At 66.4% G+C, this 57,671-nt stretch carries 43 protein-coding genes, 1 pseudogene and 3 riboswitches (1 of these 47 running past the window's edge); of the genes and pseudogenes, 28 read left to right on the top strand and 16 right to left on the bottom strand.

Features of this window, described 5'->3' with window-relative positions; translation table 11 throughout:
• Both WP12_RS25170 and WP12_RS02500 read right to left on the bottom strand, forming a co-directional pair.
• On the bottom strand, window positions 1-3,908 hold the 5' portion of the coding sequence (locus tag WP12_RS25170; RefSeq protein WP_046192193.1) for a beta strand repeat-containing protein. The gene continues 271 nt to the left of window position 1, outside the view; 3,908 of the gene's 4,179 nt are visible here — the first part of the coding sequence; its start codon is at window positions 3,906-3,908; the stop codon falls past the left edge of the window.
• Between the two features lie 2 nt (window positions 3,909-3,910).
• On the bottom strand, window positions 3,911-5,686 hold the full coding sequence (locus WP12_RS02500) for a ShlB/FhaC/HecB family hemolysin secretion/activation protein (RefSeq protein WP_046192192.1): 1,776 nt from the start codon (window positions 5,684-5,686) through the stop codon (window positions 3,911-3,913).
• A gap of 257 nt (window positions 5,687-5,943) precedes the next feature.
• A riboswitch (cobalamin riboswitch) is annotated at window positions 5,944-6,144 on the top strand.
• A 126-nt stretch (window positions 6,145-6,270) separates the two neighbouring features.
• On the opposite strand from WP12_RS02500, the gene WP12_RS02495 reads away from it, so the two are divergent.
• Window positions 6,271-8,163: a TonB-dependent receptor plug domain-containing protein gene (locus tag WP12_RS02495; RefSeq protein WP_046192191.1), complete on the top strand. Its 1,893-nt coding sequence runs from the start codon at window positions 6,271-6,273 to the stop codon at window positions 8,161-8,163.
• A gap of 212 nt (window positions 8,164-8,375) precedes the next feature.
• Here WP12_RS02495 and WP12_RS02490 read toward each other — a convergent pair whose 3' ends face one another.
• Window positions 8,376-9,011 carry a response regulator transcription factor gene (locus tag WP12_RS02490; RefSeq protein WP_046192190.1) on the bottom strand — a complete coding sequence of 212 codons (636 nt, stop codon included), beginning with the start codon at window positions 9,009-9,011 and terminating at the stop codon, window positions 8,376-8,378.
• A 698-nt stretch (window positions 9,012-9,709) separates the two neighbouring features.
• Here WP12_RS02490 and WP12_RS02485 point away from each other — a divergent pair.
• The 3 genes from WP12_RS02485 (at window position 9,710) to WP12_RS02475 (ending at window position 11,591) form a co-directional block, all read left to right on the top strand.
• Window positions 9,710-10,084, top strand: a complete 375-nt coding sequence (locus WP12_RS02485; RefSeq protein WP_443027847.1) for a response regulator — start codon at window positions 9,710-9,712, stop codon at window positions 10,082-10,084.
• A gap of 13 nt (window positions 10,085-10,097) precedes the next feature.
• Complete coding sequence (gene cheB, locus WP12_RS02480; RefSeq protein ID WP_046192189.1) at window positions 10,098-11,165, top strand: chemotaxis-specific protein-glutamate methyltransferase CheB; 1,068 nt, start codon at window positions 10,098-10,100, stop codon at window positions 11,163-11,165.
• A 150-nt stretch (window positions 11,166-11,315) separates the two neighbouring features.
• Complete coding sequence (locus tag WP12_RS02475; RefSeq protein WP_046192188.1) at window positions 11,316-11,591, top strand: hypothetical protein; 276 nt, start codon at window positions 11,316-11,318, stop codon at window positions 11,589-11,591.
• A 103-nt stretch (window positions 11,592-11,694) separates the two neighbouring features.
• Here WP12_RS02475 and WP12_RS02470 read toward each other — a convergent pair whose 3' ends face one another.
• Complete coding sequence (locus tag WP12_RS02470) at window positions 11,695-13,143, bottom strand: AMP nucleosidase (RefSeq protein ID WP_046192187.1); 1,449 nt, start codon at window positions 13,141-13,143, stop codon at window positions 11,695-11,697.
• 23 nt (window positions 13,144-13,166) lie between these two features.
• Complete coding sequence (locus tag WP12_RS02465) at window positions 13,167-13,649, bottom strand: peroxiredoxin (RefSeq protein WP_046192186.1); 483 nt, start codon at window positions 13,647-13,649, stop codon at window positions 13,167-13,169.
• A 170-nt stretch (window positions 13,650-13,819) separates the two neighbouring features.
• On the opposite strand from WP12_RS02465, the gene WP12_RS02460 reads away from it, so the two are divergent.
• From WP12_RS02460 to ahcY, 3 genes are all read left to right on the top strand, one after another.
• Window positions 13,820-14,380 (top strand): YqgE/AlgH family protein, encoded by a 561-nt coding sequence (locus WP12_RS02460; protein WP_046192185.1) that lies wholly within the window; start codon window positions 13,820-13,822, stop codon window positions 14,378-14,380.
• Between the two features lie 173 nt (window positions 14,381-14,553).
• Window positions 14,554-15,042, top strand: coding sequence for a hypothetical protein (locus tag WP12_RS25165; protein ID WP_052730160.1), 489 nt, complete (start codon window positions 14,554-14,556; stop codon window positions 15,040-15,042).
• A gap of 203 nt (window positions 15,043-15,245) precedes the next feature.
• Window positions 15,246-16,667, top strand: coding sequence for an adenosylhomocysteinase (ahcY, locus tag WP12_RS02450; RefSeq protein WP_046192184.1), 1,422 nt, complete (start codon window positions 15,246-15,248; stop codon window positions 16,665-16,667).
• A 45-nt stretch (window positions 16,668-16,712) separates the two neighbouring features.
• Here ahcY and WP12_RS02445 read toward each other — a convergent pair whose 3' ends face one another.
• Window positions 16,713-17,276: a TetR/AcrR family transcriptional regulator gene (locus tag WP12_RS02445; RefSeq protein ID WP_046192224.1), complete on the bottom strand. Its 564-nt coding sequence runs from the start codon at window positions 17,274-17,276 to the stop codon at window positions 16,713-16,715.
• Between the two features lie 126 nt (window positions 17,277-17,402).
• On the opposite strand from WP12_RS02445, the pseudogene WP12_RS02440 reads away from it, so the two are divergent.
• The 10 genes and pseudogenes from WP12_RS02440 (at window position 17,403) to trxA (ending at window position 34,832) form a co-directional block, all read left to right on the top strand.
• Window positions 17,403-18,568 (top strand): annotated as a pseudogene (locus WP12_RS02440) (efflux RND transporter periplasmic adaptor subunit).
• A 6-nt stretch (window positions 18,569-18,574) separates the two neighbouring features.
• On the top strand, window positions 18,575-21,697 hold the full coding sequence (locus WP12_RS02435; RefSeq protein ID WP_046192223.1) for an efflux RND transporter permease subunit: 3,123 nt from the start codon (window positions 18,575-18,577) through the stop codon (window positions 21,695-21,697).
• On the top strand, window positions 21,694-23,118 hold the full coding sequence (locus WP12_RS02430) for an efflux transporter outer membrane subunit (RefSeq protein WP_046192183.1): 1,425 nt from the start codon (window positions 21,694-21,696) through the stop codon (window positions 23,116-23,118). Before WP12_RS02435 ends, WP12_RS02430 begins: the two co-directional genes overlap by 4 nt.
• Window positions 23,119-23,381: 263 nt before the next feature.
• A complete protein-coding gene (locus WP12_RS02425) occupies window positions 23,382-25,760 on the top strand; it encodes a sensor histidine kinase (protein ID WP_046192182.1) in 2,379 nt (792 codons plus the stop codon).
• On the top strand, window positions 25,760-26,257 hold the full coding sequence (gene tsaE / locus WP12_RS02420; protein ID WP_046192181.1) for a tRNA (adenosine(37)-N6)-threonylcarbamoyltransferase complex ATPase subunit type 1 TsaE: 498 nt from the start codon (window positions 25,760-25,762) through the stop codon (window positions 26,255-26,257). Before WP12_RS02425 ends, tsaE begins: the two co-directional genes overlap by 1 nt.
• Complete coding sequence (locus WP12_RS02415) at window positions 26,254-27,207, top strand: aminoglycoside phosphotransferase family protein (RefSeq protein ID WP_046192222.1); 954 nt, start codon at window positions 26,254-26,256, stop codon at window positions 27,205-27,207. Before tsaE ends, WP12_RS02415 begins: the two co-directional genes overlap by 4 nt.
• Window positions 27,204-27,920, top strand: coding sequence for a nucleotidyltransferase family protein (locus WP12_RS02410; RefSeq protein WP_046192180.1), 717 nt, complete (start codon window positions 27,204-27,206; stop codon window positions 27,918-27,920). Before WP12_RS02415 ends, WP12_RS02410 begins: the two co-directional genes overlap by 4 nt.
• A gap of 135 nt (window positions 27,921-28,055) precedes the next feature.
• Window positions 28,056-31,031, top strand: coding sequence for a double-strand break repair protein AddB (gene addB, locus WP12_RS02405; RefSeq protein WP_046192179.1), 2,976 nt, complete (start codon window positions 28,056-28,058; stop codon window positions 31,029-31,031).
• Complete coding sequence (gene addA, locus WP12_RS02400) at window positions 31,028-34,459, top strand: double-strand break repair helicase AddA (protein ID WP_046192178.1); 3,432 nt, start codon at window positions 31,028-31,030, stop codon at window positions 34,457-34,459. Before addB ends, addA begins: the two co-directional genes overlap by 4 nt.
• A 52-nt stretch (window positions 34,460-34,511) precedes the next feature.
• Window positions 34,512-34,832, top strand: coding sequence for a thioredoxin TrxA (trxA, locus tag WP12_RS02395; protein WP_046192177.1), 321 nt, complete (start codon window positions 34,512-34,514; stop codon window positions 34,830-34,832).
• A 130-nt stretch (window positions 34,833-34,962) separates the two neighbouring features.
• Here the strand turns inward: trxA and WP12_RS02390 are convergent, their stop codons facing one another.
• From WP12_RS02390 to argJ, 3 genes are all read right to left on the bottom strand, one after another.
• Window positions 34,963-35,757 (bottom strand): inositol monophosphatase family protein, encoded by a 795-nt coding sequence (locus WP12_RS02390; RefSeq protein ID WP_046192176.1) that lies wholly within the window; start codon window positions 35,755-35,757, stop codon window positions 34,963-34,965.
• Between the two features lie 9 nt (window positions 35,758-35,766).
• Window positions 35,767-36,375 (bottom strand): glutathione S-transferase family protein, encoded by a 609-nt coding sequence (locus tag WP12_RS02385; protein ID WP_046192175.1) that lies wholly within the window; start codon window positions 36,373-36,375, stop codon window positions 35,767-35,769.
• Between the two features lie 70 nt (window positions 36,376-36,445).
• Entirely contained in the window at window positions 36,446-37,669 is a 1,224-nt protein-coding gene (argJ, locus tag WP12_RS02380; protein WP_046192174.1) for a bifunctional glutamate N-acetyltransferase/amino-acid acetyltransferase ArgJ, read from the bottom strand.
• Window positions 37,670-37,881: 212 nt separating this feature from the next.
• Here argJ and secA point away from each other — a divergent pair, with 212 nt between their 5' ends.
• From secA to WP12_RS02365, 3 genes are all read left to right on the top strand, one after another.
• On the top strand, window positions 37,882-40,620 hold the full coding sequence (gene secA / locus WP12_RS02375) for a preprotein translocase subunit SecA (RefSeq protein ID WP_046192173.1): 2,739 nt from the start codon (window positions 37,882-37,884) through the stop codon (window positions 40,618-40,620).
• A 46-nt stretch (window positions 40,621-40,666) separates the two neighbouring features.
• On the top strand, window positions 40,667-41,038 hold the full coding sequence (locus WP12_RS02370) for a YbaN family protein (protein ID WP_046192172.1): 372 nt from the start codon (window positions 40,667-40,669) through the stop codon (window positions 41,036-41,038).
• Between the two features lie 168 nt (window positions 41,039-41,206).
• Window positions 41,207-43,111 (top strand): PAS domain-containing hybrid sensor histidine kinase/response regulator, encoded by a 1,905-nt coding sequence (locus WP12_RS02365; RefSeq protein ID WP_046192171.1) that lies wholly within the window; start codon window positions 41,207-41,209, stop codon window positions 43,109-43,111.
• 48 nt (window positions 43,112-43,159) lie between these two features.
• Here the strand turns inward: WP12_RS02365 and rnhA are convergent, their stop codons facing one another.
• The 3 genes from rnhA to ispH are packed head-to-tail and all read right to left on the bottom strand — an operon-like array spanning window position 43,160 to window position 45,522.
• On the bottom strand, window positions 43,160-43,600 hold the full coding sequence (gene rnhA, locus WP12_RS02360; RefSeq protein ID WP_046192170.1) for a ribonuclease HI: 441 nt from the start codon (window positions 43,598-43,600) through the stop codon (window positions 43,160-43,162).
• A 9-nt stretch (window positions 43,601-43,609) separates the two neighbouring features.
• Window positions 43,610-44,572: a homoserine kinase gene (gene thrB, locus WP12_RS02355; RefSeq protein ID WP_046192169.1), complete on the bottom strand. Its 963-nt coding sequence runs from the start codon at window positions 44,570-44,572 to the stop codon at window positions 43,610-43,612.
• Window positions 44,572-45,522: a 4-hydroxy-3-methylbut-2-enyl diphosphate reductase gene (ispH, locus tag WP12_RS02350; protein WP_046192168.1), complete on the bottom strand. Its 951-nt coding sequence runs from the start codon at window positions 45,520-45,522 to the stop codon at window positions 44,572-44,574. Before ispH ends, thrB begins: the two co-directional genes overlap by 1 nt.
• Before the next feature lie 235 nt (window positions 45,523-45,757).
• Between ispH and WP12_RS02345 the strand changes: the two genes are divergently transcribed.
• The 7 genes from WP12_RS02345 (at window position 45,758) to WP12_RS02315 (ending at window position 52,672) form a co-directional block, all read left to right on the top strand.
• The gene (locus WP12_RS02345; protein WP_235398902.1) at window positions 45,758-46,399 is read left to right on the top strand and encodes a hypothetical protein; all 642 of its coding nucleotides are present in this window, start codon (window positions 45,758-45,760) and stop codon (window positions 46,397-46,399) included.
• Window positions 46,400-46,538: 139 nt separating this feature from the next.
• Window positions 46,539-46,632, top strand: a riboswitch (glycine riboswitch).
• A gap of 1 nt (window position 46,633) precedes the next feature.
• Window positions 46,634-46,748: riboswitch (glycine riboswitch) on the top strand.
• 51 nt (window positions 46,749-46,799) lie between these two features.
• Window positions 46,800-47,918 carry a glycine cleavage system aminomethyltransferase GcvT gene (gene gcvT / locus WP12_RS02340; RefSeq protein WP_084690926.1) on the top strand — a complete coding sequence of 373 codons (1,119 nt, stop codon included), beginning with the start codon at window positions 46,800-46,802 and terminating at the stop codon, window positions 47,916-47,918.
• Between the two features lie 3 nt (window positions 47,919-47,921).
• On the top strand, window positions 47,922-48,293 hold the full coding sequence (gene gcvH / locus WP12_RS02335) for a glycine cleavage system protein GcvH (protein WP_046192166.1): 372 nt from the start codon (window positions 47,922-47,924) through the stop codon (window positions 48,291-48,293).
• A gap of 119 nt (window positions 48,294-48,412) precedes the next feature.
• A complete protein-coding gene (gene gcvPA / locus WP12_RS02330) occupies window positions 48,413-49,783 on the top strand; it encodes an aminomethyl-transferring glycine dehydrogenase subunit GcvPA (protein ID WP_046192165.1) in 1,371 nt (456 codons plus the stop codon).
• Window positions 49,780-51,360 (top strand): aminomethyl-transferring glycine dehydrogenase subunit GcvPB, encoded by a 1,581-nt coding sequence (gene gcvPB, locus WP12_RS02325; protein WP_046192164.1) that lies wholly within the window; start codon window positions 49,780-49,782, stop codon window positions 51,358-51,360. The genes gcvPA and gcvPB overlap by 4 nt, the downstream gene beginning before the upstream one ends.
• A 58-nt stretch (window positions 51,361-51,418) precedes the next feature.
• Window positions 51,419-52,042: a DUF938 domain-containing protein gene (locus WP12_RS02320; protein WP_046192163.1), complete on the top strand. Its 624-nt coding sequence runs from the start codon at window positions 51,419-51,421 to the stop codon at window positions 52,040-52,042.
• Between the two features lie 81 nt (window positions 52,043-52,123).
• Window positions 52,124-52,672: a TetR family transcriptional regulator gene (locus WP12_RS02315; RefSeq protein WP_046192162.1), complete on the top strand. Its 549-nt coding sequence runs from the start codon at window positions 52,124-52,126 to the stop codon at window positions 52,670-52,672.
• On the opposite strand, the gene rsmD is transcribed toward WP12_RS02315, so the two are convergent.
• From rsmD to WP12_RS26185, 3 genes are all read right to left on the bottom strand, one after another.
• The gene (rsmD, locus tag WP12_RS02310; protein ID WP_046192161.1) at window positions 52,660-53,208 is read right to left on the bottom strand and encodes a 16S rRNA (guanine(966)-N(2))-methyltransferase RsmD; all 549 of its coding nucleotides are present in this window, start codon (window positions 53,206-53,208) and stop codon (window positions 52,660-52,662) included. The two genes, WP12_RS02315 and rsmD, sit on opposite strands and share 13 nt — an antisense overlap.
• Before the next feature lies 1 nt (window position 53,209).
• Window positions 53,210-54,133, bottom strand: a complete 924-nt coding sequence (locus tag WP12_RS02305) for a pseudouridine synthase (RefSeq protein ID WP_046192160.1) — start codon at window positions 54,131-54,133, stop codon at window positions 53,210-53,212.
• Between the two features lie 78 nt (window positions 54,134-54,211).
• Window positions 54,212-55,237 (bottom strand): PDC sensor domain-containing protein, encoded by a 1,026-nt coding sequence (locus WP12_RS26185; RefSeq protein ID WP_046192159.1) that lies wholly within the window; start codon window positions 55,235-55,237, stop codon window positions 54,212-54,214.
• A gap of 173 nt (window positions 55,238-55,410) precedes the next feature.
• Here WP12_RS26185 and pgi point away from each other — a divergent pair, with 173 nt between their 5' ends.
• Complete coding sequence (gene pgi, locus WP12_RS02295; RefSeq protein WP_084690933.1) at window positions 55,411-56,913, top strand: glucose-6-phosphate isomerase; 1,503 nt, start codon at window positions 55,411-55,413, stop codon at window positions 56,911-56,913.
• A gap of 176 nt (window positions 56,914-57,089) precedes the next feature.
• Here pgi and WP12_RS26300 read toward each other — a convergent pair.
• Window positions 57,090-57,671: cold-shock protein (locus WP12_RS26300; RefSeq protein ID WP_046192158.1), on the bottom strand; the 582-nt coding region annotated here is incomplete at its 5' end.

Here is a 57,671-nt window from a genome sequence, read left to right as displayed (position 1 = left end):
GCGCTGGAGCCCGAACTGCCCGCTTCGCCCGAACCAGTCGCGCTGGTGTTGCCGGTCGAGCTGCTGCTGACGCTGCCGCCCGCGGTGCGGGTGCCGGTCAGCGAAGACTGGATGCTCGAGGTGATCTGGCTCGTCTCCTGCGTCACCGCGTCGACGATCACCGGATCCTCGATGATCGGCGGTGGCGGCGGTGACACCGGATCGACCGGCGGAGGCGGCGGCGACACGGGGTCGACCGGCGGCGGCGGTGACACCGGAGGAGGAGGAGGAGGCGGCGGCGGCGGCGGCGGCGGCGGTGGAGGTGATACCGGCGGCGGCGGCGGCGACGGGTTCACCTCGGCGGCGCGAACGGTGAACGCGAACGACATCGAGTCCGATGTTTCCGCGATGTTGTCGGAGACGATGACGAAGAATGGCACCGAACCGGTCGATCCTTCCGGCGGCGTTCCGCTCAGCTGACCCGTTTCACTGTCGATAGAAAGCCATTCGGGTGCGCCGCTCAACGAATAGGTGAAGTCGCCCGACCCGCCCGATACTTCGATCGTTTCTTCATAGAGCTCGCCAACGACCGCCTGATCGAGATCGCTGTTCGTCGTTATGATCTCTACCTGCCCCTCTTCCTCGCCGCCGCCACCGCCGACGGTAACGCCCGAACATGGCGTTGAATTAATGAAGCAGCTGGCGAAAGTGAGATTTCCCGAGTCGGCGATGAAACTGACATAGTCCGCTTGCACGGCGTCGATGTCGTCGACGGTCAGAAGGAAATTGCCGAACGCGATGTCGCCGTCATTGGCAGCGATGATCGACGGCCCCTCGCCATCCAGCGGCTGACCGCCACTGAAGGCGGGCGGCAGCGTGTTGCCCTCAGCCTGTATCGACGCATTGTCGATGGTGATGTCACCACCCTCGGTATGAATATAGAACTGGCCGATATCGGGGCTTGGCGCACCCGTGCCTAAAACGCCAGCACGGCCCGAAATGGTCGCGATCAGCGTCGGCGCCCCGTTCCCGCTGACGTTGCCGGTGCCGATCCGCAGCGTGCCGCGTTCGTCCGTGTTCAGGAATGACGAGCTGCCTTCCTGATAGCGATAGGTCGATGCGAGCTCGAACGCTCCGCCGATCCCGTCGCCCTTCAAGCCGGACGGCATCGAATCGGGGCCCTCTCCGCTTGGGCCGCCCTCACCGAAGGCGATGATGTTGAGCGAGGAAAGCGTGGCCGTACCGCCCTCCGCGCCGACATAGACATAGCCGCCTTCCGCGTTACCGCCGCGCCCGCCAATGCCGTCTGCACTGCTACTGCCGCCAATCGCGCCGGTACCGCCGAGACCGCCGCCGGCGGAAGTGATCGCCGTCACGCTGCCAAATGAGGCGCTGCCGAGGTTCGCGTCGGTATTCCGGCCGCTCAGCAAACCGACGATGATGGTTCCGCCCCGGGCGAAGCCACCCTGGCCGCCCGAGCCGCCTTCGACATCGGCATCGTCGACCATGCTGGTGCCGCGGCCGCCCGTGCCCCCAAGCGCGCTGGCGTCGAGCAGCGAGCTGTTGGCCACCTCGATCTCGCCATCGCCGGTTGTCGCGCCGAGCTGAATATAGCCGCCATAGGCCGCGCCGCCATTGCCACCGTCCTGCCCCGACGTATCGCCGGTGACGATATTGCCGTCACCCCCCTGCCCAGTCGCATAGAGGCTGACCGTCGACGCATAGGAGGTATTCAGCGCGAAATTTTGTTCGCCCCCGGTCACGGCGAAGAATTGAACGTCGCCGCCCCGCCCGGTGCCGCCGAAGCCGCCACTGGCGCCCTCTCCGGCTATGCCGTCGCCGCCCGTGCCATTGGCCTTCAGTTCGAGGCCCTGGCCCTGGAACCGCAAGTTGCCCGAAAAGCTGTTGGCATAGGCGCCGCTGATTTCGCCATCATTGTCACGGCCGCCCTGACCGGTGCCGCCAGTACCGCCAGCGCCGCCCGTTCCCGAAGCATCGCCATAGGCTTTCGTGTTGATGGTGAGCGCCCCACCGGGCGCGGTCTCGAAATCGGGCGTGCCAGTGTTGAAGCTTACCAGCCCGCCCACGCCATCGCCGCCGACGGCGTTCGCGCTGGCGTCTCCACCCACGCCCAGCGCATATATCGAGACAGTGCCGCCCGTTACCGAGCCGCCGCTATGCAGCGATTCGACAATCACCTGGCCGCCCTCTCCCCCGCCGCCAAAGCCTTCGGAACTCTCGCTCGTCCCGCCGATGCCGTCCGCATGGGCCGTCAGGGTTGTGCCCAGCGCGAGCGTGCCGCCGTTCATGCCGGTCTTGAGGTTTATCTTGCCGCCATAGCCATAGCCGCCGTCGCCATCGAAGCTGGCGCCGCCGAGGCCGTTGGCAGCGAGGGTGCTGGTTCCGCTCAACGTAACCATGGCGCCCGAACCATCGGCCGAGATCTCGATATCGCCGCCGTAGCCGTCGGCGCCGCTGCCCTCTCCGCCCGAGCCGCCGGTGCCGCTCGCGAAGATGTCCAGCTGTTGGGAAAAAGTTATGTCGCTGCCGGTACCCGTTGCGGCGATCCTGACATCGCCGCCTTCGGCCATACCGTCGAGAAACGAGAAGGCATCGGCACGAAGCTCGACATCTCCCTGAAACGAAAGAGACGCGCCGCCTACGGCATCGATATTGATGTCGCCGCCTCGAGCGACTCCGAAGAGCGGCGAGGTGTTGATCGAAACGGTGCCGGCGAAAGCCGTGCTCGCGCCGGCGTAGATGCTGGCAGGTCCGCCGGAAGTGCTGATATTCAGGCTGCCGCTGAATGCCGTCGCGACGCCCGACCGGATGTGCGTCGGAGCGTTGATCATCGTGTTTCCGGAGACATTGACCGTGCCCACGCCGGTGGCATCGCCCAATGCGGCGATCGACTCGGACGAGGTGTTTCGGCCAGCGGTCAGCACCACCCCCAGATTTGTAAGCTCGACGCCTTCAGCGACATCGAATGCGAAGGTCCCGCCCGTCAACGCCATCGTAATCGCGGTGTTCTTGGGCACGGCAACCAGATAGACGCCACGCTGCACATTTTCGGCAACGTTGATGGCGGTCATGCCGCCATGCGTGATCGCATTTGAGCTACCGGTGCCGCCGTTCATCGGCACTGTAATGTCGAACAGACCGTTGCCGGCGTTGAAGCTCAGATCCGCCTGCTCCGCCGCGACATAGGCCACGCTGCCGCCGGTAATGGATCCGAAAGAACCGGTTGTGACATTGCCGTTCTGCACAATACGCGGCGCAACGAGGCCCACAAAATTATTCGTGGTTATCGTCGCATTGTTCGCGATCTGAACGCTGGACGTGGCGTTAGCCAAGCCGCTGGCCGTGAAGCCGTTGGCATCGAAATTGTCGATCGGGACGCTCGTCAGGATCAACGACCCAACATCCAGATTCGCACCGCTGCCAACCAGAAATCCGCCCGAGCTGTAGAAAAACACATTGCCGCCGCGCACGCCATCGATCTTGCTGTCGATGGCGCCGTTGAGGGCAACCGCGCGACCGCTGGTGCCGGAAATGAGGTTCAGCACGGTGAAGTCGGTCACGCCGCTCTGATTGACATAAGAGGCGTGATCGCCTGCGGCCAGGAAGTCGATCGCTCCCGTGCCGCCGTTGGCGGCCAGGGCGCTGGTGCCCGGCGTCCAGTCGATCGTCACTGGCGTTGACTGCGTGAGTGTGACGATCGTGTCGCCATTCTGCGAATCAAAGCCGACGTTGAACCCCGTTCCAGATGGCGGTGCGCCCGCAAAATCGAACCCGCAGGCCGACGCGAGTTGCTCCTTCATCGGCATCGCTAGCAGCGTCGCGAGGACGGCCATCGAGGTCATCGTCCGCGATTTGGACTTCGCGCGGCCCCGCTCGGCGGCGAAGATGTCGGAAGGAACGCTACGCATGATCAGTTGTCCCAGGGCCAGAGCTTGGATGAAAGGGATACGAGGAAACGGGGGTCGCGGTTGCGGGTCTGCAGACCGCCCGCCTTCAGCGGCACCGCGATGGTGCCGTCGATGCGGAAACGATTGTTGAGCATAGCGCGCACGCCCGCGCCGACCGAGGCGATGAAATCGGGATTAGCGGGAAGCGGGATGCCGCGGTTCCACACCCACATCACATCGGTGAAGGCGAACGGCTGCAACGAGAGGTTCACCTTGGGAAGCGGCGCAAGGCGCGGCATCCGCAGTTCAAATCCGCTGCCAACGCCGCTGTCACCCGTGATAACGCCCGGATCATAGCCGCGACCGATTGAATAATTGCCCGCCGACATTTCCTCGAAACTGAACAGCGGATCGAAGGCATATTGGGCGCGCGGCGTCGCCGCGATCCAGAAACCTTTGCCGAGGTTCAGTTCGACCGAGGCCGAGGCGCGAACCAGGGTCGATGTCGGATCGCCTTCGCGGCGGCTGGGGCCGATGACGCTGAGCGGCGTGGCCGGCGGAATGCGGGGCGAGGCATCGAGAATGTCGAGCCCCTTGCGCAGCTCCACCGAGCCCGAGGCGCGCCACATCGGCACGCGCTGCTCGGCGATGTCGGCCGCATCCATGTCGAGGCGCAGGAAGCCGACACGCAGATGATCACGCGACAGATCGATCTTCGTACCCGCCGCATAAAAGGCCACGGTCTGGTTCAGATAATCCATGCCGCCCGCACCGACGATGCTCAACGCCTGGCTGCGAACGATCGGATATCGCAATTCGCCGGTCGCGAAGAGCGTGCGCGCCTTGAGCGCCACCCCGGCAGCGCCCGCCGCGCCGAGATCCGGCTTCGACCAGGCATAGGTGAAGTTGCCGCTCCAGGTCAGGCCTTCGCTGCCCAGCCGCGTGTCATAGCCGATCTGGGCGATCTGCTGCTCGCGGAAGTCGGTCGTGCTCGATAGCGATGCGCTCAACCGGTCGCCGCCGAGCAGCCCATAGGCCTGCGCAGCCACCGCGCCGGTCCAGCGGCCCGAGCTGCGCGACGAGAAATTCTGCAGGCTCGCGCTCACGTCGATCGGGCTGCGGGTGACGCTCACCTCGCCGACCAGTTCGCCCGGCGCGCCACCGGCGGGCTTGAGCGCGAGGCGGACCTCATAGCCCGGCAGATCGCGCGACAGCAGCAGATAGCGTTCCGCAACGAAGCGGTTGAAAACCTTCTCTTCGGTCAGATGCTTGAGATAGCCGGCGAGCAGCCCCTCGGCTTTGCCCGCGTCGCCGCGCACCCGGATCGCGACGATCTTCGCGAACAGCACCTCGAAGCGGACGACGCCATTTTCGATCCGTTGCACCGGCACCTGCACCGCCGCGAGATATCCCTTGCGGCGCAGTTCGGTCGCCGCGGCGTCGCGAATCGTGCAGATCGTGCTGATCGGCCGATCGGGGCCGAGCAGCGAGGCATAGCTCGCCTTCAGCTCTTCGGGGCTGACGCCCTGAAGATTATTGAACTGAGCTTCGGTGATCGTCACCTTGATGTCGGCATAAGCGGGGGAGTCGAGAGCGCAGGGCGCACGCTCGATATCGCCGTCGACGGTCAGCCGCGCCGATCGCGGCGCGGTCGCCTGCGGACGCCGGTCGATCTCCTCACGGGTCGGAGCAGCGAGTTGCGCGGCGGCCGGCGGCGCGACCTGCGCGAACGCGGCGTTCGATGCGATTGTGAAAAGCAGCGCCGAAACGGCAGCTGCTGAGAAAAGCGACTTGCGCAAGATTCCCCCCGAATGCCCCTGGCGAACCCCTCCGCCTTGCGGGTCGTCTTAGTCCCGTTCGTCAGCAATGTCATTGCCATATTGCAATGCGCATCAATGCGTTGCCAGACACATGAAGGCCCAGGCATCACAACTATATGGAGGCCCATAGACCGGCGCAGAAGCAGGAAAAACGCACTAGCGCACAAAGGGGGGCGCGCATCCGCTGTCGTTGCTGCACCGCAATGAACGCCTTGCCTAACCGCGATCCTCCGCCTAGAGGCCGCGGCGCGACAGGTTCCCGGAAACGGGAAAAAGGGAATTCGGAAGCGGGGTCGTCCCGCAGGCCGAGGCTGCCCCCGCAACTGTGATCGGTGAGCGATCGTCCAATACGTCACTGGGTGCTCCGGCATCTGGGAAGGCCGGACGAAACGCGAAGACCCGAGAGCCAGGAAACCTGCCCGTCGCGGTCGTTCCATCATGCGGGCGGGGTGCACCACATGATCGAGGCAATATCCTCGCGTGACGACGTTCGACTGGGGTCGTGCGCGGGGCAGATATCTCTTCCGACGTGGCCCCGATGGTTAATCCATGGGAGGAAATCCATGCGGACGTTTACAAGAAACCTGATTCCGGCGCTGGCGCTGTTGCCCGCGATCCTGTTGTCCACCCCTGTTCGGGCCGAAGAGGCTGAGGCCGATGGCGAGACGATCGTCGTCACCGCCAGCCGCTCAGAACAGAAATTGTCCGAGGTCGGCAAGTCGATCAGCGTAATCGATATCGACACGATCGAGCGGCGCCAGACCGCGTCAGTCGCCGATCTGCTGCGGACGATGCCCGGCATCACCATCCAGCGCAACGGCGGCCTCGGCACGATCACCAGCGTGTTCATCCGTGGCGCGCAGAGCGACCAGACGGTCGCGCTGATCGACGGCGTCAAGCTCAACGATCCGTCCGCGCCGGGCGGCGGCTTCAGCTTCGCCGATCTGCTCACCGACAATCTCGAGCGGATCGAGATATTGCGCGGGCCGCAGTCGGTGCTGTGGGGCAGCCAGGCGATCGGCGGCGTGGTCAACATCATCACCCGTGCGCCGAGCGACAGCCTGGAGCTGCGCGCGAGCGGCGAATATGGCAGCTTCGAAACCGGCCGGCTTTCGGGTGCAATCACTGGCCGGGTCGGCCCGACCGCGATCAGCGCGGGCGCGGGCTATCTGACCACCGATAGCATCTCGGTCGCCGAAGGCGGCGCCGAGAAGGACGGCCATCACCTGTTCGGCAGCTATGTGAAGACCAATACCGAACTGGCCGACGGCATCTCGCTCGACGTGCGCGGCTTCTATACGAAGAGCAAGGTCGACCTCGACGGCTTTCCGCCGCCGACCTACTCGATCGGCGATACCGACGAGTATCAGCGCCAGCAGCAGATCGTCGGCTATGCCGGCCTGAACGCAGACCTGCTGGACGGAAAGCTCAGGAACCGGCTGGCCGCGGCCTTCACCCGGATCGATCGCGACACCTATGACCCCGCTGCCGTGCCGGTGAAGAATTTCGACGGACGCGGTCGCAATCTGCGCTTCGAATATCAGGGCGTCGCCGATCTCGGCATCGCCCGGGCCACCTTCGGCGCCGAGCATCAGGAAGAGAAGCTCCGCACGATCAGCGCCTTTTCCGGACCGCCGGCGACGGCCCGGGCCAAGGCCAATCTCGACAGCGTCTATCTCGATCTGCACGCCACACCGATCGAAGGGCTCAACGCCGGCGCGGGCATCCGCTATGACGACCACAGCCAGTTCGGTGATGCGACGACGCTGAGCGCGGACCTCGCCTATACGCCCAATGCCGGGACGACCATCGTCCGTGCAAGCTATAGCGAGGGCTTCAAGGCGCCCTCGCTCTATCAGCTCTATGGAGATTTCGGGACGCTGGGCTTGCAGCCCGAAGAAGCGAAGGGCTGGGATGCCGGCATCACCCAGAAGCTGATCGGCGACGCGGTCGAGGTTCGCGCGACATGGTTCCAGCGTAAAGTGGCCAACCAGATCGACTTCGACCTGGGCACCTTCACCTACGCCAATATCGCCCGCGCGCGAGCGCGAGGCGCCGAGATCGAATTGCGTATCGAGCCGGCCAGGGATCTGCTGTTCACCGCCAACTATACCTACAGCAAGTCGGTCAATCACGAGCCGACCGACCCGAATTTCGGCAAGCAACTCGCCCGGCGTCCGCGCCAGACGGTGAATGTAACCGGCGATTACAGGTGGCCGTTCGGCCTCAGCACCGGCGCGACGATCAGCCATGTCTCACGCAGCTTCGATGATCCGGGGCACTTCACCCGGCTAGGCGACTATGTGCTGGTCGATCTGCGCGCCGCTATGCCGTTGACCAACAGCGTAGAACTCTACGGACGCATCGAGAATCTGTTCGACGAGCGCTACCAGACGGCGGCGGGCTTCGGGCAGCCGGGCCGCGCCGCCTATGCCGGGATCAGGCTGGTCTACTAGGAAAAGGGGGACAGGACCGGCGTTTGGGAAGACGCCGGTCCTGTCGGCCGCAAGGGCGTTGGCGCCGGCCGGGTGTCGCGCCGGGCCGCCTCGGATTGGGGGACGAGTCAGCCGGAATAACCGGTGCTATCCGCCCGCGGCGCAACCCGTATAGAATCGCCCGCACCGGGCACGCACCGCGTTAATATACGATCCGGGTTAGTCCCTAGGGGCTATCGCCAGCGTGAGCCGGCATCCGGCCATCCCGCGACGGTGGCCGTGCGGATCGCGGCGAGCACCGACGGCGCTTCGATCGCGGCGAGCGCGCGGGCACGGTTGACCTGCACCGTCCGCGGCTCGAGCCCCATCGCCTTGGCGATATCCTGATTGGTCTGCCCCGCGACAAGCCCCGCCAGCACCCGCGCTTCCGCCGGATTCAACCGCGACAGCCGCAGCTTCGCTTCGGCCACGAGCAGCGGCGGTTCGACGCCATGTTCGAGAAGGTGAAATCCGCGGTCGATCGCATCGAGCAGCGGCCGCATCTCATAAGGCTTGTAGAGGAAGTCGACCGCCCCGGCCTGGAAAGCCTCGATCGCTGTCGTAAAATCGCCGAAGCCGGTGATGACGATCATCCGGAATCGGTTGCTGCGCCGCGACAATGCCTGCATCACTGCCCTGCCGCTAAGGCCTTCAAGCTGGAGATCGAGCACGACGCAGCCGGGTTCGTGCCCGTCGAGCGAGGCAATGAAGCTGTCGCCGCTGCTATATTCGCGGCACTCGAAATCGCCATGCGCCTCGACGAGGCTCGTGATCGACGCCCGAACGATAGCCTCATCATCGACGACATATAAAATCCGCTTAGTCGTCATGGCCTGCCCCAGCCCGTGCGCACCGGTCCCCCTTGACCAAAATGCTTGCTTTTTTCGTTAGTTAACCACTGACGGCACTTAAGCAACAAAAAAAATGACGATAGTTGTTTCGGATTAGAAACAATGAAGTCGGTTTTGGTCTCCGTCGGCATCCGGTCGGGATCCTGGGGGGAGTTAACGAGTTCCAAATTGAAGCCGGTGAGTTTTTCCGAGCTTCTATGCTGAACTGTTTCTACCATGCGGCAGACCAGTTTCATCGTTAATGAGATATATTCCGCTGTTTTTTTCTCGGTTCTTGCAATTTTATTTCAGAAACTATCATTAATTCGGCCAAGTTTTGGGTGGAGATGAATCAGCGGTGCGTGCCGTCCGATGCATGCCCGCTGGGAAAAAGCGCCAAAAAAGAACAGAGTCAGCCTTGCTATAATTGTGGCAGCCCCGCCCGCCTCTCCGGACTTTTACCTATAAGGAAGGTCGGTTAATCGGCTGATTCCTACCATGATCCGCGGCCGGCGCTGGCCGCCCTATTGCTGGCCAATGATCGGCGGCGGCGACAGACTTGCGGCAATGGGGTCGGGAGGGCCAAAAAAATGATCGAACATAAGGACTTTGGATGTGGACGAGCGACCGCGGAAACGCGGTGTTAACCGGTTTGCGGTACCGATGCTGAATGGGCTGAAGGCCCTTGCAACGGGATGATGCGCGTGCCCAAGTTGATTTTGACCGTGGATGACTCGCCCAGCATGCGGATGCTGTTGCGCAGCGCGCTCTCGCGGCAGGGCTATGCAGTCGCCGAGGCCGAAGACGGGGTCGCCGCGCTCGAATGGCTGGCCGCGAATGAGCGCCCCGACCTTATGATCACCGACATCAACATGCCGCGCATGGACGGCTATGGCCTGGTCGAGACGGTGCGCGCCCAGGGGCCCCACAGCGACATGCCGATCCTGGTCCTGTCCACCGAGAGTTCCGAAGACAAGATGACACGCGCCCGCGAAGCCGGCGCCGATGGCTGGATCGTCAAGCCCTTCGATCCGGTGCAACTCGCATCCGCCATCCGCCACGCCGCGCTGTGACGGAGACCTACGCTTGAGCCTTCCCGTCAGAGCCCGCGTTCTCATCGTCGACGATTCGATCACGATGCGCGCTTTCTTCGGCGCCATTTTCGAGCGCGTCTCCGGCATCGAGGTGGTCGGAACCGCTTCGAGCGCCGCCGAGGCGCGCAAGCTGATGATCGAGAAGCGCCCCAATGTCATCACTCTGGACGTCGAGATGCCCGGGATGAGCGGGCTCGAATTCCTCGGGGAAATCATGCGCGATCGGCCCACCCCGGTAATCATGCTGTCGTCCCTGACCCAGAAGGGCGCTGAGACGAGCTTCAAGGCGCTCGAACTCGGCGCAGTCGACTGCTTTCCCAAGCCCAGCTCGACCAATCGCGACGAGTTTGCCGCCAAGCTCTCCGCGCTGGTGATCGCCGCCGCGACCGGCAATGTCCGCTTCGCGCGCTACGCCATCGATGCGCCCGCCCGTCCGGCGGTGCAGGCGCAGCCAGCGCCAGCCGGCTATGACTGGAACGGCAAGGTCGTACTGATGAGCACATCGACCGGCGGCGTCGATGCGCTGCTGCAATTGCTGCCATCCTTTCCGGTCGATTGCCCGCCGGTCGTGGTCAATCTGCAGATCGAGCCCGAGTTCGTGCCGCCGCTGCTCAAGCGGCTCAAGACGCTGTGCCATGCCAGGGTCCTACCCGCCGAGGACGGTCGCGCCCTCCGCCGCGGGGAGATCCAGATCGTGACCGATGCGGCGACCCACGCCGTGCTCGACCGTTGGCCCGAGCCGTCGCTGCGGCTGATCAACTCCAATCCGGTCAACGGCGTCCGCCCATCGGCAAGCCTGTTGTTCGCCACCGCCGCCAAGACCGCCGGGGTCAATGCCGTCGGGGTGATGCTGACCGGCATGGGCGCCGATGGCGTCGCCGGCCTCAAGGCGCTCCGCGCGACCGGCGCGCATACCATCTCGCAGGATTCGCTGACCTGCCTCGTCGATCAGGCGCCCGCCGCGGCGCGCGAGGCCGGGGTGATCGAACGCGATCTCCCGCTCGATCAGATTGTCGGCGCGATTCTGGAAAATTGCCGCCGCATCGCCGATGCGGCCTGACCAACAGATGTACGACCTTGATCGTTCAGGCTGCTCGAGCCCGGACGTGAATCAAGGTCTCAACTATAGAAGGAGAGCCTGATTTATGCCATCGGCGGAAGCGCAGAGCGCTTCCACCTTGGACGATCAGGCTCTTTGCCGGGGGGCAGTATGACATCGATCAGCCAGGACGACATTCTCGCCATGCTCGCCGACGAGCTCGATGCCGCGCGCGCGCAGCTCGAAGTCCTGGGCATCGCGCTGGCCGGTGACGAGACGGTCGCCGCGCGCCATATGACCGGTCTCCAGGCGCTCGACCATGTCGGCCAGCGCTGCGCTTCGGTCGCGGCGATCCTGCGCGCCGACGATCTCCACGCGGCCAGCCATGCCGCCAGCCTGGAAAGCATCCCCGCGCGGCTGGCGACGCTGGGTTCCCGGCGACACTGATATCGCTCGGGCGAAAGCCGGGACCGGTACTGGTCTTGCGATAAGGCCGTCGCGCATGTGGTGGCGGCCCCGGTGTCCGCCGAGGCGACGCTCGATTACGGCCTTAGCGGAACGGCGGTTCATCAAAGGCGCGCAGCTTGCGGCTGTGCAGGCGTGAGCCCTCGCCGCGCAGCAGGCTGACCGCAGCGATGCCGATCTGGAGATGCTCGGCGATCGCGCGCTCGTAAAAGCGGTTGGCCTGGCCGGGCAATTTGATCTCGCCATGGATCGGCTTGTCCGACACGCACAGCAACGTCCCATAGGGCACGCGGAAGCGATAGCCCTGTGCGGCGAGCGTCGCCGATTCCATGTCGATCGCGACTGCGCGGCTCTGGCTGAAGCGCAGCGCCGAGGCGGTATAGCGCAGCTCCCAGTTGCGGTCGTCCGAGGTCACGACCGTGCCGGTCCGCATACGCAGCTTCAGCTGTTCGCGGCTCTCGCCCGATACGATCTCGGCGGCGTGGGTCAGCGCCTGCTGGACCTCGGCGATCGCGGGGATCGGGATTTCGGGGGGCAGCACGCTGTCGAGGACATGGTCGTCGCGCAGATAGGCGTGCGCGAGCACATAGTCGCCGATCCGCTGGCTGGGTCGCAGTCCGCCGCAATGGCCGATCATCAGCCAGGCCGCGGGCCGCGTCACCGCGAGATGATCGGTGATCGTCTTGGCGTTGGACGGGCCGACGCCGATATTGACCAATGTGATCCCCGATCCATCGGGGGCGACGAGATGATAGGCCGGCATCTGGTGCTTGCGCCACGCGCTGTCGGCGATCGCCTGTTTGGGGTCGGGATCGCCAGGGCGAATTTCCACCCCGCCGGCACCACTCAGCATCGTGTAGCGGCTGTCGCCGTCGAGCTGCTCGATCGCCCAGTGGACGAACTCGTCAACATAGCGGTGATAGTTGGTGAACAGGATATAGTCCTGCACATGGCCCGGCGGCGTGCCGGTATAATGGCGCAGCCGCGCAAGGCTGAAGTCCACGCGCGGCGCATCGAACAGGGCGAGCGGACGGGCAGCGCCCTCTTCCTGCACCCACAGCCCGTCGGCGAGCTCATCGCCGATATGCGACAATTCGGTCGACGGAAAAATCCGCGCCAGTTCGACCGGCGCGGCGCCGGTCAGGTCGAGATCGTCGCCCGCGTCGAGCACATAATTATAGGGGATCTCGGTACGGCTGACCCCGGCCTCGACGGTCACGCCGAAATCGTCGATCAGCAGGTCCATCTGCTGGGCAAGATAGGAGGCGAACAGCGCTGGCTGCGTGACCGCGATCGCATAGTCGCCCGCCGCCTGGAGCCGCCCGTAGGCGCGACCGAGCGGGCCGGGATCGCGCGTGCCGTCATAGCGCAGCCGGATTTCGGGATAGGCGAAGGCGCCGTTGCCGCGCATCGCCGGATCGGGCCGTTCGCCGGTGCGGATATAATGGGTCAGCGCGGCGCGCAGCCGGGAAACCGATTGCTGATAGATCGCGTCGAGCTGATCGACGATGGTCTGACTCTGGGTGGATGGCAATTACTACTCCTTATGTGTTTCTCTCATAGCTGGCCGAGCAGGTGATCGGCGCTGCTGACATTATATTCGCGCGGGGCCTCTACATTCAGGGTGGTCACCACGCCGTCCCTGACGATCATCGAGAAGCGCTGGCCGCGCATGCCGAGGCCCGCGCCGCTGGCGTCCATGGTCAGGCCGATTGCCTTGACGAAATCGCCATTGCCGTCGGCCAGCATCGTCACCTTGCCATCGGCGCCGGCCGACTTGCCCCATGCGCCCATCACAAAGGCGTCGTTCACTGCGGTGCAGACGATCTCGTCGACGCCCTTCGCCCGAATTTCGTCGGCCTTGTCGACGAATCCCGGCAGATGTTTGGCCGAGCAGGTCGGGGTAAAGGCGCCGGGCACCGAGAAGAGCGCGACGGTGCGACCGGCGAACAGCGCATCGCTGCTCATTTCGGCGGGGCCGTCATCGGTCATCACCTTGAAGGTCGCAGCGGGAATACGGTCTCCGGTGCTGATCGGCATCTGCGTCTCCTGTCCTTTTCGTCTCGGGCGGTGTTAGCCGCGCCATGTTGCAGAACATAGGACGCGATTGCGAGCTTTTTAGAGGCCACCCCTCGCCCTGTGATGAGGCCGGGCGATCCCACCCGTTCGCCACTTTGCGTCCGCAGGGGCGAGGTCTATAAAAGCGGACGATGGATGCGCCTGCCTCTCTCAGCGGACAATATCTGCTCGCCATGCCCGGCATAGGCGATCCGCGCTTCGAAAAGGCGGTGATCGCGATGTGCGCGCATGATGATCAGGGCGCACTGGGTGTCGGCGTCGGCCGCATCCTGCCCGGCATCAGGCTGCATACCCTGCTCGAACAGCTCGACATCGCGCCTGGGCTCGCCCCCGATCGCGCGATCCATGCCGGTGGTCCGGTCGAGCCGCAGCGCGGCTTCGTCCTGCACGGCCTCGACTGGACCGGCGAGGATACCGTCGATGTCGACGGGCGCTGGGGGCTGACCTCGACACTCGACGTGCTGCGCGCGATCGCCGGGGGTGAGGGGCCGGCGCGGTGGCTGGTCGCGCTCGGCTATGCCGGCTGGGGCCAAGGACAGCTCGATGGCGAGATGCGCCGCCATGGCTGGCTTGCGACTCGGGGTGAGGACAGCCTGTTGTTCGAGCATGCCGCTCCGGAAAGATGGGATCTGGCGATGCGATCGGCCGGTATCGATCCGCGCATGCTCGCATCGACTAGTGGCCGGGCGTAGACTCCTCGACACTCTGGTCGTGCACTAGGCATCTCATTACGTTATCGTACTGAAAAATCAGACATTTAGATCTGCTCTTAACCAATTCCGGCAAGACTCGATGAAGGCTTGGAGTCGATCTTGCGGAGGGGTGGCTGCTTATAGGAAGCAGTCTTGGGCAAGGTTTTCTCCCGATGCGGAAGTTTTTATGCGCGGCCGTGGCCGTGCTGTCGGCGGTGTCGCCGGCCAATGCCGGCTGCTGGTCGGCCGACCATGCGAGCGCAGCCCGCGTGCGCGATCTCCAGACCTTCCTGATGGTCGAGACGCTGCGCTGCCAGGCGATGGGGTTCAACATCTCGGCGGACTATAACGCCTTCGTCCGCGCCAACCGCGGCGCGATCGGCGCGGCCAACGACCGGATCAAAGCCTTTTTCATCGGCTCGGCAGGGCCGGTCTATGGCCAGACCGCCTATGACCGTTTCACCACCTCGCTCGCCAACGCCTATGGCGCGGCCAGGACCAACGCCGACAGCTGCGCCACCGCGCGCAGCACCGCCGCCGAGGCCGCGCTGATGGCCAATTCGCACGAAGGCCTCACGATGATTGCCGACCGCCAGGGCCTCAACCCGGCATTGCCCGGCGGGCGTTGCGGGCAGGAGACGATGGCGGTGATCGGGCAATAGATGCCGTCGCCCCGGCGGAGGCCGGGGCCGCCAGAGGCTCCTGTCTCAACATCACCGCAAACAACCTGACGGCCCCGGCCTCCGCCGGGGCGACGCGAGCGATATAAAGAATTCTTTATATTTGCATCGCGACAGCTCTCCCGCTATTGCGCCCGGCATTGCCGCCGGCGTCCCCGGCTGCCCCAGCCCCAAGGAGAAGCCCGGTGGCCACCGCCGTTGCGACTGAATTCAAAGACTATGTCATTGCCGATCTGAGCCTCGCCGATTTCGGCCGCGCCGAGATCAATATCGCCGAGACCGAGATGCCGGGCCTGATGGCGCTGCGCTCCGAGTTCGGCGCGTCGAAGCCGCTGAAGGGCGCGCGGATCACCGGATCGCTGCACATGACGATCCAGACCGCCGTGCTGATCGAGACGCTGACCGCGCTGGGCGCCGACGTTCGCTGGGCGACCTGCAACATCTTCTCGACCCAGGACCATGCCGCCGCGGCGATCGCCGCGACGGGCGTTCCGGTTTTCGCGGTCAAGGGCGAGAGCCTGGCCGATTATTGGGATTATGTCGGCGATATCTTCAACTGGGGCGCGGATAGCGACGGCCAGACCGCCAACATCATCCTCGACGATGGCGGCGACGCGACGATGTTCGCGCTGTGGGGCGCGAAGCTCGAAGCCGGCGCCACCCTCGGCGAGCCCGAGAATGAGGAAGAAGTCGAGTTCCAGCGCTCGCTAAAGGCGTTCATCGCCAAATATCCGGGCTATCTGACCGAGACCGTCAAGAACCTGAAGGGCGTCTCGGAAGAGACCACCACCGGTGTGCACCGTCTCTATGAGATCGCCAAGAAGGGCGAACTGCCCTTCCCCGCGATCAACGTTAACGACAGCGTCACCAAGTCGAAGTTCGACAATCTCTATGGCTGCAAGGAATCGCTGGTCGACGCGATCCGCCGCGCTACCGACGTCATGCTCGCCGGCAAGGTCGCCTGCGTCGCCGGCTTCGGCGATGTCGGCAAGGGCTCGGCCCAGTCGCTCCGCAATGGCGGCGCGCGCGTCATGGTGACGGAGGTCGATCCGATCTGCGCGCTGCAGGCGGCGATGGAAGGTTTCGAAGTCGTGACGATGGAAGAGGCAGTCAAGCGCGCCGACATCTTCTGCACCGCGACCGGCAACGCCGACGTCATCACCGCCGAACATATGGCGGCGATGAAACCGATGTCGATCGTGTGCAACATCGGCCACTTCGACAGCGAAATCCAGATCGCGGCGCTAAGCAATTACGAGTGGAACGAGGTCAAGCCCGGCACCGACCTGGTAAAGTTCCCCGACGGCAAGCAGATCATCATCCTGGCCAAGGGCCGGCTGGTGAACCTGGGCTGCGCGACCGGTCACCCGAGCTTCGTGATGTCGGCGAGCTTCACCAACCAGACGCTTGCGCAGATCGAGCTGTGGACGCGCGGCGAGAACTACAAGAACGAGGTCTATGTCCTGCCGAAGCATCTCGACGAGAAGGTGGCCGCGCTCCACCTCGAGAAGCTCGGCGTCAAGCTGACCAAGCTCACCGCGAAGCAGGCCGGGTATATCGGGGTGTCGACCGAAGGGCCGTTCAAGCCCGACCACTACCGCTACTGATCGGCACGGGGAGCGGGTCCGCCTGCTCCCCTGCCTTCCGGCGGGTCAGCCCTGCAGCGCTTTCACCATCAGCCGGGCGATGTCGGGCGCAGTCGCCGCGACATCCTTCGCCCGCCGCGACAGCGGCCGATGGCCGAGGCCGAACAGGCAGGCCAGCAGAAATTCCTCAGCGGCTTCGAGCGCGTGCTCGCTAAGCGCCTTATTCGCCTCGCAGGCCAGGGCCCGCAGGGTGACGCGGCACGGCGTCAGGAACGCGTCGATCTTCTCCGCGACCGATGGATTGCGGCTCGCTTCGGCCAGCATTTCGAAGGACAGCGCGGTTTCGCTCTCGGTCAGGTTGTTGCAGACGAGCAGCTCGAATGCCTTCTCGATCGTGATCTCGCCCGCTTGCGTGCGCCGCAGGGCGTCATCGAACTCTGCCAGGAAGTCCGCGACGTCTTCACCGACGATGGCGACGATGATGTCATTCTTGTTCTTGAACGAGCGATAGATTTGGCCGACGCTGACCTTTGCCTCGGCCGCCAGTTCGGACATGGCGGTCCGGTGAAATCCCCGCTCGGCGAACAGGTGGCGAGCCGCCGCCAAGATGCGGCTGTGGCCATCCGGCATTTGCTGCAATGCACCCAAAAACTTTCCCCCCGGCTTTTTTGCCTTGACCGGCTTCTCGCACATCCCGTAGATCGCCGCAATCGGAATGAACGTTCATTCCGGAGCGCGCCAGCCAGAGATTATCCTATGAAATCGCCCCTCGATCACCAGTTTGGACGCAAGACTCTGGCTATCGCCGCGCTGCTCTTGCTGGCTGGTTGCGGCGGCGAAGCTCCGCCACCGCCTCCGCCGCCCGCGGTTGGCGTCGTCACGCTTTCGAACGAATCGGTCGCGCTCACCACCGATCTCCCTGGACGGGTTTCGGCGATCGGTACGTCCGAGGTCAGGCCCCAGATCAGCGGCGTGGTCCGCCAGCGGCTGTTCGAGGAAGGCGCCAATGTGCGCGCGGGGCAATTGTTGTTTGTCGTCGAGGACGCGCCCTATCGCGCCGCCGTCGCTGCCGCGCGCGGCAATCTTGCGCGTGCGCAGGCCGCCATCAACGCGACGCGCCTGCAATCGCAACGCTATCGGGAACTCGTCGCGATCAATGCGGTCAGCCGGCAGGAAGCCGACAATGCCGATGCGTCGGCGCAGCAGGCGAACGCCGACGTGATGGCGCAACGCGCGGCGGCTGATGCCGCCGCGGTGAACCTGGGCTTCACCCGCATACGCGCGCCTATAGCGGGCCGCATCGGCCGTTCGACCGTGACCGCGGGTGCGCTGGTTCAGGCCGGGCAGGCCGAGCCGCTCGCCACGATCCAGCAGACCGGGCGGGTCTATGTGGATATTACGCAGTCGGCGGCGCAACTGCTCGATCTCAAGGAAACGATGCGCGGCGGCGGCGTCCGCAGCGGCGAGGGCGCGCCGGTACGTTTGATGCTCCCCAACGGTAAAGCCTATCCGATTGAGGGCAGGCTGCAATTTTCGGAAGTCACGGTCGATGAGACCAGCGGCGCAGTCACGCTGCGGGCCAGCTTCGCCAATCCGCGCGGTGATCTGCTGCCCGGCATGTATGTCCGCGCCCGGCTGACGGAGGGGGTACGGACCAGCGCGCTGCTCGCTCCCCAGCAGGGGATTACCCGCGATCCGCGCGGCCGCGCGACCGCGCGACCGCGCTGGTCATCGGCAAGGGCAACAAGGTCGAGCAGCGCGATATAACCCTCGATCGCCCGGTCGGCGACAAGTGGATCGTCAGCAGGGGCCTTCGCCCTGGCGACCGGCTGATCGTTGAGGGGCTGATGAACCTTCGACCCGGAACCGTCGTGACGCCCGGTGCACCGCAGCAGATCACTCGTCCGGCCAGCGCGAACTGATCGATGCTGTCACGCTATTTTATCGATCGGCCGATTTTCGCCTGGGTCGTCGCGATCATCCTGATGCTCGCCGGGGTGCTGGCGCTGCAAACCCTGTCCACCGAGCAGTTCCCGGAGATCGCGCCGCCAAAGGTGACGGTCGCCACCGTCTATCCGGGCGCGGACGCCGAAACACTCGAGAATTCGACGACCCAGATCATCGAACAGCAGATGAAGGGCATCGACAATCTGCGCTATTTCGCCTCGACCAGCGACGCCGCCGGCAATCTTGCGATCACCCTGACGTTCGAACAGGGCACCAATGCCGACACTGCCCAGGTCCAGGTCCAGAACAAGCTGCAGCAGGCGCTGCCGCTGCTTCCCCAGGAGGTCCAGCAGCAGGGCCTGCGGGTAACCAAATCGACGGCCAACTTCCTGCTGATCGTCGGCCTCCATTCGGATGACGGCAGGCACGATCAGGTCGATCTGGGCGACTATATCGTGTCGAGGCTGCAGGATCCGATCAGCCGGATCGACGGCGTCGGCGATACCCAGGTGCTCGGTGCGCAATATGCGATGCGCATCTGGATAGATCCGTTCAAGATGGCCGCGCTCGGCGTCACCGTCGCCGATGTGAAAGCGGCGGTTCGCGCGCAAAACGCCCAGGTGTCGGCCGGCCAGATCGGCGGCCTGCCGACGGTGCAGGGCCAGACGCTCAACGCGGTCGTGACCGCTCAGTCGCGGCTGCGCACGGCGGAGGAATTCCGCGCGATCCTGGTGCGCTCGAACCCCGATGGATCGGTGGTGACGCTGGCCGATGTCGCGCGGGTCGAACTGGGCTCCGAAAACTACTCCTTCGTGGCGCGGCTCAATGGTCATCCGGCCTCGGGCCTCGGCATCAAGCTAGCGCCGGGCGCCAATGCGCTGCAAACCGTCGACGACGTCAAAGCAGCGGTAAGCGAACTCGCGAAAACCTTCCCGCCGGGAATCAAAGTGACGTACCCCGTCGACAACTCGACCTTCGTGCGGTTGTCGGTTGAGCAGGTGATCCACACGCTGATCGAGGCGATCGTCCTCGTCTTCGTGGTGATGTTCCTGTTCCTGCAAAACTGGCGCGCCACACTGATCCCGACGATCGCGGTGCCGGTGGTGCTGCTCGGGACGTTCGCGATCCTGCTGCTGGCCGGGTTCACCATCAACACGCTTACCCTGTTCGGCATGGTGCTGGCGATCGGCCTGCTCGTCGATGACGCGATCGTCGTCGTGGAAAATGTCGAGCGGCTGATCCAGACCGAGGGGCTGACGCCCAGGGAGGCGGCGTACAAGTCGATGAACGAGATCAGCGGCGCGCTGATCGGCATCGGCCTGGTGCTTTCCGCCGTCTTCCTGCCGATGGCCTTCTTCGGCGGCTCCACCGGCGTGATCTATCGCCAGTTCTCGATCACGATCGTATCGTCGATGGTGTTGTCGGTGCTGGTGGCGCTCATCCTAACCCCGGCGCTGTGCGCGGCGATCCTGAAGCCCGCCCATCATCAGGGCGAGCGCAAGGGCTTCTTCGGCTGGTTCAATCGCACCTTCGATCGCGGCATCGAACGCTATGATCATGGCGTGCGCACGGTCGAGCGCCGCTGGGGACGAACCCTGCTGGTCTACGGGCTGATCGTCGCGGTGATGGCGTTTATCTTCCTGCGCCTGCCGTCGGGATTCCTGCCCGCCGAAGATCAGGGCACGATGCTCGCCCAGGTGACGCTGCCGAGCGGCGCGTCGATCGAGGAGACCGCTCGCACGCTGGACCGCGTGCAGAAGCATTTCGCGAACGCCGAGAAGGATGTTGTCGCCGACGTGTTCACGATCGCCGGGTTCGGCTTCGGCGGGCAGGGACAGAATGTCGGCATCACCTTCGTCAAGCTGAAGGACTGGAAGGAGCGCAAGGGCAAGGAGGATCGCGTCGCCGCGATCGCTCAGCGCGCCAATGCCGCCTTCGCCCAGATGCGCGCCGGCATGGTGATCGGCTTCGTACCGCCCGCGGTGCCCGAGCTTGCGACCGCGACCGGCTTTGATTTTCAGCTCAAGGACCGTGACAATATCGGCCATGAGGCGCTGCTGGCGGCGCGTAACCAGTTGCTCGGCATGGCCATGCAGGACAAGCGGCTCGCACAGGTCCGGCCCAATGGCCTGGAGGACACGCCCCAGCTCAAGCTGACGGTCGACCAACCTGCGGCCGGCGCTCTGGGGCTCGCCCAGGCCGACATCAACGAAACGCTCAGCACCGCATTGGGCGGGTCCTATATCAACGACTTTATCGATCGTGGCCGGGTCAAGCGCGTCTATATGCAGGCCGATGCACAGTTCCGCACCACGCCCGAAGCGATCGGCGCCTTTCATGTTCGCGGCAAGACCGGGACAATGGCGCCATTCGACGCCTTCAGCCGGACGGACTGGCGCTTCGGTCCCTCGCGCCTCGAACGCTATAACGGCGTATCTTCGTTCGAGATCATGGGCGCCCCGGCCCCCGGTATGAGCACTGGAACGGCGATGGCGGCGATGGAGGAACATGCCGCCAAGCTGCCGGCCGGCGTCGGCTTCGAATGGACCGGCCTGTCCTATGAGGAGAAGCTGTCGGGCGGTCAGACGCCCCTGCTATATGCATTGTCGCTGCTGATCGTCTTCCTGTGCCTGGCCGCGTTGTACGAGAGCTGGTCGGTGCCGATCGCGGTGCTGCTGGTCGTGCCGCTCGGCGTGCTGGGGGCGGTTCTCGCCGCCTGGATCGCCGGGCTCGAAAACGACATTTACCTTCAGGTCGGATTGATAACGACGATCGGCGTGGCGGCGAAAAACGCGATCCTGATCATCGAGTTCGCCGAGGAGAAGATGCGCCACGGGCTGGGCGCGGCGGAGGCGGCGCTGGAAGCGGCGCGGCTGCGGCTGCGGCCGATCCTGATGACCTCGTTCGCCTTCATCTTCGGCGTGCTGCCGCTGGCGCTGTCGAACGGCGCAGGCGCGGGCGGTCAGAATGCGATCGGCTGGGCAGTGGTCGGCGGCATGCTGTCGGCAACGGTTCTCGCCATCTTCTTCGTGCCGGTCTTCTTCACCGTGGTGAAGCGCCTGTTCGGCCAGCACCACGCGGCATCCGGGGAGAGCCAGGCATGACCGTGCTGCGATCGGGTATCGTGCTGATGGCGCTGATGCTGGGCGGATGCGATCTCGCGCCCCGCTACGTCCGGCCGACCTTGCCGGCGCCGGCTGCGGCACCGCAAGGGCCTGCTTATGCCGTGCCGGCGGACGCCACCGCGGCGATCGCCCCGGCCGACACCGCCTGGCGCGATTTCTTCCTCGACGATCGGCTCCGCCAGCTGATCGCGACGGCGCTGGAGAATAATCGCGACCTGCGCATCGCCGTCGCCAATGTCGAGCAGGCGCGGGCGCTGTATCGTGTCCAGCGCGCCGACATCCTGCCAACCCTGGGCGCCGACGCTGGCGCGACCTTTCAGAAATCGCCTCTCACCACGACCGGCGGTGGAACAGCGAGCGCAGGCAGCGGGCGGACCGACGTCTATTCCGCGTCGCTGGGCATTTCGGCGTGGGAGATCGATCTGTTCGGCCGCCTCCGCAATTTGAGCCGATCGGCGCAGGAGCAATATTTCGCCGCGGCGGAAAATCGAAATGCCGCGCAGGTCAGCCTGATCGCCGAAATCGCGAGCGCATGGCTGACGATGGCGGCGGATCAGGAGCGGCTGCGCATCGCGCGCGATCTGGAGAAGGCGTTCGGCGAGACGCTTGCGCTGACCCAGGCGCGCTTTCGCGTCGGCGTCGCCTCCGAACTCGAAATGCGCCAGGCGCAGACCAGTCATGATCAAGCGCGCTCGGACATCGCCGAGGCGACCACGCTGGTCGCGCAGGATCAGAACGCGCTCAACCTGCTCGCCGGGACGACCGTACCGGCCGGCCAACTACCCGCCGAGCTTGGCACGCAGGATTTGACGCTGGACAACCTGCCCGCCGATCTGCCGTCGGATATGCTGCTGCGCCGGCCCGACATCGCCGCCGCTGAGCATCAGCTGCGGGCGGCCAACGCCGATATCGGCGCGGCGCGGGCAGCCTTCTTTCCGCGCCTGTCGCTGACCGCCGCCTTCGGCACGATGAGCCTGGGGCTGTCCAACCTCTTCACATCGGGAAGCGATTTCTGGTCGGTGGCGCCATCGGCCAGCCTGCCGATCTTCGACTTCGGGCGGAATCGCGGCAATCTGCGCTATGCCGAGGCGACACGCGCCGCGTTGCTCGCAAGCTATGAGCGCGCGGTGCAGTCGGGCTTCCGCGAAGTGGCCGACGCGCTGGCGCGGCGCGGTACGATGACCACCCAGCTCGATGCGATAACGTCGCGGCGGGAAGGCGCGCGAATCGCCTATCGCCTATCGGATGCGCGCTTCCGGGCCGGGATCGATCCCTTCCTGACGACGCTCGACGCGCAACGCACTTATTATGCCGCCGAACAGGCGCTGGTCGCGACGCGACTCGTCCGCGCGCGCAACACCGTGGAGCTTTATCGCGCGCTCGGCGGCGGCCTCAGATAGGCCGGCCATCACGCATAGCGGGATATTCAGAGCAGCAGGGTCGATACCACCCACAACACACCAGCCACGCTGAGCACAACGCACGCGCGATCAGCCATAACGTCGAGCACCGACATAGCCTCTCCTCTCATCCACCGTCCTTGCCGTCGCGGTCTTCGCCGCCTGAGGTCAGCCTAACGCAAATATCCGGCGATGTAATGCTTCTTCTGCGGGCGGCGGAAGCGCGGCTTCCACCCCGCGCGATCCCGCTCTAGAAGCGTGCCATGTCCGACATGATCCAGCTCGATCCGATCGCCGCGCTGATGCTCGCGATCATCGTGGCGCTGTGGGTCGCCGCCGCCGTGGCGTCGATCATCATGGGGTTGCGCCGTGACGCGGTCGCGAAGGCGCGCGCCCGCGATATCGAGCGGCAGGCGGCGCTGATCGGCACCGCGCCCGCGCTCCCCTTCCGGGTCGGGCTCGACGGGCGGATCGCCGCCGACAGCCGGCTCGCGCACTGGCTCGGCCTTCCCGCTGTTCCCGCCAGCATCGACGCGATGGCGGGCAGCGACGGCGGCGGCATATCGGTGGTCGACGCCGAGGGGCTCGCCGCCGACATCGCCGCCGCCAACCAGGCCGGCCGGCAGTTCGAGCGCGTCCTCCACCTGAGCGGCACCGACCGGGTGCTGATGGCGCGCGGCCGCCCCTCCCCCGCCCCGGTCGGCGACGGCGTGATCATCTGGCTGTTCGACCATAGCGACAGCGAGCGGATCATCACCCGCCTGTCGCAGGAAGCCGCCGCGATCAGCGACGCGCTCGACAGCTGCCTCGCGCTGATCGAGGCCGCGCCCTTCCCGATGTGGCATCGCGGCCCCGACCTGAAGCTCGCTCTGGTCAATTCGGCCTATGTCGCTGCGGTCGAGGGCGTGAGCGCCGAGGATGTCGTCACCCGCGGAGTCGAGCTGATCGACGCCGCCGAGGGCCGCGCGCCGCGCGCCACCGCGCTCGCGGCACGCGACAGCGGCCGGATCAAGACCAATGTCGTCCCCGTCACACTGTCGGGCCAGCGCCGGACGATGCGGATCGTCGACGTGCCGATGGGCGAGCATGGCGTCGCGGGTTACGCCTTCGACATCCAGGACCTCGAACAGACCCGATCCGAGCTGGGCAGTTTCCAGGAGGCCCAGCGCGAGCTGTTCGACCGGCTGTCGGCCGGCGTCGCCCAGTTCGCGCCCGACCGCAGCCTGGTCTTCTACAACCAGCCCTTCCTGCAATTCTTCTCGCTCGCCCCCGAATGGCTCGCCGACCGGCCCGAATTCGACCGAGTGCTCGAACGGATGCGCGAGACCCAGCGCCTGCCCGAAGCGCGCGACTTTCCCGGCTGGAAGACCGAAAGGCGCGGCTGGTTCAACGCGGTCGATGCGATCGAGGAGACCTGGACGCTGCCGGGCGGCCAGCATCTGCGCGTCGTCGCCCAGCCGCTTCCCAATGGCGGACTGCTGCTGTTCTTCGAGGACCGCACCGAGCAGGTCCAGCTGTCGAGCGCGCGCGATACGCTGCTGCGGGTGCGCGCCGCGACGTTCGACAATCTGTTCGAGGCGATCGGCGTGTTCGCGTCGGACGGACGGCTGCACATCTGGAACCAGGGCTTCCGCGACATCTGGGGCCTGTCCGACGCCGACGTCGCGCAGAATCTGCGCGTCGACGCGATGGTCGAGCTGGTTGCCGCCAAGCTCGCCGATCCGTCGCGGGCGCAGCTGCTGCGCGAGCTGGTCCGCATCGCCACGGTCGACCGGCAGGCCCGCACCGGTCGAATGGCGCTCGCCGATGGCCGCTATTTCGACTTCGCCGTGGTGCCGCTGCCCGATGGCAACGCGCTGTTCACCCTGCTCGACATCACCGCCTCGCGCGGGATCGAGGAGGCGCTGCGCGGGCGCGCCGATGCACTGGAAGAAGCCGACAAGCTCAAGACCGCCTTCGTCGCCAATATGAGCTACGAGCTGCGCGTTCCGCTGACCTCGATCGCGGGCTTCGCCGAACTGCTCGACGCGGGCTATGCCGGCGAACTGCCCAACGTCGCCGGGGAATATGTCAAGGCGATCCTGACCTCGGTCGGCCGGCTCGGTTCGCTGGTCGAAGATGTGCTCGACCTGACTCAGGGCGCGGCGGGCAACCTGCCGCTGGCCGAAGAGCATGTCGATATCGGCGCGCTGCTGGGCGAGGCGATCGAAGCCGCCGGCCGCGCCGCCGCCGCCAAGCCGGTGTCGCTGATCGTCGATATCGAGTCCGAGCTCGGGCTGATGCGCGGCGATCCGCGCCGCCTGCGCCAGATCGCCGATCACCTGCTCAACAATGCGATCAGCTACACCCCGCCGCAGGGCCGCGTGACGATCCGCGTCCATGGCGACGACGACATGATCATCTGGACGGTCTCCGACACGGGCCAGGGCATGGATGCTGCGCAACGCGCCCGCGTGTTCGACAGCTATCCGCGCATCGATGCCAACAATGAGGAGGGCAAGCAGCTGATCGGCATCGGCCTGCCCCTGACGCGCCAGCTCGTCGAGGCGCATGGCGGCTCGATCGCGCTCGAAAGCGAACCCGGGCGCGGGACGACGGTGACGATCCACCTGCCCCGGCGGCATGGCGAGGCGTTCGATTGATGGGTGACGCACTTATTCTTCCCCCCTCCACCTCAGGGGATGGGCCAGACGGCATCCACCTCACCAACCCCGAAGCTACCGCCGCGGCCGGGGCAACCCTCGCCCGCCTGCTCCGCCCCGGTGACGTCGTCGCGCTGGCCGGCGATCTCGGCGCGGGCAAGACGACCTTCGCGCGCGGGCTGATAGCGGCGCTGGGCTTCGCGGATGATGTGCCTAGCCCGAGCTTCCCGATCGTCATCCCTTATGCCCCGCCCGAGCTGAGCCTGCCGCTCTGGCATGTCGACCTCTATCGGATCGACGATCCGGAGGAGATCGAGGAACTCGGCCTCGACGAGGCGCGGGCCGACGCCGCGCTGCTGATCGAATGGCCTGAGCGGATGGGCGCGCGGCTGTGGCCCGACACGCTGCGCCTCTCCATCGAACGCGAGGGCGATGACGCGCGCCGCTTGACTTGGCAGGCGCCCACGGCATGGGAAGGCCGATGGCCGCCCCGATGATTCCCCCGCCGCATGCCCCCGCCTTTCTCGACCGTGCCGGATGGAGCGGGGCCACGATCCTGCCGCTGGCCGGCGACGCGAGCTTCCGCCGATATTTCCGGGTGGAGCGCGGCGACGACCGCGCCGTGCTGATGGATGCGCCGCCAGAGCATGAGGACAGCCGCCCTTTCCTCGCGGTCGCCCGCCACCTCGACGCGATCGGTTTTCGCGCGCCGCGCATCCTTGCCGAGGATCTGGACCAGGGACTGATCCTGCTCGAAGATTTCGGCGATGCGCGGATGAAGGAGGTGATCGAGGCCGACCCTGCCGCCGAGACGGGCATATATGCGCAAGCGATCGACCTGCTCGCCGATCTCCACGGCGCCCCCTGCGGCGATCTGCCGCCCTATGACATGGCGGTCTATCAGCGCGAGGCGGGGCTGTTCCCCGAGTGGTACATGCCGGCGGTCGGGCTCGACGCCGATACCGACAGCTATGGCGCGGCATGGGACAAGGCGCTCGCGCCGATCCGCGCCGATCAGTCGATCACCGTGCTGCGCGATTATCATGCCGAGAATATCATGCTGCTCGACGACGGCAGCCTCGGCCTGCTCGATTTCCAGGACGCGCTCGCTGGCCACGCCGCCTACGACCTGGTCTCGCTGCTCCAGGATGCCCGCCGCGACGTGCCCGCGCCGCTCGAAGCCGCGATGATCGCGCGCTATGCCGAGCGCCGTCCGTTCGACGCCGCCGCCTATGCGCTGCTCGGCGCACAGCGCAACGCCAAGATCCTCGGCATCTTCACCCGGCTGTGGAAGCGCGACGGCAAGCCGCGCTACCTCGCCTTCCAACCGCGCGTCTGGGCCTATCTCGAGCGCGACCTGGCCCATCCCGCGCTCGCGCCGGTGAAGGCGTGGTTCGATACGCATGTGCCGGCGGAAAAGCGCGCCGCGCATTGGGACGCCGCATGAGCGACATCCGCACCGCGATGATCCTTGCCGCCGGCCTCGGCAAGCGGATGCGGCCGCTGACCGCCACCCGGCCCAAACCGCTCGTCGAGGTGGCGGGCAAGCCGCTGCTCGACCATGTCCTCGACCGGCTCCGCGCCGCCGGGATCGGCAAGGTCGTCGTCAACGCCCATTATCTCGCCGACGCGCTCGAAGCGCATCTCCGGCGCCGCGCGTCCGATCTCGACGTGACGATCTCCGACGAGCGCGGCGTGCTGCTCGAAACCGGTGGCGGGGTGAACAAGGCGCTGCCGCTGATCGGCGAGGACAGCTTCCTCATCGCTAACAGCGACAATCTGTGGATCGACGGCCCGCGCGACGCGATCAGCCTGCTCGCCGAGCGCTGGGACGATGACAAGATGGACGCGCTGCTGCTGCTCGTCCCCCAAGCCCGCGCCAATTGCCATAGCGGCCTGGGCGATTTTCACATGGACCCAAACGGACTGATCACCCGCCGGCGCCCGTCGAAGGTCGCGCCATTCGTCTATACCGGCATCCAGATCGTCTCGAAGCGCATGTTCGCCGATGTGCCCGAAGGCCCATTCGGGTTCATGCTGCTGTGGGAACGCGCGATCGCGGCGGGCCGGGCGTTCGGCTTTGTCCATCAGGGGCTGTGGTTCGACGTCGGCACCCCGCCCGCGATCGGCAAGACCGAGGCGATGCTGGGGCTGGCGTAAATAGACCGATCCTCATCCCAATTCGTCATTCCAGCGAAAGCTGGAATCTCGGGAGGGTCGCGCAACCTCCACTCCGTCCCCGCCGCACGAGATCCCAGCTTCCGCTGGGATGACGATAGGGTAAGATTGTCCACCATGACCCTCCCCACCGTCTTCACCATTCCCGCGCATCGCGCCTTCGCCGATGCGCTCGCGGCGGGGTTGATAGCGGAGTTTGGCGACGATCCGCTCGGCCTCGCCCGCGCCGCGATCCTTGTGCCGAACAACCGTGCCGCGCGGGCGATCAGCGATGCCTTCGTCCGCCGCGCCGAGGGCGGGCTGCTGCTGCCGCGCCTCGTTGCGATCGGCGATCCCGAGCTCGACGAGCGGCTCGGCGGGCTGCTCGATCCGATCGGGGCGGAGGACCATGAGCCGATTCTTCCCGCAATCGATCCGCTTGAACGGCAGATGATCCTCGCCCGACTGACCGGCGAGGCGCGGGCGGCGGCGGGCGACCCGATCGATGGCGGCGAGGCGATCCGGCTGGCGGGCGAACTCGGCCGCACCCTCGACCAGCTGCTGATCGAACAGATCCCGCCCGCCCGGCTGCGCGAACTGGTCGACCTGCCCGATCTCTCCGAACATTGGCAACGTTCGCTCGACATGCTCGACGCGATCCTGACCCGCTGGCCCGCCGAACGCGCAGCGCGGGGGCGGATCGACCTCGCCGAACGGCGCAACCTGCTGCTCGACCGGGCCGCCCGCCGCTGGCGCGCAAGCCCGCCACCCGGTCCGGTGATCGCCGCCGGCATCAGCAGCACGACACCGGCCGTCGCACGGCTGCTGAGCGTCGTCGCGCGCCTGCCGAAGGGCATGGTGGTGCTGCCGGGCGTCGATATCGAGCGCAAGCGGCGCAAGGAGTGGGATGCGCTCGGCCCGCACAAGGCTGAGGCGGACGGCCCGCGCCCGCCCCGCCCGATCGAAAGCCATCCGCAGTTCGCGCTCAAGCGCCTGCTCGACCAGATGGATATCGGCCGCGACGAGGTTCAGACCTGGCGCTGGGCCAGCGGACGCGACGCACGATCGGTCCGCGCCACCGCGATCGCCAATGCCATGGCCCCCGCCACCTTCACCGACAAATGGCATGAGCTGCCCCCCGCCGAACGACGCCTGACCGGGGTGCGCGCGATCGAGCTCGCCAACCCTTCGGAAGAAGCGCAGGTGATCGCGCTCGCGCTGCGCGAGGCGATCGAGACGCCGGGGCGCACCGCCGCGCTCGTCACTCCTGACCGCGTCCTTGCCCGCCGCGTCACCGCGCACCTCGCCCGCTGGGGGATCACCGCCGACGATTCTGCGGGCACCCCGCTGTCGCTGACTCCCGCGGGGACGCTGCTCCTCGCTATCGCCGAGGCGGCGGCGGAAGGCTTCGCGCCGGTGCCGCTGCTCGCGCTGCTCAAGCATCCGCTGGTCCGGCGCGGCGAGGCGCGCGGCCCCTGGCTCGACGGGGTGCGCCGGCTCGACATCGCGCTGCGCGGGCCGAGGCCGCCCGGCGGGCTCGATGGCGTCACCCGCTTCCTGGCCGATGGCGACCGCTATACCGCCCGTGTTCGCGCGCCGGCGCAAAGCTGGTGGGACGAGGTGAAGGGAGTGCTGGAGCCTCTGGAACGGACCTTCTCCCAAGGCAGTGATCTAAGCACTCTCCTCGCCGCCGTCCGCGAAATTGTCACCACCCTCTCCGAAGATGCGGGCTGGTCGGGCCCCGACGGCCGCGCCGCCGCCGACCTGATCGCCGAACTGGAGGCGACCGCGCCGCTGGGCCCGGTCAACTTTCAGCCTGCCAGCCTGAGCCCGACGCTTCGCCTGATGATGGACGGCATCGCGGTGCGCCCGCCGCAGGGTGGTCACCCGCGCCTGGCGATCTGGGGCCTGCTCGAAGCACGGCTCCAGCATGCCGACCTGATGGTGCTGGGCGGGCTCAACGAGGGCGTATGGCCGGCGCTGCCCAGCCCCGACCCCTGGCTCGCGCCGCGCATCCGCGCCGAGCTGGGGCTCGGCGGACTCGACGCTCGGATCGGCTTGTCGGCGCATGATTTCGCGATGGCGCTCGGCGCGCCCGAGGTGATCGTCACCCGCGCCCGCCGCGACGCGCGCGCGCCGACGATCGCCTCGCGCTTCTGGCTGCGGCTGGAGGCGATGACCGGCGGCATGACCCGTGAGCACCGCCTGCCCAACTGGGCGGCGGCGATCGATCGACCCGTCGGCGAGCGCATCCGCTTCGACCGGCCCGCCCCCGCCCCGCCGGTCGCCGACCGGCCCACCGTCCTCGCCGTCACGAAGCTCGATCGTCTCCAGGCCGATCCCTTCGCCTTCTACGCCGACGCCATGCTCAACCTGCGACCGCTGGACGCGGTCGATGCCGATCCCACCCCCGCTTGGCGCGGCACCGCCGTCCACAATGTCTTTGAAACGTGGATGAAGGAGGATGGCTGTGATCCCGACCTGCTGCTGCCGCGTGCGCGGACCATGCTCGACGAGATGGCGGCGCATCCGGTGATGCAGGCGCTGTGGGAGCCGCGACTGATGGAGGCGCTGCGCTGGGTCGCCGAACGGATGCGCGAGGCCGCGGCGCAGGGCCGGCACCCGATCGCCGCCGAAATCGACGGACGGATCGAGATCGCCGGGGTCACGCTCAAGGGCAAGGTCGACCGGATCGACCGGCTGGCCGATGGCACGCTGGCGATCGTCGACTACAAGACCGGCAAGCCGCCCAGCGCCGCGCAGGTCCATGCCGGCTTCTCGATGCAGCTCGGTCTGCTCGGGCTGATTGCCGAGGAGGGCGGCTTCAAGGATGTGAGCGGCCAGCCGCTGGCCTTCGAATATTGGTCACTCGCCAAGGACAAGGACGCCTTCGGCCAGATCCGATCGCCAGTGGGCACCAGGAGCGAGATCATGCCCGACGATTTCACCACCCACGCCGCCGGGGTGCTGACCCAGGCGGTGCGGCGCTGGCTGACCGGCGACGAGCCCTTCACCGCCAAGATCGCGCCCGAATATTCGCCTTATGCCGATTATGACCAGCTGATGCGCTTCGACGAATGGTATGGACGCGGCGATGCGGAGGCGGGCCGATGAGCGCGCGCCTCAAGCCGCTCGATCCGCTGCTGCCCTCGCAGCGTGATGCGTCCAACCCGCGTGAACTGGTCTGGTTGTCGGCCTCGGCAGGGACGGGCAAGACCCATGTGCTGACCGCGCGGGTGCTGCGGCTGCTGCTCGGCGGGGCCGCGCCCGAATCGATCCTCTGCCTGACCTTCACCAAGGCGGGCGCCGCCGAGATGGCCGAACGCATCCACCGCCGCCTCGCCCATTGGGCCGGCCTGAAGCAGGACGCCAGGCTGATCCAGGAGCTGACCCGCCTTGGCGAGGATAGCGACCCCGACGCGTTGAAGCGCGCGCGCCAGCTTTTCGCCCGCGTCCTCGACGCACCCGGCGGCGGCCTGCGCATCCAGACGATCCACGCTTTCGCCCAGACCCTGCTCGCGGGCTTCCCCGCCGAGGCCGGGCTCGCCCCCGGTTTCCGCCCGATCGAAGGCCGCGAGGAAGCCACGCTGGCGCGGCGCACGCTGGCCGACATGATCGACGGCGCGGCGCGCGGCGGCGATCTGGCGCTGATCGGCGATGTGCAGGCGCTTAGCCTCCGGCTCGGCGAAGGCGGGGCCGAGGATTATCTGCGCGACTGCGCCCGCGCGCCCGACGCATTCGAGACGCTGGGTCCGCGCGAGGCGATCGAGCCGCGCCTTCGACGCGCGTTCGGCGCGCCGCTCGGCGATGTGGAGGAGGCGATCGAGCGGGGCTGCGCGGAACTCGACCTCGGCTGCTTCCGCGCCGCCGCCGCCGCCAATGCCGCCTGGAACACCGCCAGCGGACTGTGCGACGCCGATATCCTCGCCCGCTTCCTCGCCGCCGCTCCCACGGCGCGCGCCGCGATGCTCGAAGAAGTATTGTTCGTCGCGCTGACCAAGGGGTTCGAGCCGCGCAAATATCAGGCCGGGCTACTCAAGGCCGATCCCGCTTATGCCGAGCATTGCAGTGGGCTCGCCGAGCAGATCGGCTATCTCCTGTCGCTGCGCACCCGCGCCGCGCTCGCCGCGATCATCGGCGCGGGGCTGCGGGCCGGGCAGAGCTATGCGCTCGCCTATGCCCAGGCCAAGCGGTCCGCCGGACTGGTCGACTTCGACGACCTGATCCGCGCCGCCGTGCGCCTGCTCGACACGCCGGGCATGGGCGACTGGGTGCGCTTCAAGCTCGACCAGAGCACCGACCATATCCTCGTCGACGAGGCGCAGGACACCAATGCAGCGCAATGGTCGATCGTCGACCGCCTGGCCGAGGAGTTCTTTGCCGGGGCCGGCGCGCGCGGGAGTGCGCTGCGCACGCTGTTCACCGTCGGCGACTTCAAGCAGGCGATCTTCGGCTTCCAGGGCACCGACCCCGCCGAGTTCGCCCGCGCCCGCGTCCGCTTCGCGTTCAAGGCGCTGGAGGTCGAGCGCGAATTTCTCGACCTGTCGCTCGACCGCAGCTTCCGCTCGGCCCCCGCCGTCCTCGAACTGGTCGATCGGCTCGTCTCCGACCTCGGCCACCAACAGATGGGGCTGGTCGATCCCGCCGAGCCGCACAGTGCCCACAGCCCGATGCCCGGCCGGGTGACGCTGTTGAAGCCGCTCGCGCATGACGAAACGATCGATGAAGACGGCGAGGAGGGCTTCGCCGACAATGTCACCCGCACCTATGCGAGCCGCCTCGCCCGGCAGGTGCGGCAGTGGATCGATGACCGCGTCTGGCTGGCCAGCAAGAAACGGCCCATCCGTCCCGAGGACATATTGATCCTCGTCCGCCGCCGCGCCGATCTCGCCTCGTTGATCGTCGCGCGCCTCCATGCCGAGAAAGTCCCCGTCGCGGGCGTCGACCGGCTGCGGCTGACCGCGCCGCTCGGCGTGAAGGACCTGCTCGCCGCCGTCCGCTTCGCCGTGCAGCGCGAGGATGATCTGAGTCTGGCGTCGCTGCTCGTCTCGCCACTGTTCGGCTGGGACCATGACCGGCTCCATGCGGTCGGCTTCGGACGCAAGGGCGCGTTGCTCGACGCCGTCCGCGCGAAGGGCGGGGCGGAAATCAATGCGGCGCTCGACGATATTCTCGGACGCGCCGACTTCACCACGCCCTATCGCTTCCTCGAACATCTGCTGACCGGCCCGCTCGACGGCCGGCGCAAGCTGATTCAGCGGCTCGGCGCGGAAGCGCGCGACCCGATCGAGGAACTGCTCGGCGCGGCGCTGCAGTTCGAGGGGACCGCGACCGCATCCCTCCAGCGCTTCCTCGACTGGTTCGATCGCGGCGAGGTGGAGATTACCCGCGACCCGTCAGCGCCGCTCGATGCGGTGCGGGTGATGACCGTCCATGGCTCGAAGGGGCTCGAAGCGCCGATCGTCATCCTCGCCGACGCGACCGCCGATCCCGATCTGAGTCCCGACCGGCGGCTCGACTGGGCGATCGATGAAGCCGCTCCGCTGCCTGTCCCGGTGCTGCGCCCACGCAAGACCGAGATGGTCGACGCCCTGCGCGAGGAGGCCGAGCACCTTGCCGCCCGCGAGCGGCAGGAACATTGGCGGCTGCTCTATGTCGCGCTGACCCGCGCACAGGAGCATCTCGTCATCGCCGGCGCGCTCGGCATCCGCGCGCGGGGCGTCCCCCCCGCATCAAGCTGGTACCAGGCGGTCGAGCAGGCGATGGCCGGCCTTGGCAGCGAACCCGAGGACGACGCGCTATGGGGCAGCGCGCGCCACTATCGCGGTACGGTGAAGCCTGGCGCGGCGACCGCCTCGGCGCGGCCGCGCGGCGAAACACCGGTGCTCGCCGAACCCGCCTGGCTTCGCGCGCCCGCCCCACAGGAGGCTCGTCCGCCACGTCCGCTCGCGCCCTCGTCGATCGGCGCCGACGATGTCGCCGATCCGCCCCCTTCGGCGGTGATGCGCGAGGCGGCGCGGCGCGGCACCCTTCTCCACGCGCTGTTCGAGCGGCTGCCCGCCATTGCTCCGGACGATCGCCGCGCCGCCGCCGAACGCTGGCTGCTGCGATCCGCGGGGGTCGACGATGCCGGCTATGCGAAAGCGTTGGCCGAAGATGCCTGCCGGGTGATTTCCGACCCACGCTTCAACGCGATCTTCGGGCCGGAGGCGCTCGCCGAAGCTCCGGTCGCCGCCGTCGTCGAGGGCGAGGTGATCGCCGGAACCGTCGACCGACTGCTGGTGACGCCCGACCGCATCCTTGTCGTGGACTTCAAGACCGGGCGTCGCGCACCCACCGATCTTACCGCCGCGCCGCTGCACCATATCAAGCAGATGGCAGCCTATGCTTCGGCGCTGGCGGTCGTCTTTCCCGGCCGGACGATCGAAGCGGCGCTGCTTTATACGGCGGGGCCGACGCTGATGGCGGTCCCGGCCGCATTGCTGGCGGCGCACAAGCCCGGCTTTAGGGGCGAGGAGCAAAAGCAGGGCATAGGCCGTTGAGCATGGCCGAGCCCCGTCCTACATCTCAGCCATCACCAAGGAGTTTTTGAGCATGCCGACCAAAGCCATCACCGACTCGTCCTTCCATGATGACGTCATCAGCGCCGACAGGCCCGTGCTGGTGGATTTCTGGGCGGAGTGGTGCGGCCCGTGCAAGATGATCGGCCCGTCGCTCGAAGAGATTTCCGAGGAACTCGGCGAGCAGGTGACGATCGCCAAGCTCAACATCGACGAGAATCCCGGCGCCCCCGGCCGCTATGGCGTCCGCGGCATCCCAACGATGATCCTGTTCAAGAACGGCCAGCCGATCGCCACCAAGGTCGGCGCCGCGCCGAAGAGCCAGCTCAAGGGCTGGCTGGAAGGCGAGCTCTGATCGGATAGCGTCCCCCGGCCCCCGGGTCTGGCTGCGCCAGCCCCGGGGGCCGGGCATCGTTCAGGCCGCTACGAAATCCGCGTCGCCCTCGCCGCTGGCGGCCCCGGCATCCGCCGGGGCGGCCTATCCTTCAGTCGAACAGCACCGCCTTCGCGAGATCCCACATCTCGGGCGAGTTCGCGGCTATAGCGCCGATGCCCGGCACCGCGAGCCGATAGGGCGCACCGTCGTGCCGCGCGATCTTGCCGCCCGCTTCCTCGAGCATCAGCGCACCAGGGGCATGGTCCCAGACCTGGGTGCGCTCGAACAGCGCGATGTCGTTCTGGCCGAGGATCAGCCGGGGATATTGCTCACCCGCGCAGCGCGGGATGTCGACGATCTCGATCTTTCCTGCCGCGCGGCGGCGGACATCGGCCTGCCTCTCCTCGGACATGAAGTAGGTGGCGATCGCGGCTTTCGGCAGGCCGCCTGATGGCCTTCGCACGCAAAGCTTCTCACCATCGGCGAAGCAACCGCCGTCGCGCATCGCGTGGAACACCCGCCCTGTCACCGGATCGAGAATCCACCCCGCCTCCCGCTCCCCGTCGAGGCTCAGCCCGATCATGATGCAGAAGGGGCTCTTGCCCTCGGTGAAATTATTGGTGCCGTCCAGCGGATCGATTATCCACGCCGGCCCCTCGCCTACCCGGTCTACGATCGAAGGGTCGGCGGCGGCGGCCTCCTCCCCTATGATCCGCGCGCCGGGCAGAAGTTTCGCCAGCTCGGCGCTCAGCAGCGCCTCGGATTCCTGATCGACGATCGTGACGAAGTCGCCCGGCGTCTTCTCGGCAAATTCGTGCGTCGCGAGCTTGCGATAACGCGGCATCATTATGTCGCGCGCCACGATCTGCATAAGGTCCAGTACGGGTCGGTAGAGCGGGTGCATTACAGACTCTTATGTCAGCGGGATCATCACGTTGGCGGCATAGCCGGGGCGGGCCTTGAGCTTCTCATACCAGGCCGCGACATGCGGGCGGTCGGGCCGCTCGATATCAAGGGTGTACCAGCTATGCGCATAGACCCCCATCGGGATGTCGCCGATTCCGAAATCATCACCCGACAGCCACGGCTTTTGCGCCAGCGCGTCGTCGAGGATCGCCATCATATCGCCGGTCCGCTTCGCCGACGCCGCGACGGCGGCCATGTCGCGGTCGGCCGGGGCCTTACGGACTATATTGATGAAAGCATCGAACTGCGCCTCGGCATAGCTGAACTGCCAGTCCATCCAGCGATCGGCGGACGCGCGAAGCTGAAGATCGGTCGGCCAAAGCTCGCCGGCATATTGGCTCGCGAGATAGCGCAGGATCGCATTCGATTCCCACAGCACGAAGCCATGATCCTCGATCGTCGGGATCAGCCGGTTGGGGTTCATCGCAAGATATTCGTCGGTGAAGCCGAACTGACCGCCGATATCGCGCCGCTCGTGCAGGATGCCGGCCTCGACCGCGGCCCAGGCGACCTTCTTCACGCTATGCGAATTGAGCCGGCCCCAAATGATGAGCATCGTATGTCATCCTTTTCTCTCACGATCATGCTTGGGTGCTTACGGTTCCCGGAACAGACGATCAAACGCCTCAGCTCCGATAGTCGGCGTTGATCGATATATAACCATGGGTGAGGTCGCAGGTCCAAACCGTAGCGCGACCGTTGCCAAGGCCGAGGTCGACCCCGATGTCGACATCCTTGCCCTTCAGATGCGCCGCGACCGGGGCCTCGTCATAGCCCTCGACCGCGAGGCCGCCGCGCGCCACCTGGGTCGCGCCGAAGCGGATCGAGAGCTTGTCGCGCTCGGCGGGTTCGCCCGCCTTGCCGACCGCCATCACCACCCTGCCCCAATTGGCGTCCTCGCCCGCGATCGCGGTCTTCACCAGCGGCGAGTTGGCGATCGACAGCGCGACGCGCTGCGCGCTGCCGTCGCTCTCGGCCCCCTCGACGGTGATGCTGATGAACTTCGACGCGCCTTCGCCGTCACGCACGACGAGATGGGCGAGCTGGAGGCAGATGTCGGCCAGCGCCGCCTGGAAGGCATCCGCGCCCGCATCGTCGATCGTTTCGATCGGGTCGTTGCCCGCCTTGCCGGTCGCAAAGGCGAGCACGGTGTCGCTGGTCGAGGTGTCGCCATCGACGGTGATGCAGGAAAAGCTCTTGCCGTTCGCCTGATCGAGCATCGCCTGGAGCAGGCCCGGCGCGATCGCCGCGTCGGTGAAGATGAAGCCGAGCATCGTCGCCATGTCGGGCGCAATCATTCCCGAGCCCTTGATGATGCCGACCAGTTCAACCTTCCGCCCGCCGATCATCGCCGATGCCGTCGCCGCCTTGGCGAAGGTATCGGTGGTCATGATCGTCGCGGCAGCGGCTTCCCAGCCGGCCTCCGGCGCGGTCAGCACCGCGTCGATTCCCGCCTCCGCCTTGTCGATCGGCAGCGGCACGCCGATCACCCCGGTCGATGCCACGAACACGTCCGACGGCTGGCAGCCGATCGCCCCCGCCACCCGCGCGGTGATCGCCTCGACGGCGGCGCGGCCGCGACTGCCGGTGAAGGCGTTCGAATTGCCAGCGTTGACGACCAGCGCCCGCGCCCGCCCCAGCGGCAATGCGGCGCGGCACCATTCGACCTCGGGCGAGGGGCACTTGCTCTTCGTTGTGACCCCGGCGACCGCAGTCCCTTCGTCGAAGGCGACAAAGGTCAGGTCGTTGCGCTCCCAATTCTTGTACCCCGCGCGCGTCACCGCGACACGGACCCCGGCAATGGCGGGCAGCGCAGGAAAGCTGGCGGGGGCGAGGGGCGAACGATCCATGGGGCAACTCCGCTGGTGACGCGTGCGCTATAAGGGGACGGTGCGAAGTTTGAAATATGGCGAGGCTGAATTGATGCGGTCATGGAACGACTCATTCACTGTGCCGTTATCGTGCCCGAATTGACGTATTAGGCGGCGACACCTATCTGCACCCGTTCGAACGCGCGGTGGGCGAAAGCCCTCCGTGGCGCCCCTGTTTTCAAGGAATGCCCATGCTCGGCGGCCTCGCCAAAGCCATCTTCGGTTCGTCGAACGACCGTTATGTGAAGTCGCTGCGCCCGATCGTCCAGCGGATCGCCGGATTCGAGCCCACCCTCGAAGCGATGAGCGACGAGGAACTGGCGGGCCAGACCGTGATCTTCCGCAAGCGGCTCAACGATGGCGAGAAGCTCGATTCGCTGCTGCCCGAGGCCTTCGCCACGGTGCGTGAAGCGGCCAGGCGCGTGCTCGGCCAGCGCCATTATGACGTGCAGATGATCGGCGGCATCGTCCTCCATCGCGGTGAGATCGCCGAGATGCGGACCGGCGAGGGCAAGACCCTCGTCGCCACGCTCGCGGTCTATCTCAATGCCCTGTCGGGCGAGGGCGTCCATGTCGTCACCGTCAACGACTATCTGGCGAGCCGCGACTCCGAATGGATGGGCCGGGTCTACAAATTCCTCGGTCTGACCGTCGGCGTGATCGTGCCCAACCTGTCCGATCAGGAGCGGCGCGACGCCTATGCGTGCGACATCACCTACGGCACGAACAACGAGTTCGGCTTCGACTATCTGCGCGACAACATGAAATATGAGCGCCAGTATATGGTGCAGCGCCCGTTCAAATATGCGGTGGTCGACGAGGTCGATTCGGTCCTGATCGACGAGGCGCGCACGCCGCTGATCATCTCCGGTCCTACCGACGACAAGTCCGAGCTGTACAAGCAGGTCGATCTGATCGTGAAGCAGGTCACGCCCGCCGATTACGAGTTCGACGAGAAAGCGCGCTCGGTAGTGCTGACCGAGGATGGCACCGAGCGGATCGAGCGGTTGCTCGAGGACGCCGGGCTGCTCGAAGGCGACAATCTCTATGATTTCGAGAATACTCAGGTGGTCCATCACCTGAACCAGGCGATGCGCGCCAACGTCGCGTTCAAGCGCGACATCGATTATATCGTCAAGGACGGCAAGGTCGTCATCATCGACGAGTTCACCGGGCGCATGATGGATGGGCGGCGCTGGTCCGACGGCCTGCATCAGGCGGTCGAGGCCAAGGAAGGCGTTCAGATCGAGCCCGAGAACCAGACGCTCGCCTCGGTCACCTTCCAGAATTATTTCCGCATGTATCCCAAGCTGGGCGGCATGACCGGCACGGCCGCAACCGAAGCCCAGGAATTCTACCAGATCTACAAGATGAACGTCGTCACGATCCCGACCAACGTACCGGTGCAGCGGATCGATCAGGACGACGAATTCTACAAGAACATCCAGGACAAATTCGCCGCGATCACCCAGACGATCCGTGAGGCGAAGGAGCATGGACAGCCCGTGCTGGTCGGCACCGTGTCGATCGAGAAGTCGGAGATGCTGTCCGAATTCCTGACCCGGGAGGGTGTCGAGCACAAGGTGCTCAACGCCCGCTACCATGAGCAGGAAGCCCATATCGTCGCCCAGGCGGGCCGCCTGCGCGCGATCACGATCGCGACCAACATGGCGGGCCGCGGCACCGACATCCAACTGGGCGGAAACCTCGAATTCCGTATGCTCGACGAGCATCCCGACCTGGAAATCGGCACCCCCGAATTCGACGCCGCCGCCGAACGGATCAAGGGCGAGATCATCGCCGAGAAGGAAGCGGTGCTTGCGGCCGGCGGCCTGTTCGTGCTCGGCACCGAGCGGCATGAGAGCCGCCGCATCGACAATCAGCTGCGTGGCCGTTCGGGCCGCCAGGGCGATCCCGGCCTCAGCCGCTTCTACCTCTCGCTCGACGACGATCTGCTGCGCATCTTCGGCCCGCAGACGATGTTCGCGCGGATGATGAACAAGAATCTGGCGGACGGCGAGGCGATCGTCAGCCCCTGGATTTCCAAGGCGATCGAGACCGCGCAGAAGAAGGTCGAGGCGCGCAACTACGACATCCGCAAGCAGGTCGTCGAATATGACGACGTGATGAATGATCAGCGCAAGGTGATCTACGAGCAGCGCGCCGACATCATGGACGCCGATACAGTCGACGACGTCGTCACCGACATGCGCGCCGAGACCGCCAATTCGATCGTCGGCGCGGCCTGCCCGCCGAACAGCTATCCCGAACAGTGGGACATGGAGACGCTGCGGACCCAGGCGGCCGAAACGCTGGGCATCGAGCCGCCGTTCGACGCCTGGCTGGCCGAGGACGGCATCGATCCCGAGCTGCTGGCAGAGCGCGTGCTGGCCGCCGCCGATGCCGCGATCGACGCCAAGCGCGCCGCGATCGACGAGCAGAGCTGGCACGGCATCGAAAAGAGCGTGCTGCTCCAGACGCTCGACCATCATTGGAAAGAGCATCTCGCGACGCTCGACGCGCTGCGCCAGGTGATCCACCTGCGCGCCTATGCGCAGAAGACTCCGATCAACGAATATAAATCGGAAGCCTTCGCGCTGTTCGAGCGCATGCTGACCGCGATCCGCGAGGAAGTGACCCGCATCCTCGCCAATGCCCGCTTCGAGATGTCGGGGCAGGAGTTCGCCGAACTGCCGCCGATGCCCGATTTCGTCACCAGCCATATCGACCCGTTCACCGGCGAGGATGATTCGGCCGATCGGGACGCCGGTTCGCTGGGCCTGATCACCACCCGCGCGCCACAGGCCGCGCTGGGCATGGCGGACAGCGATTATCAGGTCCCGCCTGAGGTTGCTGCGACGCTGGGCCGCAACTCGCAATGCCCCTGCGGTTCAGGCCGTAAATACAAGCATTGCCACGGCGCGCTCTGATGGCTGTTTCGACCTGGTCGAGACGGCGTCAGCGGACCTGAAAGCGATGAAAGACCCGCTCAAGCGCTGGGGTTGGTTCGCGCTGGGGTGGTTAATGGTGGCATTGGGCTTCATCGGCATATTGCTGCCGGTGATGCCGACCACGATATTTCTGATCTTCGCCGCCGCCTGCTTCAGTCATTCGAGCCCCCGCTTCGAGGCATGGCTGCTCGACCACCGCTGGTTCGGGCCGCCGATCCGACGCTGGCGCGCGAGCGGCGCGATACCGCGCAACGCCAAGATCGTCGCGATCGTCAGCATGGCGGGCGGCTATGGCGTGATGCTCTACACCGTGCAGCCGGCCTGGTGGATCGACCTGCTGGTGGCGCTCGCGCTGCTCGCCTGCGCGATCTATGTCGCGAGCCGTCCGAACACGTGAACCGCCGGCGATCCGCCTGACGCGGCAAGAATTCGCGAGCGGCGCATCTAGCACTTTCCCTCCACCCGAATCTCACACTAAAAGGCCGTAAGGGCGGGGGGATTTGCCGCTAGTGTCGCAGGGGGCCGGCCAATAACGCTTGATAGTTCAGCCGAGGCCAATCGCCTTCTGAATCTCGCGGAATCGCTCGCGGGGTTCGGCCACTGGCGTTCGGACCGCAGCACCGGCACCTATAGCTGGTCGCCGCAAATCTACCAGATGATCGGCCTCTCGACGGAACTGACGCCGACCCGCGAGCTGATGCTCGCCATGATCCATCCCGATGATGTCGACAAGATCGTGGTCGCGGTCAACGACGCCACGCGGGACGGGACCCTGGCGCCGGTCCGCATCCGCTGGAATCGTCCGGACGGCAAGACGGTCCATATTCTGGTTGCCGGCCAGATGGATGGGCCCACGGCGATGATCGGCATCATGCGCGACATTACCGAGGAAGTGGAGACCGAACGCTCGCTGATCGCCGCGCGCGACCAGGCCCGCGCCGCCGAACGCGCCAAGGCCGAGCTGCTCTCGGTAATGAGTCATGAGATCCGCACGCCTATGAACGGCCTGCTCAATTCGGTCGAGGCGCTGCGCCGCAATCCCGACGAGGCACAGCGCCGGCCCCTGCTCGATACGCTGAATCAGGCGGCGTCGTCGGTGATGAGCGTGGTCGATGACATGCTCGACTATTCGCGCGTCGAATCGGGCCGGGTGGTGATCGAGAGCGTCAATTTCGATCTCAAGGCCGCGATCCGGACGATGGGACATCTGTTCGACAGCATGGCAGAAGCCAAGGGCCTGACCCTGGACGTGCACGGCCTCGATGGCGAGCCGGTGATCGTCTGCGGCGATTCCGCGCGGCTCCAGCAGCTCCTGTCGAACCTCGTCTCCAATGCGATCAAGTTCACCGAAGCCGGCAGTGTCTCGATCGGCCTTTCGCCAACCCGGTCGGATGACGATGCCGATTACTGGATGGTGATCATCCGCGACAGCGGACGCGGCATTGGTCAGGAAACGCTGGGCCGCATCTTCGCCCGCGGCGACCAGGTCGATGCGGCGCGGATGCGCCTGCAGGGCGGCACCGGTCTCGGCCTGGCGATCAGCCAGCAACTGGCCGAGGCGATGGGCGGGTCGATCGCGGTGTCGAGCGATCCGGGCAAGGGCACCACCTTCTCGGTCGAACTGCCGTTCAAGCGGGCAGACGGCCCGGCGGCGCTGGCCGAGGAGGTGCCGACCGGGCCGATGCGGATCTTGCTGGCCGAGGATAATCCGATCAACCGCCGGCTGATGGCGGGGCTGCTGACCCGCGAGGGCCATCAGGTCATCGCCGTCGAGGATGGCCGCAAGGCGCTGGGCGCGATCGCGATAGAGCCGTTTGACCTGGTGCTGATGGACATGCAGATGCCCGAGCTCGACGGCATCTCGGCGACGCGCTCGATCCGCGCACTCGATCCGCCCGCCTGCGACACGCCTATCCTGGCGATCAGCGCCGATTCGCAGCCCGAGCGGCGGCGTATCTATTTCGAGGCGGGCATCGACAGCTTCCTCGCCAAGCCGATCGTCTCAGGCCAGCTGCTCGACATGATCGCGACGATGCGGCGGACGAAGCGCGCCCCCGCTGATACCGGTGGCGACAAATTCAACCGCGAACGGCTCAACCTGCTCGTCGAGCAGGGCGGCTATGACGATGCGGCGATCCTGATGAAAATGCTGCTGTTCGATGTCAGCGACCGGCCGCAGCGCATCGCCGCATCGGTGCGGGCGCAGGCCTGGGAACTGGCGGCGGCCGAGGCCGAGGCGCTTCGTACCCTGCTCGACAGCTTCGGCAGCTTCAGTCTGTCACGCCTGCTCGCCGCAATCGCGCGGCAATGCGCGCGGCGTGAGTGCCAGCCGGCCGTTCTCGAAGAGCTGTTCGAGCAGTCGCGCGCGCTCGCGCTGGTCCTCAACGGGGAATTCGGCGCGGTGCCGTCACCGATCGCGCAGGCGATGGACAATGTCGTGGAACCGGACTTCCTGCGGGGAAGTAGGTAATATCGTCGCCCCGGCGGGGCGGGGGCGGAGGCGGGGGCGACGAGTTCGTCAGATTCCCAATGCGGCGTCGCTCGCCAGCTTGTCGGCGCGCTCATTGTCCGGGTGGCCGGCATGGCCCTTCACCCACTTCCATTCGATCCGGTGCGGCTCCGCCGCGGCTAGCAGCAGCTGCCACAGATCGGCATTCTTGACCGGCTTCTTGTCGGCGGTCTTCCAGCCATTCTTGCGCCAGCCGTGTATCCATTTGGTCAGCCCGTCCATGACATAGCGGCTGTCGGTCGACAGCTTGACCCGGCACGGTTTCTTCAGCGCCTCCAGCGCGCGGATCGCGGCCATCAGCTCCATGCGGTTGTTGGTCGACGGATTTTCCGCGCCCGACATATCCTTTTCCGTCGTCCCGAACCGCAGCACCGCGCCCCAGCCTCCCGGACCGGGGTTGCCCTTGCATGCGCCATCGGTGGCGATTTCCACCAAGGGGAGCTCGCTCATGGACAGTCCTCAGATCGACAATAAGGTTTCGGGATCCGCCTCGGCGTAGAAATCGAGGCGGCGCAGGAAAGCGATCGGATCCTTGCGCGTCACCATCGCATCGGCCGGAGTGTTGATCCAGTCGAAGGCGCGGGTGAGCAGGAAGCGCAGGCATGCACCGCGCGCGAGGATCGGGAAGGCGAGCCGCTCCTCGACCGACAGCGCGAACTGCGCATCATAGCCCGCGATCAGCGCACGGCCGAGATTGGCGTGATAGCCGGTGCCGTCATTTTCGAAGCACCACGCGGCATGCGTCACCGCGACGTCCCAGGCGCGGATGTCGGTGCAGGCGAAGTAGAAATCGATCACCCCGCTGACCTCGTCCCCGAGCATAAGCACATTGTCGGGAAAGAGATCGGCGTGGATCACCGAAGTCGGAAGGTGGCGCGGCCAGTGCGCGTCGAGCCAGTCGAGCTCGCGCGTGACCCGGTCGCCCAGTCCCGGCATGATCCGGTCGAGGTCGTCGCCGCAGCGCGCCGCGAGCGCTTGCCATCCGGCGAGATCGAGACTGTTCGGGCGGCTCAGGCGGAAATCGCCGAGCGCGCGATGCATGTCGCCCAGCGCACCGCCCGCCGCGCGCGCCTGCGCCGGGGTAGGATGCGTAACCGAGACGCCGGTCAGGAACTCGATCAGGCAGGCGGGCCGCCCGGCCAGCGTCTGCAACTGCTCGCCGCGCCGGTCGCGCAGCATGCGCGGGATGTTGAGGCCCTTGGACGCGAGATGATCGGTGAGCGCGGCGAAGAAGGGCAGTTCCTCGGCGTTCACCCGCTTTTCGTAGAGCGTCAGGATGAAGCGTCCGCCGGTCGTCTCGATCAGGTAATTGCTGTTCTCGACGCCCTCGGCGATGCCCTTGGCGGAGATCAGGCTGCCATGGTCATAGCGGTGGAGGAAGGCGATCATCTCCTCGGTGGAGACCTGCGTGTAGACGGCCATCAGGCTACGAGCGTCCTTGGAAGCTTGAAGAGCATGTTCTCCGTCACCGACTCGACCTCGCGCTCGAATATGGTGAAGCGGGTGGCGAGCAGGTCGACCAGCTCGCGGACGAGAACTTCGGGGGCCGACGCGCCCGCGGTGATGCCGAGGGTGCGGACGCCGTCGAGCCAGGCGAAGTCGATCTCGCTGGCGCGCTGGATCAGCCGTGCCTTGACCCCATTGCGCTCCGCCACTTCGACGAGCCGCAGCGAGTTGGAGCTGTTCGGCGCGCCGATCACCAGCATCGCGTCGCATTGCGCCGCGATCGCCTTGACCGCGGCCTGGCGGTTCGAGGTCGCATAGCAGATGTCCTCCGTTCGCGGGGCGGCGATCGAGGGGAAGCGCTGTTGCAGCACGCCGATGATCTCGGCGGTGTCGTCGACCGAAAGGGTCGTCTGGCTGAGGAAGGCGAGCTCGCGACCGGGCGGCGGCGCGACCGTCGCCGCATCTTCGGCGGTCTCGACCAGCGTCATTACCCCATCGGGCACCTGACCGAAGGTGCCGATCACTTCGGGATGGCCCCTATGGCCGATGAACAATATGTGGTGGCCGTTCTTCACCAGCCGTTCGGCCTGCCGATGGACCTTCGACACCAGCGGGCAGGTCGCATCGAAGAAGTTGAGGCCGCGCTCGCTCGCCTTGGTCGGCACCGCCTTGGGCACGCCATGCGCCGAAAAGACCACCGGCACGCCGTCAGGCACCTCGTCGAGCTCCTCGACGAAGATCGCGCCCTTGGCCTTAAGGTCGTCGACGACGAACTTGTTATGGACGATCTCATGCCGGACATAGACCGGCGGACCATATTTCTCGATCGTCAGCTCGACGATCTGAATAGCCCGGTCGACCCCCGCGCAAAAGCCGCGCGGGGCCGCGATCAGCAGGTCGAGGGGCGGGCGTTCGGCATCGGACATGGCCCGGCCTTAAGCGATTGCTTGCCTGCGCGAAAGCCGGTTCCTCGACCTTGATCGTCTTGAACTTTTCGGCTCGAGGCGTGAATCAAGATCGCATCTCTCTGAGTAGAGCCTGCTTCACGTTATCGGCGGAAGCGCAAAGCGCTTCCACCTCAAACGATCAGGCTCTATGATCGCATCGACTGCCGGGCGTGTACGCACAGGTCCGGACCATGACACAAGGATGCCCGTACCCGTGCAGTTTTCGAAAACCACCGCGATCCTCCTCGCCGCGCTGACGCTCGCCGGCTGCGCCAACGACATGGAATTCGATGAGCGCGGCGGCTTCAAGATCGCGCGTTCGGCCTGTCCGGCCGCCGCGATCGCCACCTATACCGGCGACATCACCCTGTTCGATCCGCCTGCCGAGCGCCGCGCCGACGCGATCGACGTCACCGCCAGCATCGCCAATCTGCGGTCGAGCTGCAACGAGGGCGGCGCACAGGTCCAGGTTACGGCCAATTTCGACGTCCACGCCCGCCGCGCAACTGCCGGGCCGGCCCGCAGCGTCACCCTGCCCGTCTACGCCACGGTGCTGCGCGCCGGCACTCAGATCGAATCGAAACAGGTCGGCCAGGTGGTGATCAACTTCGCCGATGGCGAACTGCGCGGCACCGTCCCCGCCTCGGCCACCGCGCTGGTGTCGCGGACCGCCGCGACCCTGCCGCCCGAAATTCTCCAGCGCATCAACCGCAAGCGCAAGTCCGGCGACGCCGACGCCGCGCTCGATCCGATGAACGAGCCAGCGGTGCGCGAGGCGGTCAACAAGGCCAATTTCGAGCTGCTCGTCGGCTTCCAGCTCAGCGAAAGCCAGCTGGCGTACAACGCCGCGCGCTAGGCCCGCTTCATCGTCATTCCAGCTTCTGCCGGATGACGCGCCAAGGATTCTGTGGATCGTTTCGCTGCGCCGCCACATCGGCGGTTGACTCCATTGGAGCCCCGCGCCAAGCGGTGAGGGTCGTCACCGGGCAACCGGTGCTGGCCATGCGGGAGAGTGCAAGGGCGCAAGCTCGAGCCGCCGAAGGAGCAACCGCCCCGGAATCTCTCAGGTCAACGGACCGCATGGACAGGATCGACACTCTGGAAAGCGGATGGACGGCTCTTGGGCCGGTCATCCCACCGAAGGGGTAAGCCCGGCCGCCGCAGGCCAGGCGAATGCTCTCAGGTTCCGTGACAGAGGGGGCAATGACCGGCGGGCGTTCTGCGTCCGGCGTCATTGGCCGTCACGGAGACCCGATGTGAGCGATGCAGATCCCGAAGACATAATCCAGGCGCTGCCGCTCGACGGCTGGCATCGCGCGCGTAATGCGCGAATGGTGCCGTTCGCCGGCTATCAGATGCCGATCCAATATGAAGGGATCATCGCCGAACATCTATGGACCCGTGAATCGGCGGGGCTGTTCGATGTCTCGCACATGGGCCAGCTGCTGGTCAGCGGCGCCGATGTAGACACCGCGCTCGAAGCCATTCTTCCCGGCGATATCGTCAACCTTGGCGTCGACAAAATGCGCTATTCGCTGCTGCTCGACGATGAGGGCGGCATTCTCGACGACCTGATGGTCACGCGCCGTGCCGGCGACTTCTATCTGGTCGTCAACGGTGCGACCAAGGCCGACGACATTGCCCATCTCCACGAATATCTGCCCGAGGAACTGGTCCTCAACCATCTCGACGAGCAGGCGCTGCTCGCCCTGCAGGGGCCGAAGGCAGTCGATGCACTGGCGCGCATCTGTCCCGGAGTAGAGGCGCTGGTCTTCATGACTGCGGGCGCGTTCGACATCGCCGGGGTCCCCGCCTGGATCAGCCGGTCGGGCTATACCGGCGAGGACGGCTTCGAGATTTCGATCCCCACCGATAAGGCCGAGGAGGTCGCCTCGCTGATCGCCGCGCAACCCGAGGTCAAGCCAATCGGTCTCGGCGCGCGCGATTCGCTGCGGCTCGAAGCGGGACTGCCGCTCTACGGCCATGACCTCGATCCCGCGATCGACCCGGCCGTCGCCGGGCTGGGCTTCGCGGTGCCCAAGCGCCGCCGCGCCGAGGGCGGTTTCCCGGGCGCCACCGTCATCTGCCGCCATTTCGCCGAAGGCCCGCCGCGCAAGCGCATCGGCCTGACCGTCGCCGGCCGCCTCCCCGCACGCGAGGGCGCGCTGATCTTCGACGGCGATATGGAGGTCGGCACCGTCACCTCGGGCGGGTTCAGCCCGACGCTGCAGGCGCCGATCGCGATGGGCTATGTCGCCGCCGCCAGCGCCGTGATTGGTCGCCCGCTTCAGATAGACGTGCGCGGCAAGCGGCTCGATGCCGTGGTCGCACCCATGCCTTTCGTCCCCCACCGTTACGTCCGCCAAGGGAGCTGACCCATGACGATCTACTTTACCGACGAGCATGAATGGATTTCGGTCGAGGGTGGCACCGCCACCGTCGGCATCACCGATTATGCGCAGGCCCAGCTGGGCGACATCGTCTTCGTCGAGCTGCCCCCGCTGGGCGGCAATGTCACCAAGGGCGGCGAGGCTGCGGTGGTCGAATCGGTCAAGGCCGCGTCGGACGTATTCGCCCCCGTCACCGGCACCGTCAGCGAGATCAACGCCGCGCTCGAGGAAGATCCGGCGCTGGTCAACAGCGCGCCCGAGACCGACGGCTGGTTCTTCAAGCTGGCGCTCGCCGATCCGTCCGAGCTCGAAGGCCTGATGGACGCCGCCAGCTACAAGGCGTTCTGCGAAGGATTGTAGGCCTGTTTCCCCTCCCCTTCAGGGGAGGGCCGGGGGTGGGGGCTCTCCGCGAGCGCCGCGCCCAGAATCAAGCCCCACCCCAACCCCTCCCCTGAAGAAGAGGGGCTAAGGAATTAGACATGCGCTACCTGCCCCTTACCGATGCCGACCGGGCATCCATGCTCGCCACGATCGGCGCGTCGTCGATCGAAGAACTGTTCGCCGATGTCCCCGCCGAAGCTCGCCTGTCCGGGCCGATCGCGGGCCTGCCGAACCATGCGTCCGAGCTGGCCGTCGAGCGGCATATGGCGAGGCTGGCGAAGCGCAACCTGTCGGCGGGCGAGGCGCCCTTCTTCCTCGGCTGCGGCGCGTACAGACATCATGTTCCCGCCAGCGTCGATCATCTGATCCAGCGCGGTGAGTTCCTGACCAGCTACACCCCCTATCAGCCCGAAATTGCGCAGGGCACGCTGCAGGCGCTGTTCGAATTCCAGACCCAGGTCGCCCGCCTGTTCGGCTGCGATGTCGCCAACGCATCGATGTACGACGGCTCGACCGCCTGCTGGGAAGCGATCACCATGGCGCGGCGCGTCACCCGGCGCGGCAAGGCGATCCTCTCCGCTGGGCTGCATCCGCATTATGTCTCGCTGGCCCGGACGATGGCGCGCTTCACCGGCGACGCGCTCGATATCGCGCTGCCCGATCTCACCCCCGGCGCGCCCGGCGACGACATGGCCCGCCTGCTCGGCGCGATCGACGGCGACACCAGCTGCGTCGTCGTCCAGAACCCCAATATCCTCGGCCATGTCGCCGACCTGTCCGAACTCGCCGCGCGCTGCCATGAAAAGGGCGCGCTGCTGGTCGCGGTCGTTACCGAGCCGGTGGCGCTCGGCGCTATCCGGAGCCCCGGCGAGATGGGCGGGGATATCGTCGTCGGCGAGGGTCAGTCGATCGGCGTCGGCCTCAACTTCGGCGGCCCCTATGTCGGCCTGTTCGCCTGCGCCGAGAAATATGTCCGCCAGATGCCGGGGCGCCTGTGTGGCGTCACCACCGATGCGGACGGCCAGCGCGGCTTCGTGCTGACGCTGTCGACCCGCGAACAGCATATCCGCCGCGAGAAGGCGACGTCGAACATCTGCACCAATGCCGGGCTGTGCGCGCTTGCCTTCTCGGCGCACCTGACGCTGCTCGGCGAGACCGGCCTGCGCAACCTCGCCGCGCTGAACCATGCCGGCGCGGTTGAAGCGGCCGATCGGCTGGCGAAGCTTCCTGGGGTGGATTTGGTCAACGGCGCCTTCTTCAACGAATTCACGCTGAAGCTGCCGAAGGAGGCGCGGCCCATCGTCCGCGCGCTTGCCGACAAGGGCATATTGGGCGGCGTCTCGCTGGGCCGGCTCTATCCGGATGCCCCCGCGCTTGCCAACGGCCTCGTCGTCGCGGTCACGGAAACCACATCGGCCGAGGATGTCGAAACATTGGCCCAAGCCCTCGAAGCGGAGTTGGCGGCATGAGTATGAACAGCGAAGGCCGCGTTACACGCCCGGAGATCCTGGCCAGCGACAGCGCCGCGAGCAACGCGCCGCCGACCTTCACCGGCAACCGCGCGCTGATGCTCGAGGAAAAGCTGATTTTCGAGCAGGGCAATTACGCCCGCACCGGCGTCGATCTTCCCGCGCCGCCCAAGGTCGCGAGCCGGCTCGGCGGGCTCGAGCGCAGCCAGCCGATCGGCCTGCCCGGCCTGCCCGAGCCCGAGGCGGTGCGCCATTATACCCGGCTCAGCCGCCAGAATTACGCGATCGACCTCGGCCTCTTCCCGCTGGGAAGCTGCACGATGAAGCATAATCCCCGCCTCAACGAGAAGGTCGCGCGGATGCCGGGCTTCGCCGATGTTCATCCGCTCGCACCGGTCGACACCGTGCAGGGCGCGCTCGCCGTGATCCACGAACTCGCGCAATGGCTGATCACGCTGACCGGCATGCACGCCGTGGCGATGAGCCCCAAGGCGGGCGCGCATGGCGAACTATGCGGGCTGCTGGCGATCCGCGCCGCGCATGACGCGGCGGGCAGCGACCGGTCGGTGATTCTCGTCCCCGAATCGGCGCATGGCACCAATCCGGCAACGGCGGCCTTTTGCGGCTATCAGGTCGAGAATATCCCAGCGACCGACGAGGGCCGGGTCGATCTCGACGCGCTCACCGCACGGCTCGGGCCCGATGTCGCCGGGGTGATGATCACCAATCCCAACACCTGCGGCCTGTTCGAACGCGACATGAAGCGCATTTCGGACGCGGTCCATGACGCGGGCGGCTATGTCTATTGCGACGGCGCCAATTTCAACGCGATCGTTGGCCGGGTCCGCCCCGGCGACCTCGGCATCGACGCGATGCACATCAACCTCCACAAGACCTTCTCGACCCCGCATGGCGGCGGCGGACCGGGTTCGGGCCCGGTGGTGCTGTCGAAGGCGCTTGCCCCCTATGCACCGCTGCCCTTCGTCGACAAGCAGGGCGACCGATATGTCCTCGTCGAGGAAGAGACCGCCGGCGAGCATCACGGGTCGAGCTTCGGTCGCATGGCCGCCTTCAATGGCCAGATGGGCATGTTCACCCGCGCGCTCACCTATATCCTCAGCCATGGCGCCGACGGATTGCGCCAGGTGTCCGAGGATGCGGTGCTCAACGCCAATTATGTGCTGCGCAGCCTCGACGACCTGCTCGACGCGCCGTTCGGGGATAGCGGCCCCTGCATGCACGAGGCGCTGTTCAGCGACGCGGGCCTCGCGACGGGTTTCACCACGCTCGACATCGCCAAGGGGCTGATCGACGAGGGCTTCCACCCGATGACGATGTATTTCCCGCTCGTCGTGCACGGCGCGATGCTGATCGAGCCGACCGAAACCGAGGGCAAGGCGACGCTCGACCAGTTCATCGGTGCGCTCCGCTCGGTCGCCGAGCGCGCGAAGGCCGGCGACGCCGCCCTCAAGGCCGCCCCCGCCCTCGCCCCGCGCCGCCGGCTCCACGAGCCCCCGGCGGCGCGCAAACCGGTGCTGGTGTGGAAGGACGAAATGCTGGCGCAGGCGGCGGAATAGTGGAAACTGCCGCTGCCCCAGCGGGGGCCGGAGGCGGCGTGGCGTGGAGGCAAGCACAATGACCGACCGACGCCGCCACGCCCCCGCCACCGAGCGCAACCGCGACCCGATCCTCGCGATCCTGCGCGACATCCTGCCCGCCCGCGGCACCGTGCTGGAAGTGGCGAGCGGCACCGGCGAACATGCGATCCATTTCGCGCGTGCGCTGCCCGACCTGGTCTTCCAGCCGAGCGACCCCGACCTCGACGCCCTCACCTCGATCCGCGCCTGGGCCGAGGCGGCGAAGCTCAACAACGTCCGCCCACCCCTCCTCCTCGACGCATCCGCCGCCGAGTGGCCAATCGACCGCGCCGACGCGATCCTGTGCATCAACATGGTGCATATCAGCCCGTGGGAGGCGACGGTTGGTTTGCTGAGGAGCAGCGCAAAGCTGCTTCCGGAGGGCGGACCGTTGCTTCTCTATGGGCCATACATCCGCGAGGGAGTCGAGACCGCTCCGTCGAACATGGCCTTTGACGAGGATCTACGGCGGCGCAATCCGGCTTGGGGCATCCGCAGGCTGGAGGATGTTATTACGCTGGCAGAGAGCCTTGGGCTGTATCCAGAAGCGATCCACGCGATGCCTGCGAACAATCTGTCGTTGTGCCTGCGCCGCGCCGTGGATCCCGCCCCGGCACAATAGTTCACATTTCGACTCGCCCTGCCGATTCGCGCTCGACTGTAGCATTTGCTACAAGGTCTCCGAATCCGGGGGGATTACGACATGAACATGATGGAACCGCGCAGCTTGAAGCGTGCGCAGTTGACCGAGGCGCTGGGCGATATGGTGCTGGCCGAAGGGCTCGACGCGCTGTCGTTGCGGCCGGCGGCGGCGCGGCTGGGTACCAGCGATCGCATGCTGCTCTATTATTTCGGGACCAAGACCGCGCTGATGGGCGATGTTCTGGCCTGCGTGTCGGAGCGCTTCGCCAATCATCTCGCCAGGACCACGCATGGCCGGCGCATCCCGCCGCAGAATATGGTCGGTCACGCCACGGCCCTTCTCGCCGAGCCCGAAGGCCGCGCCTTCGTCCAGTTCTGGCTGGAGATCGCGGCACGGGCGGCGCGCGGCGACACTCAATATACCCAGGCCGCCACGGCGATCGCCGAGTTCTGGACCGACTGGATCGTCCACAGCGTCCATTTCCCGGCGGGAACGCAATCGCGCAACGCGGCGGCGATGATGCTGGCGGTGGTCAACGGCATCGCAATGCTCGACCGCACCGCCCCCAATGTCGCCGAGGCAGCCCGCTCACGCGTTCAGGCGGGCTGATCCGAACTATCGCGCCGTAACAGCGTGATCCGCGCCTTGCCGTGCACACGCTCGGCCTCGACGGTGAAGCCCGGCACCGCCACCTCTTCGTTCTTCGCGGTCTCGATGCTCGCCCAGCCGCCGGGCGCGAGACCGATCTGGGGAAGGACCTTCTGGCCGAGCCCGCTGCCATAGGGCGGATCGATCAGCACCAGATCGAATTGCCCGCCTTTGAATCCCTCGGCGGCGATCGCGCGGACCTCGCTCCCCAGGATTGCGGCTTCGCCCAGCTTGGCGATATTGCTACGAAGCGCCTCCACCGCGGTGCGTTCCCGCTCGACGAAGGTGCAGTGCGCCGCGCCACGCGACAGCGCTTCGAGCCCGAGCGCCCCGGTCCCCGCGCAGACATCCGCGACCTTCAGCCCCTCAAAGCTGCCGAGCCTGCTGATCAACATCGAGAACAGCGCCTCGCGCGTCCGATCGGCGGTGGGGCGGGTCGCGTCGCCCGCCGGCGCGATCAGCGGACGGCCGCGCCAGATGCCGGCAATGATCCGCATGCTATTCGGCCGGAGCCTTGGGCGGCTTCGGCGTCTTGAGCGTCTTGCGGAAGGCGACGAGCTGGTGCTGGAGTATCTCGCCGACCTCGCCCGGCTGAAGATCGCCCAGCTCGAACGCGCCATAAGCGATGCGAATCAGGCGCGAGACCTCCAGCCCGAGATATTCGAGCACGCGCCGCACTTCGCGGTTCTTGCCCTCGCGCAGTTTCATCTCGATCCAGACATTGGCGCCGGTGCGCCGCTCCATATTCGCGTCGATCGGGCCATAGCGGACCCCTTCGATCTCGACGCCGTCGATCAGGTCCTCGAGCTGCTCCTGAGTGACATTGCCATAAGCGCGCGCGCGGTAGATCCGTTCGACTCCGGTCGCCGGCAATTCGAGCTGGCGTTTGAACTCACCATCGGTGGTCAGCAGCAGCAGCCCTTCGGTGCTGAGATCGAGTCGGCCGACCGGCATGACTCGCGGCAGGTCGCGCGGCAGCTTGTCGTAGATGGTCGGGCGCCCGGCGGGATCGCGCTCGGTGGTCAGCAGCCCCTTTGGCTTGTGATAGAGGAACAGCCGGGTCGGCTCGGGCGCGGCGACCGGCTTGCCGTCGACGGTGACGCCGTTGAGCGAGGTCAGCAGGGTCGCCGGGGTCTCGATCGCGACACCGTTGATCGCGACGCGGCGGTCCTCGATCATCCGCTCGATCTCGCGGCGCGAGGCGATGCCGGCGCGGGCGAGCAGCTTGGCGATCCGCTGCGGCTCCTTGCCCGGCTTCGCGCCTTCGCGGGCGGGATGCGGGACCGAAGGCTTTACCGGCCGCGCGAGGCCGCGCGCCTGGCGGCGGCCGAGCTTGGGCGGTGGGATCGGTGCGCCGGCACCGGGTCTGGTGGTCGACGAGCGGCCGGGGGGGCGGCTGCCTGGGGTTCTGGGAGGACGCATGACCGCCCTTTAGCGGGCTAGAGCCGCAAGCGCCAGTTATGCCGACTCGTCGCCTCGGCGGGGCCGGGTGACGCCATGTCAGTCGTCCTGCATCTCGCTTTCGATGCAGCCAAGCCAGCCTAGCCCGCGATAGGTCTCGTAACCGGGGGTCAGCGCGAAGGCGATCAGCTTGCCATTGTGCTGGTAATAGCCGCTTTCGCGACGCTCGGTCTGGAGTGGATAGGTTTCGGTGCAGATGCCTTCGCCATCCGACGCGGCGATGATGCGGTGGCCGGCATCGAGCAGCATCAGCCGCGATGTCGCGCGCTCGGCCGGGGACAGGCCGATGCCGTCGAGGATCGCTGCCGCCTGTGGCGCCCAATCGAAGAAGATGCCGAGCGCGCCGATCACGGTGCCGCGGGTGCGGCCGCCCGCGCGGACTGCGGTCGAGTAAGTCGCGACCTGGGCATTGCCGAGGACAGGATTGGTCGAGATGTCGCAGACGCGGAAATCGTCGCCGGTCTGGGTGCCCATCGCCGCGCGGAACCAGTCCTCCTTCGACACGTCCTGGCCGGTCGCGTGAGGGTAACGGTCGGGCCGCCCGGTTGCGATCACCCGGCCATGGCTGTCGGCGATCCACAGGTCGAGATAGACGGTATAGGAGCGCAGGATCGTCGCCAGCCGCTCGGTGGCGTCCGCGGCGTGGGCCGCACTCGGCGATTCGAGTGCGTCCGTGACCGAACTGTCAGTCGCCCACCAGCGCACATCGCATGAGCGCTCGTACAGATTGCGATCGATGATCTCGACTGCCGAGCGGGCGAGATCGGTGTGGCGGGTGCCCTTGAAGTCGACGAGCATCTGGCTGCCTGCGGTGCGCAATGAGGCGATATTCGAGGCAATCGCCGAACGCAGTTCGCCGCCGATCCCCGAGATCGAGGCGGCCAGCGCCCCCAGTTCCTGTGCGACAACCGAGAAGGCCCGCCCGGCGTCGCCGGCGCGCGCGGCCTCGAGGCGCGCATTGATCGCGAGCATGCCGGTCTGTTTCATCACCCGGTCGATCCGGTCGACCTTCTCTTCCGTGATGCGCGAGACTTCATAGGCCAGGCGCAAAATGTCATCCTGCATTCGTGGTCTCCCAATTCGACCTCGTTTGCGGCACCCTCCGGCATCATGCTGATGGCATTCGGTTGCTCTTTCGGGAATCATGATGGGAGCGAAATAGTAAACAAGCCGTAACCATGGTTGCGGGAATCGTTGAAAAACCGCCATTCGCTGCACTGCACTATGGAGAATATCGCATGACCGCCGCCAAGGACGCCTGGGACGCGATCGTAAAGACGGCCAAAACGCCCCTTTCCGAACTTTTCACGGTGGAGCCGGATCGGCTTTCACGCCTCTCGATCGACGAGTCGGGAATCCTCTTCGATTTTTCGAAGACTCATCTCTCCACCGCACTGATCGGGCATTTTCAGGCGCTCGCCGACGCCAGCGCTTTTGCCGTGAAGCGTGACGCGCTGTTCGCGGGCGACATCGTCAACGTCACCGAAGGCCGCGCCGCCGAACATCCCGCCGAGCGCGGACAGGGAGCGCCCGGCAGCGTGGCGCGCGCGCGCGGTTTCCAGTCGCGGATGCGCGCGATGATCGACGCGATCGAGGCCGAGGTGCTGGGCCCGGTGCGCCATATCCTCCATGTCGGCATCGGCGGATCGGCGCTGGGCCCCGACCTGCTGGTCGATGCGCTGGGACGCGATGCCGACCGCTATGAGGTGGCTGTGGTGTCCAATGTCGACGGCGCGGCGCTCGACGAAGTCTTCAAGCGCTTCGATCCGCAGGCGACGCTGCTCGTCGTCGCGTCGAAGACCTTCACCACCACCGAAACGATGATGAACGCGCGCAGTGTGCTGAGCTGGATGGAGGAGGACAATGTCGAGGACCCCTATTCGCGGGTAATCGCGCTGACCGCTGATCCCGACAGGGCCGTCGAATGGGGCGTCGACGAAACCCGCATCCTGCCCTTTTCCGAAAGTGTCGGCGGCCGCTATTCGCTGTGGTCGTCGATCGGCTTTCCCGCCGCGCTCGGCCTTGGCTGGGACGCGTTCGAGAATCTGCTGGCGGGCGCCGCGGCAATGGACCGCCATTTCCGCACCGCATCGGCCGACAGGAACATTCCCTTGCTCGCGGCCTTCGTCGATCAATATTATTCGCGGGTAGCGGGCGCCGAAACGCGGGCGGTCTTCGCCTATGACGAGCGGCTGCGGCTGCTGCCTTCCTATCTCCAGCAGCTTGAAATGGAATCGAACGGCAAGAGCGTGAAGGCCGACGGGTCAGCGATAGACGGGCCGACCGCCGCGATCACCTGGGGCGGGGTCGGCACCGATGCCCAACATGCGGTGTTCCAGCTGCTCCATCAGGGCACGAGGCTGGTGCCCGTCGAGTTCATCGCCGCGATCGAGCCCGATCATGTCCTCGACGACGCGCACCACCGCGCGCTGCTGATCAACTGCTTCGCGCAGGGGGCCGCGCTGATGGCCGGCAAGCCCAATGACGATCCGGCCCGCGCCTATGCGGGCGACCGGCCATCGACGACGATATTGCTCGACCGGCTCGATCCGGCGCGGCTCGGCGCGCTGCTCGCCTTCTACGAGCACCGCACCTTCGCCAATGCCGTGCTGATGGGGATCAACCCGTTCGACCAGTTCGGGGTGGAACTGGGCAAGGAGATCGCGCGGTCGATCGAGAGCGAGGGGACCGAACGATTCGATGCCTCCACCCGGGCGCTGATCGCGAGGGCGCTGAGCTGAATATATCCGTCATGCCAGCGAAGGATGGCGCCTCGGGAGAGGTTCGCGACCGACAGTCCGTCCCCGCCGCCCGAGATCCCAGCCTGCGCTGGAATGACGCCCTCCGGACGTAAAAAACCCGGCCTCCTTTCGGAAGCCGGGTCTTTTTGTAGCGCTAACAAAGCTATCCCGGAGGATCAGCCCATCGGCGTGAGGTTCACCGCGGCATATTTGCCACGGCGATCGACCTCGAGTTCGAACTCGAGTCGATCACCTTCGTTGAGGTTGGTCATGCCGGCGCGTTCGACCGCCGAGATGTGGACGAAAGCGTCCGGCTGGCCGTCATCGCGCTGGATGAAGCCGAAGCCCTTCATGGCGTTGAAGAACTTGACCGTACCGGTCGCCTTCTCGCCAGTGAGCTGCCGGGCGGGACCGCCGCCGCCAGCCGCACCGCGAGGTGCGCCTGCGCCGCCGAAGCCGCCTTCGCGTGGCTCGCGCGGGGCGCGATCCTCGACTGCCATCGGCTCGCCGTCGATCTTGAGATCGGTCGCCGAGACCCGGCCGCCACGGTCCACCAGGGTGAACTCGAGCGGCTGGCCATCGGCCAGGCCGGTCAGGCCGGCCTGCTCGACCGCGGAGATGTGAACGAACACATCCTCGCCGCCATCATCGCGAACGATGAAGCCGAAACCCTTTTGTCCATTGAAGAATTTGACGACGCCTTTGCCTTCGCCGATGACCTGGGCCGGCATGCCGCCACGGCCACCGCCGCCACCGCC

Origin of the sequence: Sphingomonas sp. SRS2 (assembly GCF_000971055.1) — a bacterium.
In the GTDB taxonomy this organism is placed as follows: domain Bacteria; phylum Pseudomonadota; class Alphaproteobacteria; order Sphingomonadales; family Sphingomonadaceae; genus Rhizorhabdus.
This window is presented reverse-complemented; position numbering and strand designations above follow the sequence as displayed.

Bases quoted from the DNA above. Each gene is read 5' to 3' on its own strand.
- WP12_RS02495 (WP_046192191.1), top strand. From the start codon at position 6,271: ATGCGGACGTTTACAAGAAACCTGATTCCGGCGCTGGCGCTGTTGCCC.
- WP12_RS02490 (WP_046192190.1), bottom strand. From the start codon at position 9,011: ATGACGACTAAGCGGATTTTATATGTCGTCGATGATGAGGCTATCGTT.
- WP12_RS02485 (WP_443027847.1), top strand. From the start codon at position 9,710: ATGCGCGTGCCCAAGTTGATTTTGACCGTGGATGACTCGCCCAGCATG.
- WP12_RS02475 (WP_046192188.1), top strand. From the start codon at position 11,316: ATGACATCGATCAGCCAGGACGACATTCTCGCCATGCTCGCCGACGAG.
- WP12_RS02465 (WP_046192186.1), bottom strand. From the start codon at position 13,649: ATGCCGATCAGCACCGGAGACCGTATTCCCGCTGCGACCTTCAAGGTG.
- WP12_RS02460 (WP_046192185.1), top strand. From the start codon at position 13,820: ATGGATGCGCCTGCCTCTCTCAGCGGACAATATCTGCTCGCCATGCCC.
- WP12_RS25165 (WP_052730160.1), top strand. From the start codon at position 14,554: ATGCGGAAGTTTTTATGCGCGGCCGTGGCCGTGCTGTCGGCGGTGTCG.
- WP12_RS02445 (WP_046192224.1), bottom strand. From the start codon at position 17,276: ATGCCGGATGGCCACAGCCGCATCTTGGCGGCGGCTCGCCACCTGTTC.
- WP12_RS02430 (WP_046192183.1), top strand. From the start codon at position 21,694: ATGACCGTGCTGCGATCGGGTATCGTGCTGATGGCGCTGATGCTGGGC.
- WP12_RS02425 (WP_046192182.1), top strand. From the start codon at position 23,382: ATGTCCGACATGATCCAGCTCGATCCGATCGCCGCGCTGATGCTCGCG.
- tsaE (WP_046192181.1), top strand. From the start codon at position 25,760: ATGGGTGACGCACTTATTCTTCCCCCCTCCACCTCAGGGGATGGGCCA.
- WP12_RS02415 (WP_046192222.1), top strand. From the start codon at position 26,254: ATGATTCCCCCGCCGCATGCCCCCGCCTTTCTCGACCGTGCCGGATGG.
- WP12_RS02410 (WP_046192180.1), top strand. From the start codon at position 27,204: ATGAGCGACATCCGCACCGCGATGATCCTTGCCGCCGGCCTCGGCAAG.
- addB (WP_046192179.1), top strand. From the start codon at position 28,056: ATGACCCTCCCCACCGTCTTCACCATTCCCGCGCATCGCGCCTTCGCC.
- addA (WP_046192178.1), top strand. From the start codon at position 31,028: ATGAGCGCGCGCCTCAAGCCGCTCGATCCGCTGCTGCCCTCGCAGCGT.
- trxA (WP_046192177.1), top strand. From the start codon at position 34,512: ATGCCGACCAAAGCCATCACCGACTCGTCCTTCCATGATGACGTCATC.
- WP12_RS02390 (WP_046192176.1), bottom strand. From the start codon at position 35,757: ATGCACCCGCTCTACCGACCCGTACTGGACCTTATGCAGATCGTGGCG.
- WP12_RS02385 (WP_046192175.1), bottom strand. From the start codon at position 36,375: ATGCTCATCATTTGGGGCCGGCTCAATTCGCATAGCGTGAAGAAGGTC.
- argJ (WP_046192174.1), bottom strand. From the start codon at position 37,669: ATGGATCGTTCGCCCCTCGCCCCCGCCAGCTTTCCTGCGCTGCCCGCC.
- secA (WP_046192173.1), top strand. From the start codon at position 37,882: ATGCTCGGCGGCCTCGCCAAAGCCATCTTCGGTTCGTCGAACGACCGT.
- WP12_RS02370 (WP_046192172.1), top strand. From the start codon at position 40,667: ATGAAAGACCCGCTCAAGCGCTGGGGTTGGTTCGCGCTGGGGTGGTTA.
- rnhA (WP_046192170.1), bottom strand. From the start codon at position 43,600: ATGAGCGAGCTCCCCTTGGTGGAAATCGCCACCGATGGCGCATGCAAG.
- thrB (WP_046192169.1), bottom strand. From the start codon at position 44,572: ATGGCCGTCTACACGCAGGTCTCCACCGAGGAGATGATCGCCTTCCTC.
- ispH (WP_046192168.1), bottom strand. From the start codon at position 45,522: ATGTCCGATGCCGAACGCCCGCCCCTCGACCTGCTGATCGCGGCCCCG.
- gcvH (WP_046192166.1), top strand. From the start codon at position 47,922: ATGACGATCTACTTTACCGACGAGCATGAATGGATTTCGGTCGAGGGT.
- gcvPA (WP_046192165.1), top strand. From the start codon at position 48,413: ATGCGCTACCTGCCCCTTACCGATGCCGACCGGGCATCCATGCTCGCC.
- gcvPB (WP_046192164.1), top strand. From the start codon at position 49,780: ATGAGTATGAACAGCGAAGGCCGCGTTACACGCCCGGAGATCCTGGCC.
- WP12_RS02320 (WP_046192163.1), top strand. From the start codon at position 51,419: ATGACCGACCGACGCCGCCACGCCCCCGCCACCGAGCGCAACCGCGAC.
- WP12_RS02315 (WP_046192162.1), top strand. From the start codon at position 52,124: ATGAACATGATGGAACCGCGCAGCTTGAAGCGTGCGCAGTTGACCGAG.
- rsmD (WP_046192161.1), bottom strand. From the start codon at position 53,208: ATGCGGATCATTGCCGGCATCTGGCGCGGCCGTCCGCTGATCGCGCCG.
- WP12_RS02305 (WP_046192160.1), bottom strand. From the start codon at position 54,133: ATGCGTCCTCCCAGAACCCCAGGCAGCCGCCCCCCCGGCCGCTCGTCG.
- WP12_RS26185 (WP_046192159.1), bottom strand. From the start codon at position 55,237: ATGCAGGATGACATTTTGCGCCTGGCCTATGAAGTCTCGCGCATCACG.
- pgi (WP_084690933.1), top strand. From the start codon at position 55,411: ATGACCGCCGCCAAGGACGCCTGGGACGCGATCGTAAAGACGGCCAAA.